Origin of the sequence: Enterobacter cloacae complex sp. 370H10 (assembly GCF_050031535.1) — a bacterium.
Lineage (GTDB): Bacteria > Pseudomonadota > Gammaproteobacteria > Enterobacterales > Enterobacteriaceae > Enterobacter > Enterobacter intestinihominis.
Map to the genome: position 1 here is coordinate 224071 of NZ_JBLGWG010000001.1, position 57671 is coordinate 281741.

Annotated in this window: 45 protein-coding genes, 6 tRNA genes, 3 rRNA genes and 1 riboswitch (2 of these 55 only partly in view); of the genes, 36 read left to right on the top strand and 18 right to left on the bottom strand. The window is 54.8% G+C overall.

Annotated elements, in window-relative coordinates:
• The 3 genes from ACQG2Q_RS01130 to ACQG2Q_RS01140 form a co-directional block, all read right to left on the bottom strand.
• Positions 1 to 547, bottom strand: the 5' portion of a protein-coding gene (locus ACQG2Q_RS01130; RefSeq protein ID WP_063850212.1) for a sugar phosphate isomerase/epimerase family protein. Its footprint begins 203 nt before the window's first position; the window shows 547 of its 750 coding nt (coding positions 1–547); its start codon is at positions 545 to 547; the stop codon falls past the left edge of the window.
• 102 nt (positions 548 to 649) lie between these two features.
• Complete coding sequence (locus ACQG2Q_RS01135) at positions 650 to 1666, bottom strand: LacI family DNA-binding transcriptional regulator (RefSeq protein ID WP_023305241.1); 1017 nt, start codon at positions 1664 to 1666, stop codon at positions 650 to 652.
• 158 nt (positions 1667 to 1824) lie between these two features.
• The gene (locus ACQG2Q_RS01140; RefSeq protein WP_022646688.1) at positions 1825 to 2487 is read right to left on the bottom strand and encodes an OmpA family lipoprotein; all 663 of its coding nucleotides are present in this window, start codon (positions 2485 to 2487) and stop codon (positions 1825 to 1827) included.
• A gap of 122 nt (positions 2488 to 2609) precedes the next feature.
• Between ACQG2Q_RS01140 and ACQG2Q_RS01145 the strand changes: the two genes are divergently transcribed.
• Positions 2610 to 4979 (top strand): molybdopterin guanine dinucleotide-containing S/N-oxide reductase, encoded by a 2370-nt coding sequence (locus ACQG2Q_RS01145; protein WP_063850210.1) that lies wholly within the window; start codon positions 2610 to 2612, stop codon positions 4977 to 4979.
• Here the strand turns inward: ACQG2Q_RS01145 and ACQG2Q_RS01150 are convergent.
• Both ACQG2Q_RS01150 and tag read right to left on the bottom strand, forming a co-directional pair.
• A complete protein-coding gene (locus ACQG2Q_RS01150; RefSeq protein ID WP_063850208.1) occupies positions 4948 to 5388 on the bottom strand; it encodes an N-acetyltransferase in 441 nt (146 codons plus the stop codon). The genes ACQG2Q_RS01145 and ACQG2Q_RS01150 overlap by 32 nt on opposite strands.
• Positions 5366 to 5947, bottom strand: a complete 582-nt coding sequence (gene tag, locus ACQG2Q_RS01155) for a DNA-3-methyladenine glycosylase I (protein ID WP_022646691.1) — start codon at positions 5945 to 5947, stop codon at positions 5366 to 5368. Before tag ends, ACQG2Q_RS01150 begins: the two co-directional genes overlap by 23 nt.
• Positions 5948 to 6107: 160 nt before the next feature.
• On the opposite strand from tag, the gene ACQG2Q_RS01160 reads away from it, so the two are divergent.
• From ACQG2Q_RS01160 to dppF, 9 genes are all read left to right on the top strand, one after another.
• Positions 6108 to 6650 (top strand): lipase, encoded by a 543-nt coding sequence (locus tag ACQG2Q_RS01160; RefSeq protein ID WP_023299064.1) that lies wholly within the window; start codon positions 6108 to 6110, stop codon positions 6648 to 6650.
• A gap of 236 nt (positions 6651 to 6886) precedes the next feature.
• A complete protein-coding gene (locus ACQG2Q_RS01165) occupies positions 6887 to 8089 on the top strand; it encodes an L-lactate MFS transporter (RefSeq protein ID WP_023299065.1) in 1203 nt (400 codons plus the stop codon).
• Positions 8090 to 8328: 239 nt separating this feature from the next.
• Positions 8329 to 10023: a kdo(2)-lipid A phosphoethanolamine 7''-transferase gene (gene eptB, locus ACQG2Q_RS01170; RefSeq protein WP_022646694.1), complete on the top strand. Its 1695-nt coding sequence runs from the start codon at positions 8329 to 8331 to the stop codon at positions 10021 to 10023.
• Positions 10024 to 10114: 91 nt separating this feature from the next.
• A tRNA-Pro gene (locus ACQG2Q_RS01175) sits at positions 10115 to 10191 on the top strand.
• Positions 10192 to 10812: 621 nt separating this feature from the next.
• Positions 10813 to 12420 carry a dipeptide ABC transporter periplasmic-binding protein DppA gene (gene dppA, locus ACQG2Q_RS01180; RefSeq protein WP_022646695.1) on the top strand — a complete coding sequence of 536 codons (1608 nt, stop codon included), beginning with the start codon at positions 10813 to 10815 and terminating at the stop codon, positions 12418 to 12420.
• Between the two features lie 161 nt (positions 12421 to 12581).
• On the top strand, positions 12582 to 13601 hold the full coding sequence (gene dppB / locus ACQG2Q_RS01185; protein WP_022646696.1) for a dipeptide ABC transporter permease DppB: 1020 nt from the start codon (positions 12582 to 12584) through the stop codon (positions 13599 to 13601).
• Positions 13602 to 13610: 9 nt separating this feature from the next.
• Entirely contained in the window at positions 13611 to 14513 is a 903-nt protein-coding gene (gene dppC / locus ACQG2Q_RS01190; protein ID WP_022646697.1) for a dipeptide ABC transporter permease DppC, read from the top strand.
• A 10-nt stretch (positions 14514 to 14523) separates the two neighbouring features.
• Positions 14524 to 15507, top strand: coding sequence for a dipeptide ABC transporter ATP-binding protein (gene dppD, locus ACQG2Q_RS01195; RefSeq protein WP_010426220.1), 984 nt, complete (start codon positions 14524 to 14526; stop codon positions 15505 to 15507).
• Positions 15504 to 16502: a dipeptide ABC transporter ATP-binding subunit DppF gene (gene dppF, locus ACQG2Q_RS01200; protein WP_022646698.1), complete on the top strand. Its 999-nt coding sequence runs from the start codon at positions 15504 to 15506 to the stop codon at positions 16500 to 16502. Before dppD ends, dppF begins: the two co-directional genes overlap by 4 nt.
• A gap of 44 nt (positions 16503 to 16546) precedes the next feature.
• Here the strand turns inward: dppF and coaA are convergent, their stop codons facing one another.
• Positions 16547 to 17497 (bottom strand): type I pantothenate kinase, encoded by a 951-nt coding sequence (gene coaA, locus ACQG2Q_RS01205; protein ID WP_032622068.1) that lies wholly within the window; start codon positions 17495 to 17497, stop codon positions 16547 to 16549.
• A 317-nt stretch (positions 17498 to 17814) separates the two neighbouring features.
• Here coaA and ACQG2Q_RS01210 point away from each other — a divergent pair.
• The 13 genes from ACQG2Q_RS01210 to rpoC all read left to right on the top strand — a co-directional run bounded on the left by ACQG2Q_RS01210 (position 17815) and on the right by rpoC (position 31877).
• Positions 17815 to 17890: transfer RNA gene (locus tag ACQG2Q_RS01210), tRNA-Thr, on the top strand.
• Between the two features lie 8 nt (positions 17891 to 17898).
• Positions 17899 to 17983: transfer RNA gene (locus ACQG2Q_RS01215), tRNA-Tyr, on the top strand.
• A 116-nt stretch (positions 17984 to 18099) separates the two neighbouring features.
• Positions 18100 to 18174, top strand: a tRNA-Gly gene (locus tag ACQG2Q_RS01220).
• Positions 18175 to 18180: 6 nt separating this feature from the next.
• Positions 18181 to 18256 (top strand) — tRNA-Thr (locus tag ACQG2Q_RS01225).
• Between the two features lie 118 nt (positions 18257 to 18374).
• Positions 18375 to 19559, top strand: coding sequence for an elongation factor Tu (tuf, locus tag ACQG2Q_RS01230; RefSeq protein WP_022646700.1), 1185 nt, complete (start codon positions 18375 to 18377; stop codon positions 19557 to 19559).
• Positions 19560 to 19786: 227 nt separating this feature from the next.
• Positions 19787 to 20170: a preprotein translocase subunit SecE gene (gene secE, locus ACQG2Q_RS01235; protein ID WP_003862342.1), complete on the top strand. Its 384-nt coding sequence runs from the start codon at positions 19787 to 19789 to the stop codon at positions 20168 to 20170.
• A 1-nt stretch (position 20171) separates the two neighbouring features.
• Positions 20172 to 20717: a transcription termination/antitermination protein NusG gene (nusG, locus tag ACQG2Q_RS01240; protein WP_003862341.1), complete on the top strand. Its 546-nt coding sequence runs from the start codon at positions 20172 to 20174 to the stop codon at positions 20715 to 20717.
• Positions 20718 to 20873: 156 nt separating this feature from the next.
• Positions 20874 to 21302 (top strand): 50S ribosomal protein L11, encoded by a 429-nt coding sequence (gene rplK, locus ACQG2Q_RS01245; protein ID WP_003862340.1) that lies wholly within the window; start codon positions 20874 to 20876, stop codon positions 21300 to 21302.
• A gap of 3 nt (positions 21303 to 21305) precedes the next feature.
• Positions 21306 to 22010: a 50S ribosomal protein L1 gene (rplA, locus tag ACQG2Q_RS01250; RefSeq protein WP_006810530.1), complete on the top strand. Its 705-nt coding sequence runs from the start codon at positions 21306 to 21308 to the stop codon at positions 22008 to 22010.
• 289 nt (positions 22011 to 22299) lie between these two features.
• A complete protein-coding gene (rplJ, locus tag ACQG2Q_RS01255) occupies positions 22300 to 22797 on the top strand; it encodes a 50S ribosomal protein L10 (protein ID WP_426759050.1) in 498 nt (165 codons plus the stop codon).
• Positions 22798 to 22863: 66 nt separating this feature from the next.
• Positions 22864 to 23229, top strand: coding sequence for a 50S ribosomal protein L7/L12 (gene rplL / locus ACQG2Q_RS01260; protein ID WP_002445276.1), 366 nt, complete (start codon positions 22864 to 22866; stop codon positions 23227 to 23229).
• A gap of 319 nt (positions 23230 to 23548) precedes the next feature.
• Positions 23549 to 27577, top strand: a complete 4029-nt coding sequence (gene rpoB, locus ACQG2Q_RS01265) for a DNA-directed RNA polymerase subunit beta (RefSeq protein ID WP_023299068.1) — start codon at positions 23549 to 23551, stop codon at positions 27575 to 27577.
• Between the two features lie 76 nt (positions 27578 to 27653).
• Positions 27654 to 31877: a DNA-directed RNA polymerase subunit beta' gene (gene rpoC, locus ACQG2Q_RS01270; RefSeq protein ID WP_023299069.1), complete on the top strand. Its 4224-nt coding sequence runs from the start codon at positions 27654 to 27656 to the stop codon at positions 31875 to 31877.
• A gap of 115 nt (positions 31878 to 31992) precedes the next feature.
• On the opposite strand, the gene ACQG2Q_RS01275 is transcribed toward rpoC, so the two are convergent.
• From ACQG2Q_RS01275 to ACQG2Q_RS01320, 10 genes are all read right to left on the bottom strand, one after another.
• Positions 31993 to 32310: a PTS lactose/cellobiose transporter subunit IIA gene (locus ACQG2Q_RS01275; RefSeq protein WP_003862327.1), complete on the bottom strand. Its 318-nt coding sequence runs from the start codon at positions 32308 to 32310 to the stop codon at positions 31993 to 31995.
• Entirely contained in the window at positions 32310 to 32618 is a 309-nt protein-coding gene (locus ACQG2Q_RS01280) for a PTS sugar transporter subunit IIB (protein ID WP_010425948.1), read from the bottom strand. The genes ACQG2Q_RS01275 and ACQG2Q_RS01280 overlap by 1 nt, the downstream gene beginning before the upstream one ends.
• Positions 32619 to 32798: 180 nt before the next feature.
• The gene (locus tag ACQG2Q_RS01285) at positions 32799 to 34340 is read right to left on the bottom strand and encodes a sensor domain-containing diguanylate cyclase (protein ID WP_063850459.1); all 1542 of its coding nucleotides are present in this window, start codon (positions 34338 to 34340) and stop codon (positions 32799 to 32801) included.
• 333 nt (positions 34341 to 34673) lie between these two features.
• On the bottom strand, positions 34674 to 35807 hold the full coding sequence (thiH, locus tag ACQG2Q_RS01290; RefSeq protein WP_022646704.1) for a 2-iminoacetate synthase ThiH: 1134 nt from the start codon (positions 35805 to 35807) through the stop codon (positions 34674 to 34676).
• A complete protein-coding gene (thiG, locus tag ACQG2Q_RS01295; protein WP_023299071.1) occupies positions 35807 to 36574 on the bottom strand; it encodes a thiazole synthase in 768 nt (255 codons plus the stop codon). Before thiG ends, thiH begins: the two co-directional genes overlap by 1 nt.
• A 1-nt stretch (position 36575) precedes the next feature.
• Entirely contained in the window at positions 36576 to 36776 is a 201-nt protein-coding gene (gene thiS / locus ACQG2Q_RS01300) for a sulfur carrier protein ThiS (RefSeq protein ID WP_023305244.1), read from the bottom strand.
• The gene (gene thiF / locus ACQG2Q_RS01305) at positions 36760 to 37515 is read right to left on the bottom strand and encodes a thiazole biosynthesis adenylyltransferase ThiF (protein ID WP_063850458.1); all 756 of its coding nucleotides are present in this window, start codon (positions 37513 to 37515) and stop codon (positions 36760 to 36762) included. Before thiF ends, thiS begins: the two co-directional genes overlap by 17 nt.
• Positions 37502 to 38143: a thiamine phosphate synthase gene (gene thiE, locus ACQG2Q_RS01310; protein WP_022646707.1), complete on the bottom strand. Its 642-nt coding sequence runs from the start codon at positions 38141 to 38143 to the stop codon at positions 37502 to 37504. Before thiE ends, thiF begins: the two co-directional genes overlap by 14 nt.
• Positions 38143 to 40038 carry a phosphomethylpyrimidine synthase ThiC gene (gene thiC, locus ACQG2Q_RS01315; RefSeq protein ID WP_063850457.1) on the bottom strand — a complete coding sequence of 632 codons (1896 nt, stop codon included), beginning with the start codon at positions 40036 to 40038 and terminating at the stop codon, positions 38143 to 38145. Before thiC ends, thiE begins: the two co-directional genes overlap by 1 nt.
• A gap of 78 nt (positions 40039 to 40116) precedes the next feature.
• Positions 40117 to 40226, bottom strand: a riboswitch (TPP riboswitch).
• Positions 40227 to 40280: 54 nt separating this feature from the next.
• Positions 40281 to 40778, bottom strand: a complete 498-nt coding sequence (locus ACQG2Q_RS01320) for an Rsd/AlgQ family anti-sigma factor (RefSeq protein ID WP_023299075.1) — start codon at positions 40776 to 40778, stop codon at positions 40281 to 40283.
• 95 nt (positions 40779 to 40873) lie between these two features.
• On the opposite strand from ACQG2Q_RS01320, the gene nudC reads away from it, so the two are divergent.
• The 6 genes from nudC to ACQG2Q_RS01350 all read left to right on the top strand — a co-directional run bounded on the left by nudC (position 40874) and on the right by ACQG2Q_RS01350 (position 45226).
• Positions 40874 to 41647: an NAD(+) diphosphatase gene (gene nudC, locus ACQG2Q_RS01325; RefSeq protein WP_022646710.1), complete on the top strand. Its 774-nt coding sequence runs from the start codon at positions 40874 to 40876 to the stop codon at positions 41645 to 41647.
• A gap of 38 nt (positions 41648 to 41685) precedes the next feature.
• Positions 41686 to 42750, top strand: coding sequence for a uroporphyrinogen decarboxylase (hemE, locus tag ACQG2Q_RS01330; protein WP_058677637.1), 1065 nt, complete (start codon positions 41686 to 41688; stop codon positions 42748 to 42750).
• A 9-nt stretch (positions 42751 to 42759) separates the two neighbouring features.
• Complete coding sequence (nfi, locus tag ACQG2Q_RS01335; protein WP_003862312.1) at positions 42760 to 43431, top strand: deoxyribonuclease V; 672 nt, start codon at positions 42760 to 42762, stop codon at positions 43429 to 43431.
• Between the two features lie 41 nt (positions 43432 to 43472).
• Positions 43473 to 44063: a YjaG family protein gene (locus ACQG2Q_RS01340; RefSeq protein WP_022646712.1), complete on the top strand. Its 591-nt coding sequence runs from the start codon at positions 43473 to 43475 to the stop codon at positions 44061 to 44063.
• A 186-nt stretch (positions 44064 to 44249) separates the two neighbouring features.
• Positions 44250 to 44522 carry a nucleoid-associated protein HU-alpha gene (gene hupA, locus ACQG2Q_RS01345; RefSeq protein ID WP_002445246.1) on the top strand — a complete coding sequence of 91 codons (273 nt, stop codon included), beginning with the start codon at positions 44250 to 44252 and terminating at the stop codon, positions 44520 to 44522.
• An 11-nt stretch (positions 44523 to 44533) separates the two neighbouring features.
• Positions 44534 to 45226, top strand: coding sequence for a DUF1481 domain-containing protein (locus tag ACQG2Q_RS01350; protein WP_063149674.1), 693 nt, complete (start codon positions 44534 to 44536; stop codon positions 45224 to 45226).
• Positions 45227 to 45273: 47 nt separating this feature from the next.
• On the opposite strand, the gene purD is transcribed toward ACQG2Q_RS01350, so the two are convergent.
• Entirely contained in the window at positions 45274 to 46566 is a 1293-nt protein-coding gene (gene purD, locus ACQG2Q_RS01355; RefSeq protein WP_096216876.1) for a phosphoribosylamine--glycine ligase, read from the bottom strand.
• A 15-nt stretch (positions 46567 to 46581) separates the two neighbouring features.
• The gene (gene purH, locus ACQG2Q_RS01360) at positions 46582 to 48171 is read right to left on the bottom strand and encodes a bifunctional phosphoribosylaminoimidazolecarboxamide formyltransferase/IMP cyclohydrolase (protein WP_063850455.1); all 1590 of its coding nucleotides are present in this window, start codon (positions 48169 to 48171) and stop codon (positions 46582 to 46584) included.
• Between the two features lie 560 nt (positions 48172 to 48731).
• On the opposite strand from purH, the gene ACQG2Q_RS01365 reads away from it, so the two are divergent.
• The 7 genes from ACQG2Q_RS01365 to aceA form a co-directional block, all read left to right on the top strand.
• A 16S ribosomal RNA gene (locus tag ACQG2Q_RS01365) occupies positions 48732 to 50273 on the top strand.
• 84 nt (positions 50274 to 50357) lie between these two features.
• A tRNA-Glu gene (locus ACQG2Q_RS01370) sits at positions 50358 to 50433 on the top strand.
• Between the two features lie 182 nt (positions 50434 to 50615).
• Positions 50616 to 53520: ribosomal RNA gene (locus tag ACQG2Q_RS01375) — 23S ribosomal RNA — on the top strand.
• 71 nt (positions 53521 to 53591) lie between these two features.
• Positions 53592 to 53707, top strand: a 5S ribosomal RNA gene (gene rrf, locus ACQG2Q_RS01380).
• Together the 16S, 23S and 5S rRNA genes with 1 tRNA gene alongside form the textbook arrangement of a ribosomal RNA operon.
• Positions 53708 to 53925: 218 nt before the next feature.
• Positions 53926 to 54855: a homoserine O-acetyltransferase MetA gene (gene metA, locus ACQG2Q_RS01385; RefSeq protein ID WP_022646716.1), complete on the top strand. Its 930-nt coding sequence runs from the start codon at positions 53926 to 53928 to the stop codon at positions 54853 to 54855.
• 270 nt (positions 54856 to 55125) lie between these two features.
• Positions 55126 to 56727 carry a malate synthase A gene (gene aceB / locus ACQG2Q_RS01390; RefSeq protein ID WP_023299079.1) on the top strand — a complete coding sequence of 534 codons (1602 nt, stop codon included), beginning with the start codon at positions 55126 to 55128 and terminating at the stop codon, positions 56725 to 56727.
• 31 nt (positions 56728 to 56758) lie between these two features.
• A protein-coding gene (gene aceA, locus ACQG2Q_RS01395; protein ID WP_023299080.1) for an isocitrate lyase crosses the window boundary here: on the top strand, positions 56759 to 57671 show its 5' portion. It continues 392 nt past the right edge of the window; only the first 913 of its 1305 coding nucleotides appear in the window; the start codon lies at positions 56759 to 56761; its stop codon lies off the right edge, out of view.

Genomic DNA, 57671 nt, shown 5'->3' on the forward strand with positions numbered 1-57671 from the left:
CGGGAGCCAACTGACGTGCAGCCTCTTCCGGGGAGTCGCCAACCCACAGCCAGTTGCCCATATCGAACGTCAGCGTGACCGGCAGCGCCATTACCCGGCAGGCGGCTTTGAAGCGCTGCATCGGAGCGAGCTGACCGCAGTCGGTCTGGTCGTTTTCCACCACCAGCGTCATGCCGCTTTCATCCAGCAGTACGCGCAGGGCTTCAAGCGGTTGTTTGTCGCTGAAATGGCCCAGCGAGACTTTAAGCCACAGCGCGTTCAGGGTGCTGGCTTCGCTAAGGTAGCGCGGAAGATCCGGGTTGAGGGTTCCATCGGGCATAAACAGGGGGGCCGGGGCGGAGTAGCACGCCAGTAAACTCAGCAGTTCAATGGACTCGCCGAGCGCAGGCAGGGCCATTAACTCGTCGCTGCTGAAGAGCTCGCGGCGGATTTCAACGCCATCAGCCCCTGCGCCGGCAATAACGGGAAGCATCGCCCGTTGACCGCCTGCTTGTCGCACCTGATCCGCGCCATACGCGGCGGTGACCACCATAATTTTCCTGCTCATTTCCTGACTCCAGGGCGTAATCGATAGTATTACGCTAGATGGAACCGGTTCCAAAGAAAAGATCGGGATGCTGAATTTATGATCGCTGTCACGAAGGGGAAATTAACGGGCAGTAGAGCCGCGAACGATCAGCTCGCCAGAAAAAACCTGCTCGCGTACGGCGTCGCGGGTGCCTTCAATGCGGCGAACCACTTGTTCAACCGCGGCATAGCCGATCTGCCAGGTGGGTTGTTTGAGGGTGGTAATGCCTACGCCAGCAAGTTCAGCCCACTCCAGTTCATCAAAGCCGAGTAAGCCGATGTCGCTGCCCCAGTGCAGGCCAATGCGTTTAAGCGAGCGGGCAACCTGAAGCGTCAGCGCCCCGTTCGCGGAGATCACCGCTTTGCGCATACCCCGATGGCGGGTATGGAACTGGCGCAGGGTATTATCCAGCTGACCGGCTTCATGGAGGGAGATTTCGGCATTTTCGGCGATCACACCGGGATAACGCGCCAGCGTGGCACGAAATGCAGCCAGGCGGTCGCGGCGGGTGTTAACCATACCCAGCGGTTCGCTCAGGAACAAAATGGCTTCGAAACCCTGTTCAATCAGATGTTCGGTAGCAGTGGTGGCCGCCTGGGTGTTATCCAGCCCGACCACATCGCAGGCAAATTCCGGGATTTTGCGGTCAATAAGCACCATCGGCAGCGACGATTGTTGCAGGCGATTCAGTCCCTCTTCGCGCATCCCGACGGCATTGACCACGATCCCTTCCACCTGATAGCTGCGCAGCAGATCGAGGTAGTGCAACTCCTGATCAACTTCGTTATTGGTGTTACAGACCAGCGGGGTAAAGCCTTTCTCACGGCACGCCGCCTCAATGCCGCTGAGGACGTTAACGGAGTAAGGGTTGGTGATATCGGCGATGATGAGGCCAATCAGACGGGTACGACCCCGCTTGAGGCCGCGCGCCATCAGGCTGGGACGGTAGTCGAGATCGGCAATGGCCTGTTCAATTCGCGCCAGCAGCGCATCGGAAAGCAGGTGTTTCTCGCCGTTGAGGTAGCGTGAAATGCTGGTTTTACCGGTTTTGGCGGCTTTCGCCACGTCGCTGATGGTGGCCCGGGTTGGTTTGCTCATCGCTGATTTCCCTGAAATTAGTGAGAATACCTTAGCGGGAAAATCTGACGAATCAAGCAATTTGCCGGGTGGCGGCCTGATGCCCTCACCCCAACCCTCTCCCACGGGAGAGGGCGCAAACACTAAAAACGGCAACGGGGTTGCCGTTTTGCTTTTACCTACTGCACAGGGCTCAACGTAATCTCAACGCGGCGGTTCTGCGCTTTGCCTTCCGCCGTGCTGTTGCTGGCGATCGGGTTAGCCGGACCCATGCCGCTGGTGCGGATGCGGTTCGCTTCTACGCCCTGGGTGATCAGCGAGCTGGCCACGGAATCGGCACGCTGCTGCGACAGACGCATGTTCAGATCCTGGCTGCCGGTACTGTCGGTGTAGCCAATCACGTTCACGGCAGTTTTGTTGTACTCTTTCAGCACCGCGGCCACGCCGGTCAGGGTGTTCGCGCCTGCGGGTTTCAGCGTCGCGCTGCTGCTGTCAAAGGTCACGTTGTTTGGCATGTTCAGGATGATGTTGTCACCGCTGCGCGTCACGCTCACGCCTGTACCTTTCATTTTGTCACGGAGTTTTGCTTCCTGCACATCCATGTAATAACCCACGCCGCCGCCCAGGGCTGCGCCTGCCGCTGCGCCAATCAGCGCACCTTTACCGCGATCTTTCTTGGAGGAGGAGAGTGCGCCAACGCCAGCGCCCACCAGGGAACCAATACCCGCGCCAATGCCGGATTTACCCGCTTCGCGTTCGCCGGTGTAAGGGTTGGTTGTGCAGCCTGAAACAGCCAGTGCACCGCTCACCAGAGCGGCAATAACGAGTACGCGTTTTTTCATCTTATTTCCTTAATCCTTTTTATTCTTTGCCACGACGGACGTGGCAGTGGATTATGACGTCCGAATACGGAGAAAATTCAGTGTATAACTCTGAAATTTGTCACAAACGATAAACTGCCTCAATGAAAGGCCGTCATACCTGCACGCAACCAGGAGCGCACGCTTTGAGCACCTCAACAAAAACCATTCTGACCGCCGCCCACTGGGGGCCGATGCTGGTCGAAACCGATGGCGACACCGTGCTGTCGTCTCGCGGGGCTTTGCCTTCGCGCCATCTCAACTCTTTACAGACCGTCGTTCGCGATCAGGTACATAGCAAAACTCGCGTACGCTGGCCGATGGTGCGTAAAGGCTTTCTGGCGTCACCGGATAAACCGCAAGGTATTCGCGGGCAGGATGAGTTCGTGCGCGTGAGCTGGGACGATGCCCTGGCGCTGATCCATACGCAGCATAAACGCATCCGCGACAGCTATGGCCCGTCGTCCATTTTTGCCGGCTCCTATGGCTGGCGCTCAAACGGCGTGCTGCATAAGGCCGCAACCCTGCTGCAACGCTATATGAGCCTGGCTGGAGGATATACCGGCCATCTGGGTGATTACTCGACCGGCGCGGCGCAGGCGATCATGCCGTATGTCGTGGGCGGGAATGAGGTTTATCAGCAGCAGACCAGCTGGCCGCTGGTGCTGGAGCATACAGAGGTGGTGGTGCTGTGGAGCGCCAACCCGCTCAATACCCTTAAAATTGCCTGGAATGCGTCCGACGAGCAGGGCGTTTCCTACTTCGATGCGCTGCGCAAAAGCGGCAAGCGCATCATCTGTATCGATCCGATGCGTTCTGAAACGCTTGATTTCTTCGGCGACAGCGCCGAGTGGATCGCGCCGCATATGGGCACCGACGTGGCGATGATGCTGGGTATCGCCCACACCCTGGTGGAGAACGGCTGGCACGACACGGAATTTCTGACGCGCTGCACAACGGGGTTCGATAAATTTGCCGACTATCTGACGGGCAAAACCGACGGTATCGCCAAAACCGCAGAGTGGGCTGCGGCGATTTGCGGCGTTGATGCCGCTAAAATCCGCGAACTGGCAGCGTTATTCCATAGCCATGTCACGATGCTCATGTCCGGATGGGGGATGCAGCGCCAGCAGTTTGGCGAGCAGAAGCACTGGATGCTGGTGACGCTCGCCGCGATGCTTGGGCAGATTGGCACAGCCGGCGGCGGTTTTGGCCTTTCCTATCACTTTGCCAACGGCGGTAACCCGACGCGTAAAGCGGCGGTGCTGGCGTCCATGCAGGGCTCGGTGCAGGGGGGCGTGGACGCTGTGGATAAAATTCCGGTGGCACGCATTGTTGAAGCTCTGGAGAACCCCGGCGGGTTTTATCAGCACAACGGTCAGGATCGCCATTTCCCGGATATTAAGTTTGTCTGGTGGGCGGGTGGGGCCAACTTCACCCATCACCAGGATACCAACCGCCTGATCCGCGCCTGGCAGAAACCGGAGCTGGTGGTGATCTCGGAGTGCTTCTGGACCGCGTCAGCGAAACATGCCGATATCGTTTTGCCCGCCACGACCTCGTTCGAGCGTAACGATCTCACCATGACGGGGGATTACAGCAACCAGCATATGGTGCCGATGAAGCGCGTAGTGGCTCCCCGGGATGAAGCGCGGGATGATTATGACGTCTTTGCTGACCTGAGTGAATTATGGGAAGCGGGCGGACGGGAGCGTTTCACCGAGGGCAAAACGGATCTGCAATGGCTGGAAACGTTTTACCAGATTGCCTGCCAGCGCGGGGCTGCGCAGGGCGTGACGCTGCCGCCATTTTCTGAATTCTGGGAAGCGAATCAACTCTTCGAAATGCCGGAAAGCGAGCAGAACGCGCGGTTTGTGCGCTTTGCTGACTTCCGTCGCGATCCGGAGAATCACCCGTTAAAAACCGAAAGCGGGAAGATTGTGATCCACAGCAAGCGCATCGCCAGCTTTGGCTACGCGGACTGCCCGCCGCACCCGGCGTGGCTGGAGCCGGACGAATGGCATGGCAATGCGCAGCCGGGGCAGCTTCAGCTGCTGTCTGCCCATCCTGCCCATCGTCTGCACAGCCAGCTCAACTATTCGGCTCTGCGCGAGCAGTATGCGGTGGCGGGTCGTGAGCCGATCGCGCTGAATAGCGACGATGCAAAGGCGCGGGGGATTAACGACGGCGATCTCGTTCGCGTCTGGAACGCACGCGGGCAGGTGCTGGCTGGCGCCGTGGTGAGTGACGGGATCCGCCCTGGCGTGTTCTGCATTCATCAGGGAGCATGGCCGGATCTGGCGCTGGACGAGGGCGGTATTTGTAAGAACGGCGCCGTAAACGTCCTGACCAAAGATCTCCCCAGCTCGAAGCTGGGGAATGGCTGTGCGGGGAATACGGCGCTGGCATGGGTGGAGAAATATGAGGGACCGGCGCTTCCCCTTACGGCATTTGATCCGCCTGCCAGCCCATGATCCACGTCGGGTGTTGGGTATCATCCTGCCAGGCGCTGTCTTCGATGCGAAAACCCTGAGCATGATAGAAATTCACCGCCCGCACGTTTTTCTGATACACCTCCAGGGTTAAATACGGGTAGTGCTGCTGAACATAGTTCAGCAGCGCACGCCCGATCCCCCTTCCGATGAACGCCGGGGCGACAAACAACGCTCCCACGAACTGGAACTGCATGACGCTGATAAAACCGCACAGGGTACCGTTTTCCTCCCAGACCCAGGTCTCGGCGGCGGGAAGGTAATCATCCCGCACTACCGCTTCATTCGCTTGCCAGTAACTTGCGTCGATAAACGGATGCGCCTCGGTGGTGCTCTCCAGCCACAGACTCAAAAGCGGAGCGGTATCCTCACTTTGCCATTTGCGGATCATGGTGGCCCTCCGGGTGGCAGAAGCAGCCCTTAATGTGGTCATTGACCAGCCCGCAGGCCTGCATAAAGGAGTAACAGATGGTGGTGCCCACAAACTTAAAGCCGCGTTTTTTCAGCGCTTTTGACAGGGCATCTGAGGCGGGGGTAGACGTTGGGATCTCTGCAAGCGTGGCGGCCTGCGTCACCTTCGGCTCGTTATCCACAAACGACCAGACAAAAGCTGAGAAGGGTTCGCCGTTTTGCTCCATCGCCAGATAAGCACGCGCGTTACCAATAATGGCCTGAATTTTACCGCGATGGCGGATGATACCGGTATCCAGAACCAGCCTTTCCACGTCTTCGTCGGTCATGGCGGCCACCGCAACCGGATCGAAATGGTGGAAGGCCTTGCGATAGTTCTCACGCTTTTTCAGAACGGTGATCCACGACAGCCCGGCCTGCTGGCCTTCAAGGCAAATCATTTCAAACAGTTTTTTACCGTCGGTTTCCGGCACGCCCCATTCCTTGTCGTGATAATCGATATAAAGCTGATCCTGGCTTACCCAGCCGCAACGTTGCATAGGTCATCTCCCTTCCTGATACGGTAAACGCAAAAATTTCAATCTGCCCGGCTTGACGTGTTTGCTAAAGAGACAATAGTTAATACAGGGCTATACGCCCTAATACCTCTTCGAACAATGACATATATCGCCGAACTCGGCTCTTTCTGGAGTCGCTTTGATGATGTTAAAAAAAATCAGTGGTCGCCATGCTGCTTCTGGCCTGGTGGGTGTCTCAGCCTGCCTGCTTATATGTAACACCGCTTTTGCGTGGCAACAGGAATATATCGTTTCAGATGCACAAAGTAATACGACGGAACGCTATACATGGGACGCCGATCACCAACCTCGTTATGAAGATATTCTCGCGGAGCGTATCAACCATTCGCAGAATGCTGCGGGCTTTGCCCTGAACGACCCATCCGGTTCAGATGCGGAAACCGTTCTGAGCGTTGGCTGGAATTTTCCCGTGGCGGGACATTTTACCACCGGCCCCGTCATGGCGTGGCGCACTGATGGCGCTCCCCCTGCAACGGTGAATGCATTTGGTGAGGTAACTACCACGCAGCCGCTTACCGATCCCCTCTGGCATGCCAGCGTGAACTCGTTGGGGTGGCGCGTTGATACGCAGTATGGTGATTTACATCCCTGGGCGAAGATCAGCTACAACCAGCAGTCGGAGGAAGAATATTTGTACACCCTGGGCTTAAGCGCCAAATTTTAGGGTTGTTACTTTTTTAAACGCTGCGGTAACATATTTAATACAATAACGGCGCGGGATGTGGTGATAGTGGTCACTCACATTTAAGCGTTTTCTTTTCCGGCAAGGTCATTCATTCCCGCTTCCAGGCATTTCATTCCGTATCTCCTGCATTTCGTGCCGTTTTACCCCTGGCGTTTTGGGGTTTTGTTTATCGTGTCCTCAGCGAACTTCCTTAATTTCTCTTGCAGGACACTGCCATGAACACATCAACTTATAACCGCACGCGTTGGCTGACGCTTTTCGGCACCATCGTTACCCAGTTCGCACTGGGCTCGGTCTATACCTGGAGCCTGTTTAACAGCGCCCTGTCCGATAAGCTCGGCGCACCGATAAGCCAGGTGGCATTCTCCTTCGGCTTGCTGAGCCTTGGATTAGCGATTTCCTCTTCCGTGGCGGGCAAACTTCAGGAGCGCTTCGGCGTGAAGCGCGTAACCATGGCCTCCGGGATCCTGCTGGGCGTGGGCTTCTTCCTGACGGCACATTCAAACAACCTGATGATGCTGTGGCTAAGCGCCGGGGTGCTGGTGGGTCTGGCGGACGGCGCAGGTTATCTGCTGACGCTGTCTAACTGCGTGAAGTGGTTCCCGGAGCGTAAAGGGCTTATCTCCGCGTTTGCCATTGGTTCATATGGCCTGGGCAGCCTGGGGTTCAAATTCATTGACTCCCATCTGCTGGCCTCAGTTGGGCTTGAGAAAACCTTTATGATCTGGGGCGTGATTGTGCTGGTAATGATCCTCTTCGGCGCCACGCTGATGAAAGATGCGCCGCAGCAGGAAGTGAAAACCGTTAACGGCGTGGTGGAGAACGATTTCACCCTCGCTCAGTCCATGCGTAAGCCGCAGTACTGGATGCTGGCGGTGATGTTCCTGACGGCCTGCATGAGCGGTCTGTATGTCATCGGTGTGGCGAAAGATATCGCGCAGGGGATGGTAAAACTGGACGCGGCGACGGCGGCGAACGCGGTGACGGTCATCTCCATCGCTAACCTCTCGGGTCGTCTGGTACTGGGTATCCTGTCTGACAAAATCGCCCGTATCCGTGTGATTACGCTGGGGCAGGTCATCTCCCTGGTGGGTATGGCAGCACTGCTGTTCGCTCCGCTGAACGAGGCGACATTCTTTGCAGCAATTGCCTGCGTAGCCTTTAACTTTGGCGGCACTATTACCGTCTTCCCGTCACTGGTGAGCGAGTTCTTCGGCCTGAACAACCTGGCGAAAAACTACGGCGTCATTTATCTCGGCTTCGGTATCGGCAGTATTTGCGGTTCACTGATTGCCTCGCTGTTTGGCGGCTTCTACGTGACCTTCTGCGTGATATTCGCTTTGCTGATTATTTCGCTGGCGCTGTCCACCACGATCCGTCAGCCGCAGCGCGAACTGTATAAAGAAGCGCATGTATGATGCGATGAAAAGAGGCCGCTGGGCCTCTTTTATTTATTTCTAAATCGCTTCCGGACTTGCTATTTTGTAAAAATCTTCATCGATTCACATTCTCTGCTGCCACTTTTCTTCCCTGCTGTGGTCTACTTATCGCGCTTGTAGACGTTTCTGATAACGGTTTCTCTCGCATCTACTTACTCTGTCAGCTTTCTCACTGAGATTCGGCGGGTTTTTATACCCCTTCCCCCAGGGTTGTTTGCATGAAATATATTAGGTCTCTTACCCAGCAAAGATTGTGTCTGATGCTGGCTGTCTATATCGGTTTGTTTCTGAATGGCGCGGTGCTGTTCAGACGAGTGGAAGGTTATTTCGAACACCTCACTGTAAGAAATGGAATTTTTGCCGCGATTGAAGTGTTTGGCTCAATTCTGGCGACCTTCTTCCTGTTACGCCTGCTCTCTCTCTTTGGCCGTCGTACATGGCAAATTCTGGCCTCGCTGGTGGTGATTATCTCCGCCGCCGCAAGCTATTACATGACATTCATGAACGTGGTCATTGGCTACGGTATTGTGGCCTCGGTGATGACCACGGACATCGACCTCTCGAAAGAGGTGGTGGGTCAAGGGTTCATCCTGTGGACGATTCTGACCTGCCTGATCCCGCTCTTCTTTATCTGGAGTAACACCTGTCGCTACACCCTGTTACGCCAGTTGCGTACCCGGGGACAGCGCATCCGCAACGTCGCCGTCGTTCTTCTGGCGGGTCTGCTGGTATGGGCGCCTATTCGCCTGATGGAAAAGCAGCAAAAACGGATCGAAAAAGCGACAGGCGTGGATATGCCAAGCTACGGCGGCGTGGTGGCTAACTCGTACCTGCCGTCTAACTGGCTGTCGGCGTTAGGTCTTTATGCCTGGGCTCAGGCGGACGAATCCAGCGATGTGAAATCGCTGATTAACCCAACCAAAAAGTTCACCTACCAGGCTCCGGCTGACGGGCTGGATGATACTTACGTGGTCTTCGTTATCGGCGAAACGACGCGCTGGGATCATATGGGTATTCTCGGTTATGACCGCGATACCACCCCGAAACTGGCGCAGGAAAAGAATCTGGTGGCATACCGCGGCTACTCCTGCGATACCGCCACGAAGCTCTCGTTGCGCTGTATGTTTGTTCGCGAGGGCGGTGCGAGTGATAACCCTCAGCGCACTCTCAAAGAGCAAAACGTGTTTGCTGTTCTGAAGCAGCTTGGATTTAGCTCCGATCTGTTCGCCATGCAAAGTGAGATGTGGTTCTACACCAACACCATGGCGGATAACATCGCCTACCGCGAGCAGATTGGCGCCGAGCCGCGTAACCGCGGAAAGAACGTTGATGACATGCTGCTGCTCTCTGAGATGGAACAGTCGCTGAAAAACCATCCGCAGGGTAAGCACCTAATTGTTCTGCATACCAAAGGGTCACACTACAGCTACTATCAGCGTTACACGCGCGATTTCGCCAAATGGACGCCTGAGTGCGTCGGCATTAACAAGAACTGTAGCAAGCAGGAGTTGATCAATGCCTATGATAACTCGATTCTGTATGTGGATACCTTCCTCAGCCGGGTGATTGACCAGCTTCGCGATAAGAAAGCGATTGTGATCTACGCGGCCGACCACGGCGAGTCCATCAACGAGAAAGAGCATTTACACGGTACGCCGCGTAAGCTGGCGCCACCAGAGCAGTTCCGCGTGCCGATGATCATGTGGATGTCGGACAAGTATCTGGAAAACCCGGACAAAGCCAAAATGTTTGCCCACCTGAAACAGCAGGCAGAGATTAAGGTACCGCGCCGTCACGTTGAGCTGTACGACACTATTATGGGCTGTCTCGGCTATACCTCACCGAACGGTGGGATTAACGAAAACAACAACTGGTGTAAACTCCCTGATAACACCACAAAAGCCGCGCAGTAGCTGGTCTGGCGAGAATATCGCCAGTTGAATGGCTTTTTGAAAATAAGGGATTGACGAGGGCGCACCTCAGCAGTAAGATGCGCTCCGCATTCGGCGAGTAGCGCAGCTTGGTAGCGCAACTGGTTTGGGACCAGTGGGTCGGAGGTTCGAATCCTCTCTCGCCGACCACATTCTAAAAAGGGCTAACCGCAAGGTTAGCCCTTTTTGCATTAACGCGTTACCCCACACGAGTCCTCAAAATACCCCTTAGCCCTGCTTCCCCCTGCCTGCTTGCGGTTTTGTGACATAATCCATTGTATTTTTTTATATATAGTTTGATCTTTTTTCGCGTTGCTTATGGATAACCTCAGCATTTTTCGCTGTGCGTTTTAACGTTCGCGGTATTTAGTGCTCAGATAATCACCATTCTGTAAGAAAATTTACCCATTCTGAATAAAACTTAATCACTGGGTGTTGCGAAATAGGGAGGGGTTTGTGCTGCAACATGGCGAGTAGCATAAATTTCTCTGCTGAAAACTGGCATTCAGAGTTTTTTTAATCTTTGTTTGCGGTTTCTCACACTCCACGTAAATCCCCGCCACCTGTATTGACGTTTTCACATTCTGTTGACAGATTGTAGGGCACGAGGGGCATTTCAGGGAGGATCTGCGCTGCAACTCAAACGCTCTTCTGAAAGGATTCTCTATCCCTTTTAACGCCCTCGGGCATCACCGACCGGACCGGGTAAAAAATAAATAAAGGTCAGGCGGCGTAACACAACAAAGCAAAACATCACATTGGAGCACAATAATGAGTATTTCCTTGAAGAAGTCAGGGATGCTGAAGCTTGGTCTGAGCCTGGTGGCCATGACCGTCGCAGCAAGCGTACAGGCAAAAACCCTGGTTTACTGTTCTGAAGGCTCTCCGGAAGGCTTTAACCCACAGCTCTTTACCTCTGGTACGACTTACGACGCAAGCTCTGTACCGATCTATAACCGTCTGGTTGAATTTAAAACCGGTACCACGGAAGTGATTCCTGGCCTGGCTGAAAAGTGGGATATCAGCGAAGACGGTAAAACCTATACCTTCCACCTGCGTCAGGGCGTGAAGTGGCAGGACAGCAAAGAATTCAAACCTACGCGCGACTTTAACGCCGACGACGTAGTGTTCTCCTTCGACCGTCAAAAAAATGCCCAGAACCCGTACCATAAAGTGTCTGGCGGCAGCTATGAATACTTCGAAGGGATGGGTCTGCCAGACCTGATTGCTGAAGTGAAAAAAGTGGACGATAAAACCGTTCAGTTCGTGCTGACGCGTCCGGAAGCGCCATTCCTCGCTGACCTGGCGATGGACTTCGCCTCTATTCTCTCTAAAGAGTACGCGGACAACATGCTGAAAGCCGGCACGCCGGAAAAAGTGGACCTGAACCCAATCGGTACCGGCCCGTTCCAGCTGCTTCAGTACCAGAAAGATTCCCGTATTCTGTATAAAGCCTTCCCGGGCTACTGGGGCACCAAGCCGCAGATCGACCGTCTGGTCTTCTCCATCACGCCTGACGCATCCGTGCGTTACGCAAAATTGCAGAAAAACGAATGTCAGGTGATGCCGTATCCAAACCCGGCTGACATCGCGCGCATGAAGCAGGATAAAAATATCAACCTGATGGAGCAGGCGGGCCTGAACGTGGGTTATCTCTCCTTCAACACCGAGAAGAAACCGTTCGATGACGTGAAAGTGCGTCAGGCGCTGACCTACGCGGTGAACAAAGAAGCGATCATCAAAGCCGTTTACCAGGGCGCTGGCGTTGCGGCCAAGAACCTGATCCCACCAACCATGTGGGGCTATAACGACGACATTAAGGACTACACCTACGATCCTGAGAAAGCGAAAGCGCTGCTGAAAGAAGCGGGCCAGGATAAAGGTTTCACCGTTGAGCTGTGGGCGATGCCGGTACAGCGTCCTTACAACCCGAACGCACGTCGTATGGCGGAAATGGTTCAGGCTGACTGGGCGAAGATTGGCGTACAGGCCAAAATTGTGACCTACGAGTGGGGCGAGTACCTGAAACGCGCCAAAGCGGGCGAACACCAGGCGGTCATGATGGGCTGGACCGGCGACAACGGGGATCCGGACAACTTCTTCGCGACCCTGTTCAGCTGTGCGGCAGCGAAAGACGGTTCCAACTACTCTCGCTGGTGCTACAAGCCGTTTGAAGACCTGATCCAGCCGGCGCGTGCGACCGATGATCACAACAAACGTATCGAACTGTACAAGCAAGCGCAGGTTGTCATGCACGATCAGGCTCCGGCGCTGATTGTTGCTCACTCCACCGTGTACGAGCCAGTGCGTAAAGAAGTGAAGGGCTACGTGGTCGATCCACTGGGCAAACACCACTTCGAAAACGTGTCTGTTGAATAATAAGTAGGGTGTTCTCCCTCTCCCTGTGGGAGAGGGCAGGGGTGAGGGGCGTGCATGCATCCCCTCACCCTAACCCTCTCCCGAAGGGAGAGGGAATTTACATTTGTGAGCAATACAGACGTCACGCTACTGAGCGTGCGTCATCAGAGAGAATCCGGGTTATGTTGCAGTTCATCCTCCGACGTCTGGGACTGGTTATCCCGACGTTTATCGGTATCACCCTTCTCACTTTTGCCTTCGTCCATATGATTCCGGGTGATCCGGTGATGATTATGGCGGGCGAGCGTGGTATCTCCCCTGAACGTCATGCGCAACTGCTGGCTGAACTCGGCCTTGATAAGCCGATGTGGCAGCAGTACCTCCACTACATCTGGGGCGTATTACACGGCGATTTAGGGATTTCACTGAAAAGCCGTCTTCCGGTGTGGGACGAGTTCGTGCCGCGTTTCCAGGCGACGCTGGAACTCGGCATCTGCGCCATGATCTTCGCGACCGCGGTGGGGATTCCCGTCGGCGTGCTGGCTGCCGTTAAGCGTGGCTCTATTTTCGACCACACCGCCGTTGGCCTGGCACTGACCGGCTACTCCATGCCTATCTTCTGGTGGGGCATGATGCTGATCATGCTGGTCTCGGTGCAGTGGAACCTGACGCCGGTCTCCGGACGTGTCAGCGATATGGTTTTCCTTGACGACACCAACCCGTTAACCGGCTTTATGCTGATTGATACGGCGATCTGGGGCGAAGAGGGCAACTTCATTGATGCGGTTGCGCACATGATCCTGCCTGCAATGGTGCTGGGCACCATCCCACTTGCGGTGATCGTGCGTATGACTCGTTCCTCCATGCTGGAAGTGCTGGGCGAAGATTATATTCGTACTGCCCGCGCTAAAGGTCTGACCCGTATGCGCGTCATCATCATTCATGCCCTGCGTAACGCCATGCTGCCGGTGGTGACCGTTATCGGTTTGCAGGTCGGTACGCTGCTGGCCGGGGCGATCCTGACCGAAACCATCTTCTCCTGGCCAGGCCTTGGACGCTGGCTAATTGATGCGCTGCAACGCCGTGACTATCCGGTTGTGCAGGGCGGTGTATTGCTGGTCGCGACGATGATTATCCTCGTCAACCTGCTGGTCGATTTGCTGTACGGCGTGGTGAACCCGCGTATTCGTCATAAGAAGTAAGGGGCCATCATGTCACAAGTTACTCAAAATAAAGCGGTTACCGCACCGGTGCCAATGACGCCGATGCAGGAATTCTGGCACTACTTCAAGCGCAACAAAGGCGCGGTCGTCGGGCTGGTATATGTTTCCATCATGATCCTGATTGCGGTGTTTGCGAACTTCCTTGCGCCGTATAACCCCGCGGACCAGTTCCGTGATGCGCTGCTCGCGCCACCGGCCTGGCAGGAAGGTGGTAGCCTGACGCACCTGCTCGGTACTGATGACGTTGGCCGTGATGTGCTGTCTCGTCTGATGTACGGTGCGCGCCTCTCTCTGCTGGTTGGCTGTCTCGTGGTGGTGTTGTCGCTGATCATGGGCGTTGTGCTTGGTCTGGTGGCGGGCTACTTCGGCGGCATCGTTGATAACGTCATCATGCGTATCGTCGATATCATGCTGGCATTGCCAAGCCTTCTGCTGGCCCTGGTTCTGGTCGCTGTCTTTGGTCCTTCGATAGGCAATGCCGCGCTCGCGCTAACGTTCGTTGCGCTTCCTCACTATGTCCGATTAACCCGTGCGGCCGTGCTGGTCGAGGTGAACCGCGATTATGTAACGGCATCTCGAGTGGCGGGTGCGGGGGCGATGCGCCAGATGTTCGTCAATATTCTTCCTAACTGCCTTGCACCGCTGATTGTTCAGGCGTCGCTCGGTTTTTCTAACGCCATTCTCGATATGGCCGCTCTTGGCTTCCTTGGCATGGGTGCGCAGCCGCCAACACCGGAATGGGGCACCATGCTCTCCGACGTGTTGCAGTTCGCGCAAAGCGCCTGGTGGGTCGTCACCTTCCCGGGTCTGGCGATTCTGCTGACGGTGCTGGCATTTAACCTGATGGGTGATGGTCTGCGTGATGCACTTGATCCCAAACTGAAGCAGTAAGAGGCACGAGATGGCGTTATTAAATGTAGATAAATTATCGGTGCACTTCGGCGATGAAGGCACACCGTTTCGTGCTGTGGACCGCATCAGCTATAGCGTAAATCAGGGCGAAGTGGTTGGTATCGTTGGGGAGTCCGGTTCCGGTAAGTCAGTGAGTTCACTGGCAATCATGGGGCTGATTGACTATCCCGGCCGCGTAATGGCGGAAAGCCTGGAGTTCAATGGCCAGGATCTGCAGCGCATTTCCGAAAAACAGCGCCGCCAACTGGTGGGAGCGGAAGTGGCGATGATCTTCCAGGACCCGATGACCAGTCTGAACCCGTGTTACACCGTGGGTTTCCAGATTATGGAAGCCATTAAGGTGCACCAGGGCGGTAACAAGCAAACCCGTCGCCAGCGCGCTATTGACCTGCTGACGCAGGTGGGTATACCCGATCCGGCATCGCGTCTGGACGTTTATCCGCACCAGTTATCCGGTGGGATGAGTCAGCGTGTAATGATCGCGATGGCCATTGCCTGTCGTCCAAAACTGCTGATTGCCGATGAACCGACAACCGCGCTGGACGTGACCATTCAGGCGCAAATTATTGAGCTACTGCTGGAGTTGCAGCAGAAAGAGAATATGGCGCTGGTGCTGATTACGCACGATCTGGCGCTGGTGGCTGAAGCGGCACACAAAATCATTGTGATGTATGCAGGCCAGGTGGTGGAGACCGGGAGTTCACACGATATCTTCCGGGCCCCGCGTCATCCCTATACGCAGGCGCTGCTGCGCGCGCTGCCGGAGTTCGCGCAGGATAAAGCGCGTCTGGCCTCGCTGCCGGGGGTGGTACCGGGTAAATATGACCGTCCTCAGGGCTGTCTGCTTAACCCGCGCTGCCCGTATGCGACGGATAAATGCCGCGTCGACGAGCCGGAGCTGAACCTGTTAGCTGACGGACGTCAGTCGAAATGCCACTACCCACTCGATGATGCCGGGAGGCCAACACTATGAGTACGCAACAAATGCTGTTGCAGGCCATCGACCTGAAAAAACATTACCCGGTGAAGAAGGGCCTCTTTGCTCCTGAGCGCCTGGTAAAAGCGCTGGATGGTGTCTCCTTTACTCTCGAACGCGGAAAAACGCTGGCGGTGGTAGGGGAATCTGGCTGTGGGAAGTCCACGCTGGGCCGTCTGTTAACGATGATTGAAGTTCCGACTGGCGGCGAGCTTTACTATCAGGGCCAGGATCTGCTCAAGCACGATCCGCAGGCGCAGAAACTGCGACGTCAGAAAATCCAGATTGTGTTCCAGAATCCGTATGGTTCGCTGAACCCGCGAAAAAAAGTGGGGCAGATTCTGGAAGAGCCGCTGCTGATCAACAGCAACCTGAGCAAAGAGCAGCGTCGTGAAAAAGCGCTGGCGATGATGGCGAAGGTGGGCCTGAAAACCGAGCATTACGATCGCTATCCGCATATGTTCTCTGGCGGTCAACGTCAGCGTATCGCCATCGCCCGTGGTCTGATGCTCGACCCGGACGTGGTGATTGCCGATGAACCAGTTTCGGCGCTCGACGTATCCGTGCGTGCGCAGGTGCTGAACCTGATGATGGATTTACAGCAGGATCTTGGGCTGTCGTACGTTTTCATCTCCCATGACCTGTCTGTGGTTGAGCACATTGCCGATGAGGTGATGGTGATGTATCTGGGACGCTGCGTAGAGAAGGGGACGAAAGATCAGATCTTTAATAACCCGCGTCATCCATATACTCAGGCACTACTGTCTGCGACGCCGCGACTGAACCCGGATGACCGCCGTGAGCGCATTAAGCTGACCGGCGAGTTACCAAGCCCGCTTAACCCGCCGCCGGGATGTGCGTTCAACGCTCGCTGCCGTCGCCGCTTCGGTCCGTGTACGCAGTTGCAGCCACAACTGAAAGATTATGGCGGACAGCTGGTGGCCTGCTTCGCGGTCGATCAGGATGAAAACGGCGAAAAGCCGCATGCATAAAGGAAAAAACCGGCGATTAGCCGGTTTTTTTTTACGTCTGAGATCTACTTCCGTAAACGAATCTGGTCAACGGCGTGTTTCTCACTCTTGGTGAGGATCAGGCTTGCACGTTCGCGCGTCGGCAGGATGTTCTCTTTGAGGTTGACGTAGTTGATCTCATTCCACAGCCCGGTCGCCACGTTGATAGCCTCTTCTTCAGAGAGCTGAGCGTAGTTGTGGAAGTAAGAATCCGGGTCGGTGAACGCCCCTTCACGGAACTTCAGGAAGCGGTTGATATACCAGCGTTGCAACAGATCTTCAGGCGCATCCACATAAATTGAGAAATCGACGAAGTCAGAGACAAACACGTGATGCGGATCGTGAGGGTAATCCATCCCGCTTTGCAGTACGTTTAAGCCCTCCAGAATCAGGATGTCGGGCTGCACCACCGTTTTGTCACCATCCGGGATGCGGTCGTAGATCAGATGCGAGTAGACCGGTGCGGTAACGTTCGGCACGCCCGATTTTAAATCAGAGACAAACTTTACCAGGCGGTGCATATCATAAGAGAGCGGGAAGCCCTTCTTCTTCATCAGGCCGCGTTCTTTCAACACCTCATTGGGATGCAGGAAGCCGTCGGTGGTGATCAGCTCCACGCTGCGGTGTTCCGGCCAGCGGCTCAGCAGCGCCTGTAGCACGCGCGCGGTGGTACTTTTACCCACTGCCACGCTGCCCGCAATACTGATGATATAAGGAATACGTTGACCGTTCGTGCCGAGGAACTGTTCCAGTACGGCCTGACGACGCAAGTTGGAGCTGATGTAAAAGTTAAGCAAGCGAGAGAGGGGGAGATAGATTTCTGCCACCTCTTCCAGGGAGAGATCTTCGTTTATCCCTTTTAGCCGTGCGATTTCACCTTCCGTCAGTGTCATAGGGACGGAGTCACGCAGGGCTGCCCACTGGCTACGGTTAAACTGAAGATAGGGCGTCATTAACGTTTGCTCTTTTTTGCTCATAAGCATGCTTCTGTGAACCATCACGAAACGGCGGGTGCGGGCTCATCACATAGTTAATTTTGGACAATGGGCAGGAGGTTAACACCAGATGAGAGGAATAATAAGAAAAAATATGGGAAAGCGATGCTTAACCGGGCAGGCATCACCCGGGGCTATAGCGTGCCGAAATCAGGCGTTCATGTTGGATTTTTAATCGCGAGCGGATGAATTTACAGCGGTTAGCCCTGGTTTCGAATAAAATGTGAGCGAAAGAACGTTTTATGCAATTTTTTAGTTGCATGACTGCGCAGGTCTCCATAGAATGCGCGCTACTTGATGCCGACTTAGCTCAGTAGGTAGAGCAACTGACTTGTAATCAGTAGGTCACCAGTTCGATTCCGGTAGTCGGCACCATCAAGTCCGGTGGGGTTCCCGAGCGGCCAAAGGGAGCAGACTGTAAATCTGCCGTCACAGACTTCGAAGGTTCGAATCCTTCCCCCACCACCACTTTCTGGCAGCGTCAACGCCGCCGGAGCTGGTTGGAAAAATTGACCAGCTCGAACAGAAAAGAGAGAAATCTCTTTTTTTGTTACAGAAAGAACTGGGTAGCCGAGTTTCAGGATGCGGGCATCGTATAATGGCTATTACCTCAGCCTTCCAAGCTGATGATGCGGGTTCGATTCCCGCTGCCCGCTCCAATACGTGCTGATATGGCTCAGTTGGTAGAGCGCACCCTTGGTAAGGGTGAGGTCCCCAGTTCGACTCTGGGTATCAGCACCACTTCACTTCTCCCTCCCTTTCTCTCTGTTTCAATGTAAATGTATTCAACAGTTCAGGCATTTTCGCCTGGTTGATGTGGTGATATCACCGATTTATCCGTGTCTTAGAGGGACAATCGATGTCTAAAGAAAAGTTTGAACGTACAAAACCGCACGTTAACGTCGGTACTATCGGCCACGTTGACCATGGTAAAACAACGCTGACCGCTGCAATCACTACCGTACTGGCTAAAACCTACGGCGGTGCTGCTCGTGCTTTCGATCAGATCGATAACGCACCAGAAGAAAAAGCTCGTGGTATCACCATCAACACCTCTCACGTTGAGTATGACACCCCGACTCGCCACTACGCACACGTAGACTGCCCAGGCCACGCCGACTATGTTAAAAACATGATCACCGGTGCTGCGCAGATGGACGGCGCGATCCTGGTTGTTGCTGCGACTGACGGCCCTATGCCTCAGACTCGTGAGCACATCCTGCTGGGTCGTCAGGTAGGCGTTCCTTTCATCATCGTGTTCCTGAACAAATGCGACATGGTTGATGACGAAGAGCTGCTGGAACTGGTAGAGATGGAAGTTCGTGAACTGCTGTCTCAGTACGATTTCCCAGGCGACGATACTCCAATCGTTCGTGGTTCCGCGCTGAAAGCGCTGGAAGGCGACGCAGAGTGGGAAGCGAAAATCATCGAACTGGCTGGCTTCCTGGATTCTTACATCCCAGAACCAGAGCGTGCGATTGACAAGCCATTCCTGCTGCCAATCGAAGACGTATTCTCCATCTCCGGTCGTGGTACCGTTGTTACCGGTCGTGTAGAGCGCGGTATCATCAAAGTTGGTGAAGAAGTTGAAATCGTTGGTATCAAAGAGACTGCGAAGTCTACCTGTACTGGCGTTGAAATGTTCCGCAAACTGCTGGACGAAGGCCGTGCTGGTGAGAACGTTGGTGTTCTGCTGCGTGGTATCAAACGTGAAGAAATCGAACGTGGTCAGGTTCTGGCGAAGCCAGGCTCAATCAAGCCACACACCAAGTTCGAATCTGAAGTGTACATTCTGTCCAAAGACGAAGGCGGCCGTCATACTCCGTTCTTCAAAGGCTACCGTCCACAGTTCTACTTCCGTACAACTGACGTGACCGGTACCATCGAACTGCCAGAAGGCGTAGAGATGGTAATGCCAGGCGACAACATCAAGATGGTTGTGACTCTGATCCACCCAATCGCGATGGACGACGGTCTGCGTTTCGCAATCCGTGAAGGCGGCCGTACCGTTGGCGCGGGCGTTGTTGCTAAAGTTCTCGGCTAATCGCTGATAACATTTGACGCAATGCGCAATAAAAGGGCATCATTTGATGCCCTTTTTGCACGCTTTCACATCAGAACCTGGCTCATCAGTGATTAATTTTGTCATAATCATTGCTGAGACAGGCTCTGCGGAGAGCGTATAATACGAAAAGCGAATAGCATTTCGATTGGTTTGCCTCGCACTCGCGGGGTGAAAATGTTTGTAGAATACTTCTGACAGGTTGGTTTATGAGTGCGAATACCGAAGCTCAAGGGAGCGGGCGCGGCCTGGAAGCGATGAAATGGGTAGTTGTAGCCGTGCTGCTGATTGTGGCGATTGTCGGCAACTATCTTTATCGTGACATGATGCTGCCGCTACGCGCGCTTGCAGTGGTAATTCTGATTGCTGCGGCGGGTGGTGTCGCGCTGTTGACGACGAAAGGCAAAGCGACCGTTGCGTTTGCCCGCGAAGCGCGTACCGAAGTCCGCAAGGTCATTTGGCCGACTCGCCAGGAAACATTGCACACCACGCTGATTGTAGCGGCGGTAACCGCTGTAATGTCACTGATCCTGTGGGGACTGGATGGTATTCTGGTTCGCCTGGTATCCTTTATCACTGGCCTGAGGTTCTGAGATGTCTGAAGCCCCTAAAAAGCGCTGGTACGTCGTTCAGGCGTTTTCCGGTTTTGAAGGCCGCGTAGCTACGTCGCTGCGTGAGCATATCAAATTACACAATATGGAAGAGTTATTTGGCGAAGTTATGGTTCCGACCGAAGAAGTGGTTGAGATCCGTGGCGGCCAACGTCGCAAAAGCGAGCGTAAATTCTTCCCGGGTTACGTGCTGGTTCAGATGGTGATGAACGACGCGAGCTGGCACCTGGTGCGCAGCGTACCACGCGTGATGGGCTTTATCGGCGGCACATCTGACCGTCCGGCGCCAATCAGCGACAAAGAAGTTGATGCGATTATGAACCGCCTCCAGCAGGTGGGTGATAAACCGCGTCCGAAAACGCTGTTTGAACCGGGTGAGATGGTTCGTGTTAACGACGGTCCGTTTGCTGACTTTAATGGCGTCGTCGAAGAAGTGGACTACGAGAAGTCCCGCCTGAAAGTTTCCGTTTCTATCTTTGGTCGTGCGACCCCGGTAGAGCTGGACTTTGCTCAGGTAGAAAAAGCCTAAGCAGCGATCAAAAAAGCGACGATTTAATCGTTGCACAGGGCGCGAGATTGGAATACAATTTCGCGCCTTTTGTTTTTATGGGTTCCGACCCGTAAAACGAATTTTATTCACGGGGAGCCTCTCCGAGGCGTTATTACCCAATCAGAGGATTTTAGAATGGCTAAGAAAGTACAAGCCTACGTCAAGCTGCAGGTTGCAGCAGGTATGGCGAACCCAAGTCCACCAGTTGGTCCAGCTCTGGGTCAGCAGGGTGTGAACATCATGGAATTCTGTAAAGCGTTCAACGCCAAAACTGAATCCATGGAAAAAGGTCTGCCAATCCCAGTTGTAATCACTGTTTACGCTGACCGTTCTTTCACTTTCGTTACCAAAACCCCTCCAGCAGCAGTTCTGCTGAAGAAAGCAGCGGGCATCAAGTCTGGTTCCGGTAAGCCGAACAAAGACAAAGTGGGTAAAATTTCCCGCGCTCAGCTGCAGGAAATCGCGCAGACCAAAGCTGCCGACATGACTGGTTCCGACATTGAAGCGATGACTCGCTCCATTGAAGGTACTGCACGTTCCATGGGCCTGGTAGTGGAGGACTAAGAAATGGCTAAACTGACCAAGCGCATGTCCGTGATCCGTGACAAAGTTGATGCGACCAAACAGTACGACATCAACGAAGCTATCGCTCTGCTGAAAGAACTGGCAACTGCTAAGTTCGTTGAAAGCGTTGACGTTGCCGTTAACCTGGGCATCGACGCTCGTAAATCCGATCAGAACGTTCGTGGCGCAACTGTACTGCCACACGGTACTGGCCGTTCCGTACGCGTAGCTGTATTTGCTCAGGGTGCAAACGCTGAAGCGGCTAAAGCTGCTGGCGCTGAACTGGTAGGTATGGAAGATCTGGCTGATCAGATCAAGAAAGGCGAAATGAACTTTGACGTTGTTATTGCTTCTCCAGATGCAATGCGCGTTGTTGGCCAGCTGGGCCAGGTTCTGGGTCCACGCGGCCTGATGCCAAACCCGAAAGTGGGTACTGTAACTCCTAACGTTGCTGAAGCGGTTAAGAACGCTAAAGCAGGTCAGGTTCGTTACCGTAACGACAAAAACGGCATCATCCACACCACCATCGGTAAAGTGGACTTTGACGCTGACAAACTGAAAGAAAACCTGGAAGCTCTGCTGGTTGCGCTGAAAAAAGCTAAACCAACTCAGGCGAAAGGCGTGTACATCAAGAAAGTTAGCATCTCCACCACCATGGGTGCAGGTGTTGCAGTTGACCAGGCTGGCCTGAGCGCTGCTGCAAACTAATGCCTTTACGTGGGCGGTGATTTTGTCTACAATCTTACCCCCACGTTTGCTAACAAAAGTTAGCGGCTAAAAGAATTGTTCGTTGGAGCCTGGCCTATCCAGGCCTCCGTCGAAGACCGCAGGTGTTTCGCAAGAAACTTAATCCCCTGCGTAGACGGTGACAGAACGCTAAGATTATTTTAAATACTCTGGCTTGTTTCTGCTCACCGTATTAAGACGCTCTTCCCGTTGGGTCGAGTGAAGTGAGTTCCGGAACATGAGTTCCGGCAAACATCCAGGAGCAAAGCTAATGGCTTTAAATCTTCAAGACAAACAAGCGATTGTTGCTGAAGTCAGCGAAGTAGCCAAAGGCGCGCTGTCTGCAGTAGTTGCGGATTCCCGTGGCGTTACTGTAGACAAAATGACTGAACTGCGTAAAGCAGGTCGTGAAGCTGGCGTATACATGCGTGTTGTTCGTAACACCCTGCTGCGTCGCGTAGTTGAAGGTACTCAGTTCGAGTGCCTGAAAGACACGTTTGTTGGTCCGACCCTGATTGCATACTCTATGGAACACCCGGGCGCTGCTGCTCGTCTGTTCAAAGAGTTCGCGAAAGCGAGTGCAAAATTTGAGGTCAAAGCTGCAGCCTTTGAAGGTGAGTTGATCCCGGCATCGCAAATCGATCGCCTGGCCACCCTGCCGACCTACGAAGAAGCAATTGCACGCCTGATGGCAACCATGAAAGAAGCTGCGGCTGGCAAACTGGTTCGCACTCTGGCTGCTGTACGCGATGCGAAAGAAGCTGCTTAATCGCAGTTATCTTTATAAAGCATTTGCTTACGTATAAACTTATTCTGATTTTCAGGAACAATTTAAATGTCTATCACTAAAGATCAAATCATTGAAGCAGTAGCAGCTATGTCCGTAATGGACGTTGTAGAGCTGGTTTCTGCAATGGAAGAAAAATTCGGTGTTTCTGCTGCTGCTGCTGTAGCTGTAGCTGCGGGCCCGGCTGAAGCTGCTGAAGAAAAAACTGAATTCGACGTAATTCTGAAAGCTGCTGGCGCGAACAAAGTTGCTGTAATCAAAGCAGTACGTGGCGCAACTGGCCTGGGTCTGAAAGAAGCTAAAGACCTGGTAGAATCTGCTCCAGCTGCGCTGAAAGAAGGCGTGAGCAAAGACGACGCAGAAGCACTGAAAAAATCTCTGGAAGAAGCTGGCGCTGAAGTTGAAGTTAAATAAGCCAACTTTTCTGGTTGCAGCCTAAGTAATTAGGCTGATGGCTGGTGACTTTTTAGTCACCAGCCTTTTTGCGCTGTAAGGCATCAGCAGCATTTCACACTGTTTGACTGCTGGTTGTCCTGACAATGCTTGTTTCTATCGACGACTTAATATACTGCGACAGGGTGCTCGCTCTGTGTAAATCGCAATGAAATGGTTTAAGCGTGATAGCAACAGGTATTGCGGAAAGTATTCAATTTTCCGGTCCACAAAATGGTGTTGCACAAACTGTCCCTTCGTCGGACAGATGGGTCGACTTGTCAGCGAGCTGAGGAACCCTATGGTTTACTCCTATACCGAGAAAAAACGTATTCGTAAGGATTTTGGTAAACGTCCACAAGTTCTGGACATTCCATATCTCCTTTCTATCCAGCTTGACTCGTTCCAGAAGTTTATCGAGCAAGATCCTGAAGGGCAGTACGGCCTGGAAGCAGCCTTCCGTTCCGTGTTCCCGATTCAGAGCTACAGCGGTAATTCCGAGCTGCAGTACGTCAGCTACCGCCTTGGCGAACCGGTGTTTGACGTTCAGGAATGTCAGATCCGTGGCGTGACCTATTCCGCACCGCTGCGCGTAAAACTGCGTCTGGTGATCTACGAGCGCGAAGCGCCGGAAGGCACCGTAAAAGACATTAAAGAACAAGAAGTCTACATGGGTGAAATTCCACTCATGACGGACAACGGTACTTTCGTTATCAACGGTACTGAGCGTGTTATCGTTTCCCAGCTGCACCGTAGCCCGGGCGTCTTCTTCGACAGCGATAAAGGTAAAACGCACTCTTCCGGTAAAGTACTGTATAACGCACGCATCATTCCTTACCGTGGTTCATGGCTGGACTTCGAATTCGATCCAAAAGACAACCTGTTTGTCCGTATCGACCGTCGTCGTAAGCTGCCTGCAACCATCATTCTGCGTGCACTGAACTATACCACTGAGCAGATCCTGGACCTGTTCTTTGAGAAAGTGATCTTTGAAATCCGCGACAACAAGTTGCAGATGGAGTTGGTGCCGGAACGTCTGCGTGGTGAGACCGCGTCGTTCGACATCGAAGCCGACGGCAAAGTGTATGTGGAAAAAGGTCGCCGTATCACCGCGCGCCACATCCGCCAGCTGGAAAAAGATGATATCAAACACATCGAAGTTCCGGTTGAATACATTGCAGGAAAAGTAGCCGCGAAAGATTACGTTGATGAATCAACTGGCGAGCTGATCTGCCCGGCGAACATGGAGCTGAGCCTGGATCTGCTGGCTAAGCTGAGCCAGTCTGGCCACAAACGTATCGAAACGCTGTTCACCAACGATCTGGACCACGGTCCGTACATCTCTGAGACTGTACGCGTCGACCCAACCAACGATCGTCTGAGCGCGCTGGTTGAAATCTACCGCATGATGCGTCCTGGTGAGCCACCAACTCGCGAAGCGGCTGAAAGCCTGTTCGAGAACCTGTTCTTCTCCGAAGACCGCTACGATCTGTCCGCGGTAGGTCGTATGAAGTTCAACCGTTCTCTGCTGCGCGACGAAATCGAAGGTTCCGGTATCCTGAGCAAAGACGACATCATTGAAGTGATGAAGAAGCTCATCGATATCCGTAACGGTAAAGGCGAAGTGGACGATATCGACCACCTCGGCAACCGCCGTATCCGTTCCGTAGGCGAAATGGCGGAAAACCAGTTCCGCGTTGGCCTGGTTCGTGTAGAGCGTGCGGTGAAAGAGCGTCTGTCTCTGGGCGATCTGGATACCCTGATGCCTCAGGATATGATCAACGCCAAGCCGATTTCTGCGGCAGTGAAAGAGTTCTTCGGTTCCAGCCAGCTGTCTCAGTTCATGGACCAGAACAACCCGCTGTCTGAGATCACGCACAAACGTCGTATCTCTGCACTCGGCCCAGGCGGTCTGACCCGTGAACGTGCAGGCTTTGAAGTTCGAGACGTACACCCGACTCACTACGGTCGCGTATGTCCAATCGAAACGCCTGAAGGTCCAAACATCGGTCTGATCAACTCCCTGTCCGTGTACGCACAGACAAACGAATACGGTTTCCTTGAGACCCCGTATCGTAAAGTGACCGACGGTGTGGTTACCGACGAAATTCATTACCTGTCTGCTATCGAAGAAGGCAACTACGTTATCGCTCAGGCGAACTCCAACCTGGATGACGAAGGCCACTTTGTAGAAGATCTGGTTACCTGCCGTAGCAAAGGCGAATCCAGCCTGTTCAGCCGCGACCAGGTTGACTACATGGACGTATCCACCCAACAGGTGGTATCCGTCGGTGCGTCCCTGATCCCGTTCCTGGAACACGATGACGCCAACCGTGCATTGATGGGTGCGAACATGCAACGTCAGGCCGTTCCAACTCTGCGTGCTGATAAGCCGCTGGTTGGTACCGGTATGGAACGTGCTGTTGCCGTTGACTCCGGTGTTACAGCAGTTGCTAAGCGTGGCGGTACCGTTCAGTACGTTGACGCATCCCGTATCGTTATCAAAGTTAACGAAGACGAGATGTATCCGGGCGAAGCGGGTATCGACATCTACAACCTGACCAAATACACCCGTTCTAACCAGAACACCTGTATCAACCAGATGCCTTGCGTATCTCTGGGTGAGCCAGTTGAGCGCGGCGACGTGCTGGCAGACGGTCCGTCCACCGACCTCGGTGAACTGGCGCTCGGTCAGAACATGCGCGTAGCGTTCATGCCGTGGAACGGTTACAACTTCGAAGACTCCATCCTCGTCTCCGAGCGTGTGGTTCAGGAAGATCGTTTCACCACCATCCACATTCAGGAACTGGCCTGTGTGTCCCGTGACACCAAGCTGGGGCCAGAAGAGATCACTGCCGACATCCCTAACGTGGGTGAAGCTGCGCTCTCCAAACTGGATGAATCCGGTATTGTTTACATCGGTGCGGAAGTGACCGGCGGCGACATTCTGGTTGGTAAGGTTACACCGAAAGGCGAAACCCAGCTGACGCCAGAAGAGAAACTGCTGCGTGCTATCTTCGGTGAGAAAGCGTCTGACGTTAAAGACTCTTCTCTGCGCGTACCAAACGGTGTTTCCGGTACGGTTATCGACGTTCAGGTCTTCACTCGTGACGGCGTTGAGAAAGATAAGCGTGCGCTGGAAATCGAAGAGATGCAGCTCAAACAGGCTAAGAAAGACCTGTCTGAAGAACTGCAAATCCTCGAAGCGGGTCTGTTCAGCCGTATCTATGCGGTGCTGGTTGCCGGTGGCGTTGAAGCTGAGAAGCTCGACAAACTGCCACGCGATCGCTGGCTGGAGCTGGGCCTGACCGACGAAGAGAAACAGAATCAGCTGGAACAGCTGGCTGAGCAGTATGACGAACTGAAACACGAGTTCGAGAAAAAACTCGAAGCGAAACGCCGCAAAATCACTCAGGGCGACGATCTGGCACCAGGCGTGCTGAAGATTGTTAAGGTGTATCTGGCTGTTAAACGTCAGATCCAGCCTGGTGACAAGATGGCAGGTCGTCACGGTAACAAGGGTGTTATCTCTAAGATCAACCCGATCGAAGATATGCCGCACGATGCTAACGGTACGCCGGTAGATATCGTACTGAACCCACTGGGTGTACCGTCTCGTATGAACATCGGTCAGATCCTGGAAACCCACCTGGGTATGGCTGCGAAAGGTATCGGCGACAAGATTAACGCCATGCTGAAGCAGCAGGAAGAAGTCGCGAAACTGCGCGAGTTCATCCAGCGTGCCTACGATCTGGGTACCGACGTGCGTCAGAAAGTCGACCTGAACACCTTCAGCGATGATGAAGTTCTGCGTCTGGCGGAAAACCTGCGTAAGGGTATGCCAATTGCAACGCCAGTATTCGACGGTGCAAAAGAAGCTGAAATTAAAGAGCTGCTGCAACTGGGTGGTCTGCCAACGTCTGGTCAGATTACGCTGTTTGACGGCCGTACCGGTGAACAGTTCGAGCGTCCGGTAACCGTAGGTTACATGTACATGCTGAAACTGAACCACCTGGTCGACGACAAGATGCACGCTCGTTCTACCGGTTCTTACAGCCTGGTTACTCAGCAGCCGCTGGGTGGTAAGGCTCAGTTCGGTGGTCAGCGCTTCGGGGAGATGGAAGTGTGGGCGCTGGAAGCATACGGCGCAGCATACACCCTGCAGGAAATGCTCACCGTTAAGTCTGATGACGTGAATGGTCGTACTAAGATGTATAAGAACATCGTAGACGGCAACCATCAGATGGAACCGGGCATGCCAGAATCCTTCAACGTACTGTTGAAAGAGATTCGTTCGCTGGGTATCAACATCGAACTGGAAGACGAGTAATTCTCGCTCAAACAGGTCACTGGTGTCGGGTTAACCCCCGACACCAGATTGTGCTAACTCCGACGGGAGCAAATCCGTGAAAGATTTATTAAAGTTTCTGAAAGCGCAGACTAAAACCGAAGAGTTTGATGCGATCAAAATTGCTCTGGCTTCGCCAGACATGATCCGTTCATGGTCTTTTGGTGAAGTTAAAAAGCCGGAAACCATCAACTACCGTACGTTCAAACCTGAGCGTGACGGCCTTTTCTGTGCGCGTATTTTCGGGCCAGTAAAAGACTACGAGTGCCTGTGCGGTAAGTACAAGCGCCTGAAACACCGTGGTGTGATCTGTGAGAAGTGCGGCGTTGAAGTGACCCAGACCAAAGTACGCCGTGAGCGTATGGGCCACATTGAGCTGGCGTCTCCAACTGCTCACATCTGGTTCCTGAAATCTCTGCCGTCCCGTATCGGCCTGCTGCTGGATATGCCACTGCGCGATATCGAACGTGTTCTGTACTTCGAATCTTATGTTGTGATCGAAGGCGGGATGACGAATCTGGAACGTAACCAGATCCTGACCGAAGAACAGTATCTGGACGCGCTGGAAGAGTTCGGTGACGAATTCGACGCGAAGATGGGTGCGGAAGCTATCCAGGCCCTGCTGAAGAGCATGGATCTGGAGCAAGAGTGTGAAACTCTGCGCGAAGAGCTGAACGAAACCAACTCCGAAACCAAGCGTAAAAAGCTGACCAAGCGTATCAAACTGCTGGAAGCGTTCGTACAGTCTGGTAACAAACCAGAGTGGATGATCCTGACCGTTCTGCCGGTTCTGCCGCCAGATCTGCGTCCGCTGGTTCCGCTGGATGGTGGTCGTTTCGCAACGTCGGATCTGAACGATCTGTACCGTCGCGTGATCAACCGTAACAACCGTCTGAAACGTCTGCTGGATCTGGCTGCGCCGGACATCATCGTACGCAACGAAAAACGTATGCTGCAGGAAGCGGTAGATGCCCTGCTGGATAACGGTCGTCGCGGTCGTGCGATCACCGGTTCTAACAAACGTCCTCTGAAATCTTTGGCCGACATGATCAAAGGTAAGCAGGGTCGTTTCCGTCAGAACCTGCTCGGTAAGCGTGTTGACTACTCCGGTCGTTCTGTAATCACCGTAGGTCCATACCTGCGTCTGCATCAGTGCGGTCTGCCTAAGAAAATGGCTCTGGAGCTGTTCAAACCGTTCATCTACGGCAAGCTGGAACTGCGTGGCCTGGCCACCACCATCAAAGCCGCTAAGAAAATGGTTGAGCGTGAAGAAGCTGTCGTTTGGGATATCCTGGACGAAGTGATCCGCGAACACCCGGTACTGCTGAACCGTGCACCAACTCTGCACCGTTTGGGTATCCAGGCATTTGAGCCAGTCCTGATCGAAGGTAAAGCGATCCAGCTGCACCCGCTGGTTTGTGCGGCCTATAACGCCGACTTCGATGGTGACCAGATGGCTGTTCACGTACCGCTGACGCTGGAAGCCCAGCTCGAAGCGCGTGCGCTGATGATGTCTACCAACAACATCCTGTCTCCAGCGAACGGTGAACCTATCATCGTTCCTTCTCAGGACGTTGTATTGGGTCTGTACTATATGACCCGTGACTGTGTTAACGCCAAAGGCGAAGGCATGGTGCTGACTGGCCCGAAAGAAGCTGAGCGTATTTATCGCGCTGGCCTGGCCTCTCTGCATGCGCGCGTTAAAGTGCGTATCACCGAATACGAAAAAGATGAAAACGGCGAATTCGTGGCGATTACCAGCCTGAAAGACACGACCGTTGGCCGTGCGATTCTGTGGATGATCGTACCGAAAGGTCTGCCTTTCTCCATCGTCAACCAGGCGCTGGGCAAGAAAGCGATCTCCAAAATGCTGAACACCTGTTACCGCATTCTGGGCCTGAAGCCGACCGTTATCTTCGCTGACCAGACAATGTACACCGGCTTTGCTTATGCAGCGCGTTCAGGTGCATCTGTTGGTATCGATGACATGGTCATCCCAGAGAAGAAACACGAGATCATCTCTGAAGCGGAAGCTGAAGTTGCTGAGATCCAGGAGCAGTTCCAGTCTGGTCTGGTAACCGCAGGCGAACGTTACAACAAAGTTATCGATATCTGGGCTGCGGCGAACGATCGTGTATCCAAAGCGATGATGGATAACCTGCAAACCGAAACCGTGATTAACCGTGACGGCGTAGAAGAGCAGCAGGTCTCCTTCAACAGCATCTACATGATGGCCGACTCCGGTGCGCGTGGTTCTGCGGCACAGATTCGTCAGCTGGCAGGTATGCGTGGTCTGATGGCGAAGCCAGATGGCTCCATCATCGAAACGCCAATCACCGCGAACTTCCGTGAAGGTCTGAACGTACTCCAGTACTTCATCTCCACGCACGGTGCGCGTAAAGGTCTGGCGGATACCGCACTGAAAACGGCGAACTCCGGTTATCTGACGCGTCGTCTGGTTGACGTTGCGCAGGATCTGGTCGTCACCGAAGACGATTGTGGCACCCTCGAAGGTATCACCATGACCCCGGTTATCGAGGGTGGTGATGTTAAAGAGCCGCTGCGCGATCGCGTACTGGGTCGTGTGACCGCGGAAGACATCCTGAAGCCGGGCACCGCAGACATTCTGGTTCCACGCAACACTCTGCTGCACGAACAGTGGTGTGACCTGCTGGAAGCGAACTCTGTTGACTCTGTGAAAGTGCGTTCCGTTGTATCCTGTGACACCGACTTTGGTGTGTGTGCGCACTGCTACGGTCGTGACCTGGCGCGTGGCCACATCATCAACAAAGGTGAGGCTATCGGCGTTATCGCAGCACAGTCCATCGGTGAGCCGGGTACACAGCTGACGATGCGTACGTTCCACATCGGTGGTGCGGCATCTCGTGCGGCTGCTGAATCCAGCATCCAGGTGAAAAACAAAGGTAGCATCAAGCTCAGCAACGCGAAGTCTGTTGTTAACTCCGCAGGCAAGCTGGTTGTGACTTCTCGTAACACCGAGCTGAAGCTGATCGACGAATTCGGTCGTACCAAAGAGAGCTATAAAGTGCCTTACGGTGCGGTTATGGCGAAAGGTGATGGCGAGCAGGTTGCCGGCGGCGAAACCGTAGCAAACTGGGATCCACACACCATGCCGGTTATCACCGAAGTAAGTGGTTTCATCCGCTTCACTGACATGATCGACGGCCAGACCATTACTCGTCAGACCGACGAGCTGACCGGTCTGTCTTCTCTGGTGGTTCTGGATTCTGCTGAACGTACTACCGGTGGTAAAGATCTGCGTCCTGCACTGAAAATCGTTGATGCTCAGGGTAACGACGTTCTGATCCCTGGCACCGATATGCCTGCGCAGTACTTCCTGCCGGGTAAAGCGATTGTACAGCTGGAAGATGGCGTACAGATCAGCTCTGGTGACACCCTGGCGCGTATTCCTCAGGAATCCGGCGGTACCAAGGACATCACCGGTGGTCTGCCACGCGTTGCGGACCTGTTCGAAGCACGTCGTCCGAAAGAGCCTGCTATCCTGGCTGAAATCAGCGGTATCATCTCCTTCGGTAAAGAGACCAAAGGTAAGCGCCGTCTGGTTATCACGCCAGTAGATGGCAGCGAGCCGTACGAAGAGATGATTCCTAAGTGGCGTCAGCTCAACGTGTTCGAAGGTGAACGCGTGGAACGTGGTGACGTGGTCTCCGATGGTCCAGAAGCGCCGCACGACATCCTGCGTCTGCGTGGTGTGCATGCTGTTACTCGTTACATTGTTAACGAAGTACAGGACGTATACCGTCTGCAGGGCGTTAAGATTAACGATAAGCACATCGAAGTTATCGTTCGTCAGATGCTGCGTAAAGCAACCATCGAAAACGCGGGCAGCTCCGACTTCCTGGAAGGCGAGCAGGTTGAATACTCACGCGTTAAGATCGCTAACCGCGATCTGGAAGCGAACGGCAAAATCGGTGCGACCTTTGCACGCGATCTGCTGGGTATCACCAAAGCGTCTCTGGCAACCGAGTCCTTCATCTCTGCTGCATCGTTCCAGGAAACCACTCGTGTCCTGACCGAAGCGGCTGTTGCAGGTAAACGTGATGAACTGCGCGGTCTGAAAGAGAACGTTATCGTGGGTCGTCTGATTCCGGCCGGTACCGGTTATGCGTACCACCAGGATCGTATGCGTCGTCGTGCAGCGGGTGAACTGCCAGCTGCACCGCAGGTGACTGCCGAAGATGCATCCGCGAGCCTTGCAGAACTGCTGAACGCAGGTCTGGGCGGTTCCGACAACGAGTAATCGTTGATGCCCGGTAGGTAAAATTACCGGGCATATGAATCACAGGTCGGGTAAGCGCAGCGTCACCCGACAATAAAAAACCCGCCTCGGCGGGTTTTTTTACGTCTGTATGTCTTCAATTCACTAACGGGATGCGTCGATAAAGCTCAATCATATCGCCCGCCAGATCCTGAATGACCATCGCGTTCATCAGGTGATCCTGAGAGTGAACGGTGATCAGGTTAACCGGAAGTTTACCTGTCCCTTCATCAAGACCGATGAGCTGCGTCTGGATCGTATGCGCATGTTTCACATATTCACGCGACTCTTCCATCGCTTTCTCGGCTTCGTCAAAGTCACCTTTTCGCGCCATCTGCAACGCTGTCAGGGCCGCACTGCGCGCCGCACCTGCATTGACCAGTAGCTCCATGATTGTAGTTTCTAAGTCTTCCATTATGACTCCAGAAGTTTGAGCGCTTTTTCCAGTACGGCATCACCTTTCATCATGCCGTAATCCATCATGTCGATAACCGCGACCTTTTTTCCGAGCGGATCGGCCTGCGCCTGGAGTTTTGCCTGTTCGTATTTAACCTGTGGCCCCAGTAATACGATATCAGCCGTCGCGATGTTATCTTTGAACTCCGCGACCGGAACGGCTTTAATGGTTACTTCGACTCCTTTTTTCTGCGCGGCATCTTTCATACGTTGAACCAGCATGCTGGTTGACATTCCCGCTGCACAGCATAAAACGATGTTCTTCATAGTCAGCCTCGATCTACATGTGTTTATTGATAATTATCCCGCGCAGACCGCTTCAACAACCGCTTTACCGCGATTGTGTGTCAGGCATCACAAAGAAATCGGCATTTTTCTGAAACCGGTTACAATTTTATACATGAAAGCATTCTGCCCGTCTTAACGGGCGGAATCTCAGGAAGGATATTATCGGCTGGCCGTGCTTACGATGCGGTTTTTACCCTGTTGTTTAGCGGTATACAGCGCTTCATCTACGCTACCAATAAATTGTTCCAGCGGTTCGAAGTGCCACTCTCCCACCCCCGCGCTGAAGGTTACTCGCAGGTTCTCTTCCCGCCAGGTCCGTTTTTCCACGGCGGTGCGCCAGGCTTCCAGTAGCGCGTGCGCGGAGTTCATCAGCTCGGCCGGGAAAATCACCCCGAACTCTTCCCCACCGTAGCGGTAAACGGAAACGTGGTGCGGCTGCATGATCTGAATACCTTCGCGCGCCACGCTGCGCAGAACAATATCCCCGCTCAGGTGGCCCCAGGTGTCGTTAATAGATTTGAAGTTATCGATATCGACCAGTGCCAGAACGAAGGGTTGATGAGCGGTCAGCAGCTCATCCACATCGTTGTCGAAAGCACGGCGGTTCTTGCAGCCTGTCAGCGCATCATGGGTGGCCTGACGGACATAGGCCATCTCACGTTCCTTATTGGTTCGAATGGTATGGCTGAGCATCGCCTCAAGACGTGGCGCCTGATTGACGTCTCCGGTTTTGATGGCGTTGATAATGTTCATCAGCACAGAACGCGAGGCATGGCGCAGGTAGAGCCCGAACAGAATGATGATGATTGCCGCCAGCGCAAATCCCCAGCCGACGACGGTGGTTTCATGCCGGGTGATGACGGAAAGCGTGGCATCGGAGACCCGATAAATCACAAACCAGTCCGGATTGGTGAAAGAGTAGTAGTAATACCAGGTTTTACTTTTGGGGTCGAAAAGATGCCCTTCGCCGCTGGTCATTTTGTCCATCAGCGCTTCGCTTACGTACTGCTTAAAGAGCGCCCCCGTGTCCGGATGCAGCACAACGGCGCCGTCACGTTCCACGACAAAAAACTCACCCTGAACCGGTGCCACCATCTGGCGCAGGGTATACCCCATGGAGGTTAAATCAAGATGGAAAGCGAGCGTGCCCTTCAGACGGCCTTCCGGTGAAATGACCGGTTTATAGAGGGTGACCGTAGGATGTTGGGTGAAATAGTCCAGATAGGGGCGGGTATAGTGAGGAAAGTTGCTGGCTTCCGCTTGCCCGATAAACCATGGGCGTGTTCGTGCGTCGAACGACCTACTCTTCTCCGTTGGCAGTACTTCCGGCGCGCGCAGATGGTGCCCTTCGGTGTCCGCCAGAGAGATAGACGACACCGTCGGCATCAGGTTCTGCAAATGCATTAACATCTGCAAACCCTGTGCTGGATCGATATTTATCGTCTGATTCACTCTGTCTTCACGGGCGTAGTACATCGCAGCGCGACCAAGAATATAGTCGTTTTCTCGCAGAATGGATTCGGTATAGTTCACCGCCAGATTATGGGTGAAGTTACCATTAATTTTATGATAATCCTCAATAAAATCCTTCCGTTGTGAAAGGATGACCAGAATCGCGATTATCGCGAAACTGAACAGAATCCCCGCGAAGCTGACCATAATTGGTCGGGTGAAAGAGAGCTTTTTACTGTGGAGTGCCATGAGTTGTGCATCAATCCAGATGGTAGACGCGTTGCGTCTGTCGATATCCTCAGCATAGTCGCTGTCAGATTGCTGGTAGTAAATTATACAGAAAGCGATTTCCGACGGGTTGATTTATCTTAAGAGTAGATAAGAAACGACGTATTTATTTTATCAATTGAAATTTTGTTTAAGGGGCGGAGGGCAGGGCGAAACGAGGAAGAAGCATTTTCACCCTGGTCAGCGTCCGTTGCTGACGTGGTTAATCCTAATAAAACCGGGCAGATCTCCTCAATCGCCCGGCGTTGATATTACGAGCCATCTCGTAACCTTTCCGCGTTGTTGCAGGCGGTTTCAGCGCAAATGCGAAGCTCTTCCCAGCCAGCTGTCCCAGTCTTTCCACACGGGCTGTAGCCCCTGTGCAGTCAGGGCTTCCGCCACCGCGTCGGGCCGTCGTCCGTCGTGCGGTGCAAACTGTTCCAGTTCCGGGCGATCGTCCGCGTAACCGCCCGGCTGCGTTTTGGAAAAGGCGCTGACGTTGTTGATCGCCAGAGGGATCGCGCGGTCGCGAAACGCGGGGGATTCACGCGTGGAGAGCGACAATTCCACTTCCGGCGCGAACAGGCGAAATGCGCACAGGGTTTGCACCAGCTGGCGCTCATCCATCAGCGAGGCGGGTTCAATGCCTCCCGTACACGGACGCAGCCGTGGAAATGAGATGGAATAGCGGCTTTGCCAGTAGTACTGCTGTAGCCACAGCAGATGCTCTGCCACCATATAGCAGTCAACCCGCCAGCTGTCGGACAGACCGATAAGCGCGCCCAGCCCAATTTTATCGATACCGGCGCGCCCCAGCCTGTCCGGCGTTTCCAGCCGGAAGATGAAATCCTGCTTCTTCCCTTTCAGGTGATGTCGGGCATAGGTCGCCTCGTGGTAGGTTTCCTGATAAACCATTACGCCGTCCAGCCCAAGGGTTTTCAGTTCCGCATATTCCTCTTGCGACAGAGGCTGCACTTCCATTTGCAATGAGGCAAATTCGCGGCGGATGGCCGGAAGATGCTGGCGAAAATAGTCCATCCCCACTTTGCCCTGATGTTCACCCGTCACCAGTAAGAGATGTTCAAAACCCATCTCACGAATAGCCGCACACTCGCGGGCGATCTCATGCTCATCCAGCGTTTTACGCTTAATGCGGTTGCTCATTGAGAAGCCACAGTAGGTGCAGTCGTTGGCGCACAGATTAGAGAGATAAAGCGGCACGTAAAAGCTCACCGTGTTGCCAAAGCGCTGGCGGGTAAGGCGTTGCGCGCGCTGCGCCATCGGTTCAAGGTATGCGCTGGCTGCCGGAGAAAGCAGGGCCATCAAATCCTCGCGGGTCACATGCCGGGCTGTTAATGCCCGCTCTACGTCCGCAGAGGTTTTACTGTTGATGCGTAAGGCAATATCGTCCCAGTTAAGCTGACGCCAGCGATCGGTAAAGGTAGCCATCAGAGTGCCTCCAGAAAACCGGTCAGCGGGCTGGTGGCCTGCGCCTGAAAGCTGCGCGAGCCGGGGCCGGACTGTCGTGCCAGCAGACCGGACTCCACGGCAAGGCGGAACGCACGCGCCATCATCACCGGGTCGTCGGCCACCGCAATCGCGGTATTGACCAGCACCGCATCGGCCCCCATCTCCAGCGCCTGCGCGGCATGACTGGGTACGCCGATGCCCGCATCCACCACCACGGGCACGGTCGCCTGCTCGATGATGATCTCCAGCATCGCGCGGGTCTCCAGTCCCTGGTTGGAGCCAATGGGCGCCCCTAACGGCATCACGGCCGCGCAGCCGACCTCTTCCAGACGCTTACACAGCACGGGATCGGCACCACAGTAGGGCAGAACGGTGAATCCCTGCTGCACCAGCGTCTCTGCCGCTTTCAGGGTTTCGATCGGATCGGGCAACAGCCAGCGGGCGTCCGGATGAATTTCCAGCTTCAGCCAGCAGGTGCCGAGCGCTTCCCGGGCCAGATGCGCAGCGAAAATTGCTTCCTCGGCCGTTTTCGCACCGGAGGTATTGGGTAAGAGCGTCACGCCTGCCTCCAGTAACGGCGCAAGTATGGCATCGTTGTGCTGACGCAGATCCACGCGCTTCATCGCCAGCGTCACCAGCTGGCTGCCGCTTTCACGAATAGCATCCACCATTAGCTGCGGGGAGGCGAATTTTCCGGTTCCGGTAAACAGATGTGAATCAAAGACTTTGTCGGCAATACGTAACATCTCAGCCCCCTGCGATAACCTGAAACAGCAGGATCTGGTCGCCTTCATTGACCTGCTGATGTTCCCACCGCTCGCGCGGCAGGATCTGTTGATTGAGCGCCAGCGCCGTTCCCGGCTTCATCTGGCGCAGCGTGTCGAGCAGGGCGGCAACGGTGAGATCGTCGTCGCACGTCATCGGCTCATCGTTAAACAGAATGCGCATTGCGGCCTCCGCATACCGGGCAGCGGCTGGCGCGGCTTAACGCCAGATGGCGCCAGCCGCTGGAACGGGCGTCGAACAGCCGGAGCGTGTTGCGCTCTGTTTCCATGCCGCTGAGCAACTTGATGGCTTCCAGCGCCTGAAGGGTACCCATCACGCCCACCACCGGCCCAAGAATGCCAGCCGTGCGGCAGTTACGCTCCGGTTCAGCCTCGTCCGGCCACAGGCAGCGGTAGCAGCCCTGCGCCCACGGCGGCGTAAGCACCATTATCTGCCCGCCGAAACCGACCGCGCTGGCGGCGATCAGCGGCGTGTTCTGTGCAACACAGGCCGCATTAATGGCCTGACGCGTTGCCATATTGTCCGTGCAGTCCAGCACCACGTCGGCAAGGGCAACTTCGCGTTGCAGATCTTCTCCGCTCAGCCGCGTCTGGAGCGCAACCAGTTCAATATCGGGGTTAAGCTGGTTCAGCCGCTTGCGCGTAACCTGTGCTTTAGGCTGGTTAACATCTTCTGTCGTGAAGAGGATTTGCCGTTGCAGGTTGCTGAGGTGTACCTCATCGTCATCGGCCAGTACCAGCGTTCCCACGCCCGCCCCGGCCAGATACAGCGCGGCGGGCGCGCCCAAGCCACCCAAACCGACAATCAGTACCCGGCTGGCGAGCAGCTTTTGCTGCCCGTCAATGGCGATATCCTCCAGCAGGATCTGGCGGCTGTAGCGCATAAAATCACGATCTTTCATCGCCTGCTCCTGCCAGTTGTAAGAGCCGTGCGGTGGCGGCCTGCCAGTCTGCGGCCTGGGTGATAGCGCTGACGACGGCGATACTGCCGACGCCGGTTTCCAGCACGGCGGGCGCACGTTCAAGGCTGATCCCGCCGATGGCGACGGTGGGGTAATCGGCAAGGCGCTTAACGTGGGCTGCCAGCTGAGCCAAACCCTGTGGGGCAGACGGCATCTGTTTGGTTTGCGTCGGGAAAACGTGGCCGAGGGCGATGTAGGAGGGGCGGGCCGCCAGCGCCACGTCGATCTCCATATCATCGTGGGTGGAAACGCCCAGCCGCAGACCGGCGTCACGGATTGCGTTGAGATCGGTCGTTTCCAGATCTTCCTGTCCCAGATGCACGCCGTACGCCTGGTGTTTAACCGCCAGCCGCCAGTAGTCGTTGATAAACAGGCGGGCGTGGTAGCGACGTCCCAGCGCGATAGCGGCGGCCACATCGGCCTCCACCTCTTCGTCGCGTTTATCCTTGATGCGCAGTTGGAGGGTGCGAACGCCTGCCTCCAGCAAGCGCTCTATCCACGCCACGCTGTCCACCACCGGGTAAAGCCCTAAGCGGAAGGGGACAGGTGGGAAATCGGGCTGGTACATTACGCCTCCTCCTTTTTGAGGTAGATTTCGCCGCCTTTGGCGCGGAAGGTTTCGGACATGTCTGCCATGCCGACTTCAATGGTCTGCGCGGCGGCGTAGTCGCGCACCTCCTTGCTGATTTTCATCGAGCAGAACTTCGGCCCACACATGGAGCAGAAGTGCGCGACTTTGCCCGATTCCTGCGGCAGGGTTTCGTCGTGGTAGGCGCGGGCGGTGAACGGATCCAGCGCCAGGTTGAACTGGTCTTCCCAGCGGAATTCAAAGCGCGCTTTGGACATGGCGTTGTCGCGAATTTGCGCGCCCGGATGGCCTTTCGCCAGATCCGCCGCGTGGGCGGCAATTTTGTAGGTGATCAGCCCCTGCTTCACGTCCTCTTTGTTTGGCAGCCCGAGGTGCTCTTTCGGCGTCACGTAGCAGAGCATGGCGCAGCCGAACCAGCCGATCATCGCCGCGCCGATCCCGGAAGTGAAGTGGTCATAGCCCGGCGCAATATCGGTGGTCAACGGCCCCAGGGTGTAGAACGGTGCTTCGTGGCAGTGCTCCAGCTCCTCGGTCATGTTGCGGCGGATCATCTGCATCGGTACATGGCCCGGGCCTTCAATCATCACCTGCACATCGTACTCCCAGGCGATTTTGGTCAGCTCGCCCAGCGTGTGCAGCTCGGCAAACTGCGCCTCGTCGTTCGCGTCACGGATGGAGCCAGGACGCAGGCCGTCGCCCAGCGACAGAGAAACGTCATAAGCGGCGCAGATCTCGCAGATTTCGCGGAAGTGCTCGTAGAGGAAGTTTTCCTGATGATGGGAAAGGCACCATTTCGCCATAATCGAACCGCCGCGTGAGACGATACCGGTCAGACGCTTCGCGGTCATCGGCACGTAGCGCAGCAGTACGCCCGCGTGAATGGTGAAGTAGTCCACGCCCTGTTCCGCCTGCTCCAGCAGCGTGTCGCGGAACGCTTCCCAGGTGAGGTTTTCGGCGATACCGTTTACCTTCTCCAGCGCCTGATAAATCGGAACGGTGCCAATCGGAACCGGGCTGTTACGCAGGATCCATTCGCGGGTTTCGTGAATGTAACGGCCGGTGGAGAGGTCCATCACCGTGTCCGCGCCCCAGCGCGTCGACCAGACCAGCTTTTCCACCTCTTCTTCGATGGAAGAGGTGACGGCAGAGTTGCCGATGTTGGCGTTGACCTTCACCAGGAAGTTGCGGCCGATAATCATCGGCTCGGATTCCGGGTGGTTGATGTTGGCGGGAATAATCGCGCGCCCGGCGGCTACTTCATCACGCACGAATTCCGGCGTGATGTTCTCCGGCAGGCGAGCGCCAAACCCTTCACCCGGATGCTGGTGGCGCAGCACTTCGCTGCGAATGCGCTCGCGGCCCATGTTTTCGCGGATGGCGATGAACTCCATCTCCGGCGTGACGATACCCTGTCGCGCGTAGTGCAACTGGGTTACGCATTTGCCCGCTTTAGCGCGTTTCGGCGTCAGCAGGCCGGTAAAGCGCAGCTCGTCCAGACCGTCGTCGGCCAGGCGCGCGTTGGTGTACGCCGAGCTGCGCACGCTCAGTTCTTCGCAGTCGTTACGGGCGTCAATCCACGGCTGGCGAAGCTTTGCCAGACCCTGCTGCACGTTGATAGCAACATCAGGATCGCCGTACGGGCCGGAGGTGTCATACACCGGCACGGCTTCGTTGTCTTCAAACTGCGGGTGCTCTTTGCTGCCGCCGATAAGCGTCGGGCTGAGCTGGATTTCGCGCATCGGCACGCGGATATCGGCCTGTGAACCGGTGATGTAGATGCGCGTTGAGTTCGGGAAAGCGGTGCCTTCCAGGGTGTCGATGAAGCGTTGTGCGTGTTCGCGCTGTTCGCGGCGGGTCAGTTTTGTTGTAGACATAGCTCATTCCAGATGTGAAGGACATGGCTTGTCAGACGACGGATGAAGCAAGAGAAGATCGCCTCAGGGCGATACAACAGCAGTGTGACTCTTGTTCCCTTCGCAGGTATTAACCTGATCAGGTTCCGCGGATCCCGAATTAACGGTCTCAGCCCGTGCTTTCACACTGGGCACTCCGACAAGAAAAATCCCCCTCCGCAGAGGGGCGAATGGTTGTAAATTACTCGTTAACGATTAAGAACTCAAGCAGGGCGCGCAACGTTATCGCTGGTGCTGATAGTCAGGTTGTTGTCCAGCACGAGGGCGATGAGCTTGTCTTCCAGCGTGAATCGCTCTTCCAGTGCTTCGCCAAGGTCGGAAAGCGCCTGCTGAAACTCAAGATAGTTATCGTGATCGATAGCATTCTCAAGCGTGGAATCGTAGTAGTCCATGATCTGCTGGGTGTTGGCTTCCAGCAGCGGACAGAGTTTGCTGGCCGCTAAATACGGCGTTGTCCCTTCCATTTCGCGGATAATGCGTTCATAAAGGTTGAAATGGCCGTCGGAGAGGTAGTCGACCAGGCTCTGACAAAAGTCGTCCAGCGCTTTTTCATTGAGTCGCATAAAGGATTCTTTGCCAGGCTTAAGACCAACCAGATTGTAATACGCCACAAGGAGATGCTTGCGCACATGTAGCCAGCGATCCACCAGGGTGTTACTTCCTCCAACGCGCTCAGTCAGGCTTTCCAGCTGGTTTAACATGGTCGACTCCATAAGGTTTAAAATGGGATCTGCTTATCCAAAATGTAACCACAATGCTAACAACATGTCAGTGAAGCGAAGGTAGTGCAATAGATATGGATCGTATTATTGAAAAATCAGATCTGGGTTGGTGGATCGTCAGCCACGAACAAAAATTATGGCTGCCCTCAGGAGAGTTGCCCTACGGTGCCGCGGAAACGTTCGATCTGGTGGGCCAGTCCGCGCTGAAGATCGGCGAGTGGCAGGGCGATCCCGTGTGGTTGATCCAACAGGCGCGCCGTCAGGATATGGGATCCGTACGTCAGGTGCTGGATCTGGACGTCGGCCTGTTCCAGCTGGCGGGGCGCGGCGTACAGCTGGCGGAGTTTTACCGCTCGCACAAATACTGCGGTTACTGCGGCCACACCATGCACCCGAGCAAAACCGAATGGGCGCTGCTCTGCGGCCACTGCCGTGAACGTTACTACCCGCAAATCGCACCGTGCATCATTGTCGCCATCCGCCGTGATGATTCCATCCTGCTGGCGCAGCATACCCGCCATCGCAACGGCATTCACACCGTCCTCGCCGGGTTCGTGGAAGTCGGCGAAACGCTGGAACAGGCGGTGGCGCGCGAGGTGATGGAGGAGAGCGGCATTAAGGTGAAAAACCTGCGCTATGTGACGTCGCAGCCGTGGCCGTTCCCGATGTCCCTGATGACCGCGTTTATGGCGGAATACGACAGCGGCGAGATTGTTATCGATCAGAAAGAGCTGCTGGAGGCGAACTGGTATCGCTACGACGATTTACCGCTGCTGCCCCCGCCGGGAACGGTGGCGCGTCGCCTGATAGAAGATACCGTGGCAATGTGTCGGGCCGAGTATGAGTAGTGTTACACTGACGGACTGACGCAATAAGGAACTGCAAAATGACCGAACTGAAGAACGATCGTTATCTGCGTGCGCTGCTGCGCCAGCCCGTTGATGTCACCCCGGTGTGGATGATGCGCCAGGCGGGACGCTATCTGCCAGAGTACAAAGCCACGCGCGCGCAGGCGGGCGATTTTATGTCGCTGTGCAAAAACGCCGAGCTGGCCTGTGAAGTGACGCTCCAGCCGCTGCGCCGCTTCCCGCTGGATGCCGCCATTCTCTTTTCGGACATTCTTACCATTCCGGACGCGATGGGCCTGGGGCTCTATTTCGAAACCGGCGAGGGGCCGCGTTTTACCTCACCGATCAAAAGCAAAGCCGACGTTGATAAGCTGCCGATCCCCGATCCGGAAGGCGAGCTGGGCTATGTGATGAACGCCGTGCGCACCATCCGCCGCGAGCTCAAAGGCGACGTGCCGCTGATTGGCTTCTCCGGTAGTCCGTGGACGCTGGCAACCTACATGGTGGAAGGTGGCAGCAGCAAAGCCTTTACCGTCATCAAAAAGATGATGTACGCAGAGCAGCAGGCCCTGCATGCCCTGCTCGACAAGCTGGCGAAGAGCGTCACGCTCTATCTCAACGCGCAGATTAAAGCGGGCGCGCAGTCGGTGATGATTTTCGACACCTGGGGCGGCGTGCTGACCGGGCGTGATTATCAGCAGTTCTCCCTGTACTACATGCACAAAATTGTCGATGGTCTGCTGCGTGAAAACGAAGGCCGTCGCGTGCCGGTAACGCTGTTTACGAAAGGCGGCGGTCAGTGGCTGGAAGCGATGGCGGCCACCGGCTGTGATGCGCTGGGCCTCGACTGGACCACTGATATTGCCGATGCGCGTCGTCGTGTGGGGGATAAAGTGGCGCTCCAGGGCAACATGGACCCGTCCATGCTCTATGCGCAGCCTGCCCGTATCGAAGAAGAAGTGTCGACTATACTGTCTGGTTTCGGCCAGGGCGAAGGCCACGTCTTCAACCTCGGTCACGGTATTCATCAGGATGTACCGCCAGAACACGCTGGCGTATTTGTGGAGGCGGTGCATCGGCTTTCTGCCCAGTATCACAAGTAAGGAGTGGTTATGGATCTCGCGTCGCTACGCGCTCAGCAAATCGAACTGGCTTCATCGGTGATCCGCGAGGATCGTCTGGATACGGACCCTCCGCGATACATTGGCGGGGCGGATGTCGGGTTTGAGCAAGGCGGTGAAGTGACGCGAGCGGCGATGGTGGTGCTGAAATACCCGTCGCTGGAGCTGGTGGAGTACAAGGTGGCGCGTATCGCCACCACCATGCCCTATATCCCCGGCTTTCTCTCCTTCCGCGAATATCCCGCGCTGCTGGCCGCGTGGGAGCAACTCTCGCAAAAACCCGATCTGCTGTTTGTGGATGGGCACGGCATCTCCCATCCGCGTCGCCTGGGCGTTGCCAGCCACTTTGGTCTGCTGGTAGACGTGCCGACCATCGGCGTGGCGAAAAAACGCCTGTGCGGCGCGTTTGAGCCGCTCTCTGCCGAACCGGGCGCGCTGGCGCCGCTTATCCATAAAGGCGAGCAGCTGGCGTGGGTCTGGCGCAGTAAAGCGCGCTGCAATCCGCTGTTTATCGCAACCGGGCATCGGGTCAGCATGGACAGCGCCCTGGCGTGGGTGCAACGCTGTATGAAGGGCTACCGCTTACCTGAGCCTACCCGCTGGGCTGACGCCGTTGCCTCTTCACGTCCGGCATTCATTCGTTGGCAGGAAATTCAGCCGTGATTCAGGTAAACTGCGGCTAATTTTCGATTCGAGACATCATCATGTTACAAAACCCGATTCATCTGCGCCTTGAGAAGCTGGAAAGCTGGCAGCACGTGACGTTTATGGCTTGCCTGTGCGAGCGCATGTACCCCAACTATGCCGCGTTCTGTAAGCAAACGGAGTTTGGCGAAGGCCAGATTTATCGACGTATCCTGGATTTGATCTGGGAGACGCTGACGGTCAAAGACGCAAAGGTAAACTTCGACTCTCAGCTTGAAAAGCTGGAAGAGGCAATTCCTGCGGCGGACGATTACGACCTGTATGGCGTCTACCCGGCTATCGATGCCTGTGTGGCGTTGAGCGAGCTGATCCACTCCCGTCTGAGCGGTGAAACCCTGGAGCACGCCATTGAAGTCAGTAAGGCATCCATCACCACCGTCGCGATGCTGGAAATGACCCAGGAAGGCCGTGAAATGACCGACGAAGAGCTGCGTGCTAACCCGGCGGTTGAACAGGAATGGGATATTCAGTGGGAAATTTTCCGTCTGCTGGCGGAGTGTGAAGAACGTGATATTGAGCTGATCAAAGGGCTTCGCGCGGACCTGCGCGAGGCCGGCGAGAGCAATATTGGTATAATTTTTAACCAATGAGACAACAAAACGTGATTTAACGCCTGTTTTGTCACTCCTCGACTCTTCCCTTTCGCCCCCCGTCTGGTCTACATTTGGGGGGCGAAAAAAAGTGGCTATCGGTGCGTGTATGCAGGAGAGTGCTTTTTTGGCATTTTCGTCGCACTCGATGCTTAGCAAGCGATAAACACATTGAAAGGATAACTTATGAACAAGACTCAACTGATTGATGTAATTGCGGACAAGGCTGATCTGTCTAAAGTGCAGGCTAAAGCTGCTCTGGAATCTACCCTGGCTGCTATTACTGAGTCTCTGAAAGAAGGCGATGCTGTACAACTGGTTGGTTTCGGTACCTTCAAAGTGAACCACCGCGCTGAGCGTACTGGCCGCAACCCGCAGACCGGTAAAGAAATCAAAATCGCCGCAGCTAACGTGCCGGCATTTGTTTCTGGTAAAGCACTGAAAGACGCAGTTAAGTAAGACGCGTGGCAGTGAACAGTTTTAACGAAGGGGCGGCAACGCCCCTTTTGTCATTCTGGCGTGGACCGCTCGCGCTGGCAGGCGTACTGTTGCTGTCTGCCTGTAGTCATGATTCCTCACTCCCCCCGTTTACCGCCAGCGGCTACGCTGACAACCAGGGTGCGGTCAGGATCTGGCGCAAAGATTCCAGCGATGAAGTGCATATGCTTACCGCGTTCAGTCCGTGGCATAACGGCAATACCTCGACCGCAGAATACCGCTGGCAGGGCGATGCGCTGTCGCTCATTGAACTGAATATCTACAGTAAGACTCCCGAACACGTGAAGGTGCGTTTTGACGACCACGGCGAGCTGAGCTTTATGCAGCATGAGGTCAGTGGACTGAAACAGCAGCTTTCCAGCGATCAGGTCGCGCTCTACCGCTACCGTGCTGAACAACTTCGCCAGACCAGCGATGCGCTGCGTCAGGGCCGCGTGGTGCTGCGCCAGGGGCGCTGGCATGCCGACGGCACGGTGACCACCTGCGAAGGGCAGACAGTGAAGCCTGAGCTTGAATCCTGGGCAACCGAACACATTCAGCGTCGTCAGCGGCATTCATCTATGGAGGTGAGTGTGGCATGGCTGGAAGCGCCGGAAGGCTCTCAGCTGTTGCTGGTGGCGAACGAAGATTTCTGCACCTGGCAGCCGACAGAAAAGAGTTTTTGATTTAAGTCCCCTCTCCCTTGAGGGAGAGGGTTAGGGTGAGGGGGAAATTACTCCCCCTGCTCCCGCGCAATGGCACGATAGCCGATATCCTGGCGGCTGAAGCTGCCGTTCCAGTGAATATCCGCCATCAACGCATAGGCGCGCTTCTGCGCCTCTGCCACGGTATGACCCAGTGCGGTCGCACACAGCACGCGTCCACCATTAGTGAGCACGCGGTCATCGTCAGAGAGCTTTGTACCGGCGTGGAACACCTTCGCACCGTCAATCTCTTCCAGCGGCAGGCCGTGGATCTCATCCCCGGTGTTGTAGCTACCCGGATAGCCACCCGCAGCAATCACCACACCTAAAGAGGCACGCTCGTCCCACTCGGAAGTTTTCTCATTCAGCTTGCCTTCGCACGCCGCCAGACACAGATCAACCAGATCGGACTTCATGCGCAGCATGATCGGCTGAGTTTCCGGATCGCCGAAGCGGCAGTTGAATTCAATCACCTTCGGGTTACCCTGCTTGTCGATCATCAGGCCTGCGTAGAGGAAACCGGTGTAGGTATTGCCTTCCGCCGCCATCCCTTTTACGGTTGGCCAGATGATGCGGTCCATGGTGCGCTGGTGTACTTCGTCAGTGACCACCGGAGCAGGGGAGTAAGCACCCATCCCGCCGGTGTTTGGACCCGTGTCGGCATTGCCTACGCGCTTGTGATCCTGGCTGGTGGCCATCGGCAGGACGTGCTCACCGTCAACCATCACGATAAAGCTCGCTTCTTCACCGTCGAGGAACTCTTCAATCACGATGCGGTGGCCCGCATCGCCAAAGGCGTTACCCGCCAGCATATCCTGCACAGCGGCTTCCGCTTCTTCAAGGGTCATCGCCACGATAACGCCTTTCCCGGCAGCCAGACCGTCGGCTTTAATCACAATCGGCGCGCCTTTTTCACGCAGGTAAGCCAGAGCAGGCTCTACCTCGGTGAAGTTCTGATATTCCGCCGTCGCGATGTTATGACGCGCGAGGAAATCTTTGGTGAAGGCTTTTGAACCTTCCAGCTGTGCGGCACCTTCCGTTGGGCCGAAAATTTTCAGGCCCGCGGCGCGGAAGGCATCTACAACGCCGATCACCAGCGGCGCTTCCGGGCCCACAATCGTCAGATCGATATTCTCGTTCCGGGCAAAGCTCAGCAGCGCCGGGATATCGGTTACGCCGATGGCGACGTTCTGTAGCGCGGGCTCCAGTGCGGTACCGGCGTTACCCGGTGCCACAAAGACGGTTTCAACCTGCGGAGACTGCGCTGCTTTCCACGCCAGGGCGTGCTCGCGCCCGCCATTACCAATCACTAATACTTTCATTTTCTGCTCCGGAAATTAATGGCGGAAGTGGCGCATGTCGGTAAAGATCATTGCGATGCCGTGTTCGTCGGCAGCGGCAATCACTTCGTCATCACGGATTGAACCGCCAGGCTGGATCACACAGGTGATGCCCACAGCAGCGGCCGCATCAATACCGTCGCGGAACGGGAAGAAGGCGTCAGAGGCCATGGCGGAACCTTTGACTTCCAGACCTTCGTCACCTGCTTTAATACCCGCGATTTTCGCAGAGTAAACGCGGCTCATCTGGCCTGCGCCTATCCCGATGGTCATGTTCTCTTTGGCGTAAACAATGGCGTTAGACTTCACGAACTTCGCCACTTTCCAGCAGAACAGCGCGTCGCGCAGCTCCTGTTCGGTCGGCTGACGTTTGGTCACCACGCGCAGGTCGGCTTCTATCACCATACCCAAATCGCGATCCTGAACCAGCAGACCGCCGTTCACGCGCTTGAAGTCCAGGCCCGGCACGCGTTCCGCCCACTGACCGCAAACCAGCACGCGCATGTTCTGTTTCGCCGCGGTGATTTTCAGCGCTTCTTCGGATGCGGATGGCGCGATGATCACTTCGACAAACTGACGGGAGATGATGGCCTGCGCGGTTTCCGCATCCAGCTCGCGGTTGAAGGCGATAATGCCGCCGAACGCGGAGGTCGGGTCGGTTTTGTAGGCGCGATCGTAGGCATCCATAATGGAGGTGCTTACTGCGACGCCGCATGGGTTGGCGTGCTTGACGATAACGCAGGCCGGCTCGCTGAACTCTTTCACGCATTCCAGCGCGGCGTCGGTATCGGCAATGTTGTTATAAGAGAGGGCTTTGCCCTGTACCTGCTGAGCAGTCGCAACAGAGGCTTCTTTCACCTCTTCTTCTATATAGAAGGCTGCCTGCTGGTGGCTGTTCTCGCCGTAGCGCATATCCTGCTTCTTAATGAAGTTCAGGTTCAGGGTGCGCGGGAAGCGACCAGATGGATCTTTGCTTTCACCGTGGTAGGCAGGAACCAGGCTACCGAAGTAGTTGGCGATCATGCTGTCGTACGCGGCGGTGTGTTCGAAGGCTTTGATGGCGAGGTCGAAACGCGTATCAAGCGTCAGGGACCCTTCGTTGGCGTCCATCTCATTAATAATGGCGCTGTAGTCGCTGCTCTTCACCACGATGGCCACATCTTTATGGTTCTTGGCTGCGGAGCGCACCATGGTCGGGCCGCCGATATCAATGTTCTCTACGGCATCTTCCAGAGAACAGCCTTCGCGGGCGACGGTCTGGGCGAAGGGATAGAGGTTAACGACAACCATGTCGATGGGGGCAATATTGTGCTGCTCCATAATGCCGTCGTCCTGACCGCGACGACCCAGAATGCCGCCGTGCACTTTCGGGTGCAGGGTTTTGACGCGTCCATCCATCATTTCCGGGAAACCGGTGTAGTCGGACACTTCGGTTACCGGCAGACCTTTCTCTGCTAACAGGCGAGCGGTACCGCCTGTAGAAAGCAGCTCCACACCGCGTGCGGAAAGTGCCTGAGCGAATTCGATGATACCGGCTTTATCAGAAACACTGAGCAGAGCGCGGCGGACTGGACGACGTTGTTGCATGGTAAATCCCCTGGATTTCACGATTACAGAGAGCGTTAGATGAATTTTCCAGCGAAAAACTCATCTAACACACCTGACGAGGCCTCCTTGTTAAGCGCGAGCATTTTAACGAAAACGTTTGCGCAACGCTCGCATATTTTCACTTTTTCGAAGCGCTGTGGATAACTCTGTGTGTAAAAGGGTATAAGGCGGGGTTTTGCTGGGGAATGCAGCAGTCAGTCATTTTTCTGTCATTTAGCGGTTGCGGCCTGCGGAGAACTCCCTATAATGCGCCTCCATCGACACGGCGGATGTGAATCACTTCACAGACTACCCGGTCGGTTGAAGAGAAAAAATCCTGAAATAACGGGTTGACTCTGAAAGAGGAAAGCGTAATATACGCCACCTCGCGACAGAGCGCTGAAGCGCGTCGCAACTGCTCTTTAACAATTTATCAGACAATCTGTGTGGGCACTCAAAGTGACATGGATTCTTAACGTCCTCGGACGAAAAATGAATACCAAGTCTCTGAGTGAACATACGTAATTCATTACGAAGTTTAATTCACGAGCATCAAACTTAAATTGAAGAGTTTGATCATGGCTCAGATTGAACGCTGGCGGCAGGCCTAACACATGCAAGTCGAACGGTAACAGGAAGCAGCTTGCTGCTTTGCTGACGAGTGGCGGACGGGTGAGTAATGTCTGGGAAACTGCCTGATGGAGGGGGATAACTACTGGAAACGGTAGCTAATACCGCATAACGTCGCAAGACCAAAGAGGGGGACCTTCGGGCCTCTTGCCATCGGATGTGCCCAGATGGGATTAGCTAGTAGGTGGGGTAACGGCTCACCTAGGCGACGATCCCTAGCTGGTCTGAGAGGATGACCAGCCACACTGGAACTGAGACACGGTCCAGACTCCTACGGGAGGCAGCAGTGGGGAATATTGCACAATGGGCGCAAGCCTGATGCAGCCATGCCGCGTGTATGAAGAAGGCCTTCGGGTTGTAAAGTACTTTCAGCGGGGAGGAAGGCGACAGGGTTAATAACCCTGTCGATTGACGTTACCCGCAGAAGAAGCACCGGCTAACTCCGTGCCAGCAGCCGCGGTAATACGGAGGGTGCAAGCGTTAATCGGAATTACTGGGCGTAAAGCGCACGCAGGCGGTCTGTCAAGTCGGATGTGAAATCCCCGGGCTCAACCTGGGAACTGCATTCGAAACTGGCAGGCTAGAGTCTTGTAGAGGGGGGTAGAATTCCAGGTGTAGCGGTGAAATGCGTAGAGATCTGGAGGAATACCGGTGGCGAAGGCGGCCCCCTGGACAAAGACTGACGCTCAGGTGCGAAAGCGTGGGGAGCAAACAGGATTAGATACCCTGGTAGTCCACGCCGTAAACGATGTCGACTTGGAGGTTGTGCCCTTGAGGCGTGGCTTCCGGAGCTAACGCGTTAAGTCGACCGCCTGGGGAGTACGGCCGCAAGGTTAAAACTCAAATGAATTGACGGGGGCCCGCACAAGCGGTGGAGCATGTGGTTTAATTCGATGCAACGCGAAGAACCTTACCTACTCTTGACATCCAGAGAACTTAGCAGAGATGCTTTGGTGCCTTCGGGAACTCTGAGACAGGTGCTGCATGGCTGTCGTCAGCTCGTGTTGTGAAATGTTGGGTTAAGTCCCGCAACGAGCGCAACCCTTATCCTTTGTTGCCAGCGGTCCGGCCGGGAACTCAAAGGAGACTGCCAGTGATAAACTGGAGGAAGGTGGGGATGACGTCAAGTCATCATGGCCCTTACGAGTAGGGCTACACACGTGCTACAATGGCGCATACAAAGAGAAGCGACCTCGCGAGAGCAAGCGGACCTCATAAAGTGCGTCGTAGTCCGGATTGGAGTCTGCAACTCGACTCCATGAAGTCGGAATCGCTAGTAATCGTGGATCAGAATGCCACGGTGAATACGTTCCCGGGCCTTGTACACACCGCCCGTCACACCATGGGAGTGGGTTGCAAAAGAAGTAGGTAGCTTAACCTTCGGGAGGGCGCTTACCACTTTGTGATTCATGACTGGGGTGAAGTCGTAACAAGGTAACCGTAGGGGAACCTGCGGTTGGATCACCTCCTTACCTTAAAGAACCTGCCTTTGTAGTGTCCACACAGATTGTCTGATGAAAAGTAAATAGCAAGGCGTCTTGCGATTGAGACTGTACGTCCCCTTCGTCTAGAGGCCCAGGACACCGCCCTTTCACGGCGGTAACAGGGGTTCGAATCCCCTAGGGGACGCCACTTGCTGGTTCGTGAGTGAAAGTCACCTGCCGTCATATCTCAAAACTGACTTGCGAGTCATGTTTGAGATATTTGCTCTTTAAAAATCTGGATCAAGCTGAAAATTGAAACGACACACAGCTCATGTGTGTTCGAGTCTCTCAAATTTTCGCAATCAGAAGTGAAACATCTTCGGGTTGTGAGGTTAAGCGACTAAGCGTACACGGTGGATGCCCTGGCAGTCAGAGGCGATGAAGGACGTGCTAATCTGCGAAAAGCGCCGGCGAGGTGATATGAACCTTTGACCCGGCGATGTCCGAATGGGGAAACCCAGTGCAATCCGTTGCACTATCGTTAACTGAATACATAGGTTAACGAGGCGAACCGGGGGAACTGAAACATCTAAGTACCCCGAGGAAAAGAAATCAACCGAGATTCCCCCAGTAGCGGCGAGCGAACGGGGAGCAGCCCGGAGTCTGAATCAGCTTGTGTGTTAGTGGAACGGTCTGGAAAGTCCGACGGTACAGGGTGATAGTCCCGTACACGAAAGCACACTTGCTGTGAACTCGAAGAGTAGGGCGGGACACGTGGTATCCTGTCTGAATATGGGGGGACCATCCTCCAAGGCTAAATACTCCTGACTGACCGATAGTGAACCAGTACCGTGAGGGAAAGGCGAAAAGAACCCCGGCGAGGGGAGTGAAAAAGAACCTGAAACCGTGTACGTACAAGCAGTGGGAGCCTCTTTATGGGGTGACTGCGTACCTTTTGTATAATGGGTCAGCGACTTATATTCTGTAGCAAGGTTAACCGTATAGGGGAGCCGAAGGGAAACCGAGTCTTAACTGGGCGTTAAGTTGCAGGGTATAGACCCGAAACCCGGTGATCTAGCCATGGGCAGGTTGAAGGTTGGGTAACACTAACTGGAGGACCGAACCGACTAATGTTGAAAAATTAGCGGATGACCTGTGGCTGGGGGTGAAAGGCCAATCAAACCGGGAGATAGCTGGTTCTCCCCGAAAGCTATTTAGGTAGCGCCTCGTGAACTCATCTTCGGGGGTAGAGCACTGTTTCGGCTAGGGGGCCATCCCGGCTTACCAACCCGATGCAAACTACGAATACCGAAGAATGTTATCACGGGAGACACACGGCGGGTGCTAACGTCCGTCGTGAAGAGGGAAACAACCCAGACCGCCAGCTAAGGTCCCAAAGTCATGGTTAAGTGGGAAACGATGTGGGAAGGCACAGACAGCCAGGATGTTGGCTTAGAAGCAGCCATCATTTAAAGAAAGCGTAATAGCTCACTGGTCGAGTCGGCCTGCGCGGAAGATGTAACGGGGCTAAACCATGCACCGAAGCTGCGGCAGCGACACTATGTGTTGTTGGGTAGGGGAGCGTTCTGTAAGCCGTTGAAGGTGTCCTGTGAGGGGTGCTGGAGGTATCAGAAGTGCGAATGCTGACATAAGTAACGATAAAGCGGGTGAAAAGCCCGCTCGCCGGAAGACCAAGGGTTCCTGTCCAACGTTAATCGGGGCAGGGTGAGTCGACCCCTAAGGCGAGGCCGAAAGGCGTAGTCGATGGGAAACAGGTTAATATTCCTGTACTTGGTGTTACTGCGAAGGGGGGACGGAGAAGGCTATGTCAGCCGGGCGACGGTTGTCCCGGTTTAAGCATGTAGGCGGAGGTTCCAGGTAAATCCGGTACCTTATTAACGCTGAGGTGTGATGACGAGGCACTACGGTGCTGAAGTGATAAATGCCCTGCTTCCAGGAAAAGCCTCTAAGCATCAGGTAACACGAAATCGTACCCCAAACCGACACAGGTGGTCAGGTAGAGAATACCAAGGCGCTTGAGAGAACTCGGGTGAAGGAACTAGGCAAAATGGTGCCGTAACTTCGGGAGAAGGCACGCTGATATGTAGGTGAAGCCCCTGCGGGCGGAGCTGAAATCAGTCGAAGATACCAGCTGGCTGCAACTGTTTATTAAAAACACAGCACTGTGCAAACACGAAAGTGGACGTATACGGTGTGACGCCTGCCCGGTGCCGGAAGGTTAATTGATGGGGTTAGCGGCAACGCGAAGCTCTTGATCGAAGCCCCGGTAAACGGCGGCCGTAACTATAACGGTCCTAAGGTAGCGAAATTCCTTGTCGGGTAAGTTCCGACCTGCACGAATGGCGTAATGATGGCCAGGCTGTCTCCACCCGAGACTCAGTGAAATTGAACTCGCTGTGAAGATGCAGTGTACCCGCGGCAAGACGGAAAGACCCCGTGAACCTTTACTATAGCTTGACACTGAACACTGGTCCTTGATGTGTAGGATAGGTGGGAGGCTTTGAAGCGTGGACGCCAGTCTGCGTGGAGCCAACCTTGAAATACCACCCTTTAATGGCTGGTGTTCTAACGTAGACCCGTAATCCGGGTTGCGGACAGTGTCTGGTGGGTAGTTTGACTGGGGCGGTCTCCTCCCAAAGAGTAACGGAGGAGCACGAAGGTTGGCTAATCCTGGTCGGACATCAGGAGGTTAGTGCAATGGCATAAGCCAGCTTGACTGCGAGCGTGACGGCGCGAGCAGGTGCGAAAGCAGGTCATAGTGATCCGGTGGTTCTGAATGGAAGGGCCATCGCTCAACGGATAAAAGGTACTCCGGGGATAACAGGCTGATACCGCCCAAGAGTTCATATCGACGGCGGTGTTTGGCACCTCGATGTCGGCTCATCACATCCTGGGGCTGAAGTAGGTCCCAAGGGTATGGCTGTTCGCCATTTAAAGTGGTACGCGAGCTGGGTTTAGAACGTCGTGAGACAGTTCGGTCCCTATCTGCCGTGGGCGCTGGAGAATTGAGGGGGGCTGCTCCTAGTACGAGAGGACCGGAGTGGACGCATCACTGGTGTTCGGGTTGTCATGCCAATGGCACTGCCCGGTAGCTAAATGCGGAAGAGATAAGTGCTGAAAGCATCTAAGCACGAAACTTGCCCCGAGATGAGTTCTCCCTGAGACTTTAAGTCTCCTGAAGGAACGTTGAAGACGACGACGTTGATAGGTCGGGTGTGTAAGCGCAGCGATGCGTTGAGCTAACCGATACTAATGAACCGTGAGGCTTAACCTTACAACGCCGAAGCTGTTTTGGCGAAGAGAGACAGACACGATTTTCAGCCTGATACAGATTAACAGAATTTGCCTGGCGGCTTTAGCGCGGTGGTCCCACCTGACCCCATGCCGAACTCAGAAGTGAAACGCCGTAGCGCCGATGGTAGTGTGGGGTCTCCCCATGTGAGAGTAGGGAACTGCCAGGCATCAATCAGGAAGAACCCCGTACCGGAAGGTGCGGGGTTTTTTGCTTTGTGCGTTCTGAAAAGTCGGGTGGTGGCCCCACCTTACCCGCCCTACATGCTTTCCCTCCTTGAAACTTTCTCACCTTTCGCTTGCAGACTCGACATTAACCCCGTTTCTGGGTATCGTTAGCTGTCTGGATGTCTAAACGTTTATACGTATGTTGTGAGGATTTAAGGTTATGCCGATTCGGGTGCAGGACGAGCTACCAGCCGTCAATTTCTTGCGTGAAGAGAATGTCTTCGTCATGACGGCTTCGCGTGCGACAGGTCAGGAAATTCGCCCGCTGAAGGTGCTTATTCTCAATCTGATGCCAAAAAAGATCGAAACGGAGAACCAGTTCCTGCGTTTGCTCTCCAACTCTCCGCTTCAGGTTGATATCCAGCTGCTGCGCATTGACGCCCGTGAGTCACGCAACACGCCTGCTGAGCATCTGAATAACTTCTACTGTAATTTTGAAGATATTCGCGATGAGAATTTCGATGGACTGATCGTCACCGGCGCACCGCTGGGTCTGGTGGAATTTAATGACGTTGCCTACTGGCCACAAATCAGGCAGGTGCTGGAGTGGGCAAAAGATCACGTCACGTCCACCTTATTTGTCTGTTGGGCGGTACAGGCCGCGCTGAATATCCTCTATGGCATTCCCAAGCAAACCCGCAGCGACAAACTTTCTGGCGTATACGAACACCACATTCTTCACCCGCATGCGCTGCTGACGCGTGGTTTCGATGACACTTTCCTGGCTCCGCATTCTCGCTACGCCGATTTTCCGGCACAGCTGATCCGCGATTACACCGACCTGGAAATCCTGGCCGAAACGGAAGACGGCGATGCCTACCTGTTCGCCAGTAAAGACAAACGCATCGCGTTCGTTACCGGCCATCCTGAGTACGATCCGCATACCCTCGCGTCAGAGTATTTTCGTGACGTTGAAGCGGGTCTGAATCCGGATGTCCCGTACAACTATTTCCCGAAAAACGATCCGCAAAACACGCCTCGGGCAACCTGGCGTAGTCACGGAAATCTGCTGTTCACTAACTGGCTCAACTATTACGTCTACCAGATTACGCCGTACGATCTGCGCCACATGAATCCGACGCTGGAGTAATCGTCTGCATTAAACGATCCTAAAGCGTTTCAGCTATTCACATCAGGCACCTTCGGGTGCCTTTTTTATTTCCGAAAACCAACTCAACATCGTGAAAAACTTTAATCCCATATTAATCATACAGTTGTGATTGGATATGAATTAAAATGGAAATTGTTTTTGATTTTGGAAAAATTATAGATAGTCTTAATTCTGCTGAGCGAAAACTACACAACGATCTTTCGCTCGCATCGGGGGCGTGATTTTGGATCTTTGATGAGGAGCAGAACGATGACTCAACAGGCAACAACGGTCGATGAACTGACCTTTACCCAGCCGAATGGCGAGCAAGAACAGCAAGTTTTGACGGCAGAAGCGGTAGAGTTTCTGACTGAACTGGTGACTCGCTTTACGCCACAGCGTAATAAACTGCTGGCGGCACGCATTCATCAACAGCAGGAGATCGATAACGGCAAGTTGCCAGGGTTTATTTCGGAAACCGCTTCCATTCGTCATGGTGAATGGAAAATTCGCGGAATCCCTGAAGATTTACAGGATCGTCGCGTAGAGATCACCGGCCCGGTAGAGCGCAAAATGGTGATTAACGCCATGAATGCCAACGTCAAAGTATTTATGGCGGACTTCGAAGATTCCCTCGCGCCGGACTGGCAGAAAGTTATCGACGGGCAGATCAACCTGCGCGACGCCGTCAACGGCACCATCAGCTATACCAACGAAGCCGGTAAAATTTACCAGCTCAAACCGAATCCGGCGGTGCTGATCTGCCGCGTACGCGGTCTGCATTTGCCTGAAAAACACGTTACGTGGCGCGGAGAAGCGATTCCGGGCAGCCTGTTCGACTTTGCGCTGTACTTCTTCCACAACCATAAGAACCTGCTGGCGAAAGGCAGCGGCCCCTATTTCTATCTGCCGAAAACCCAGTCCTGGCAGGAAGCGGCGTGGTGGAGTGAAGTCTTCAGCTACGCAGAAGACCGCTTCAGCCTGCCGCGCGGCACCATTAAGGCCACGCTGCTGATTGAAACCCTGCCAGCCGTATTCCAGATGCATGAGATCCTCCATGCGCTGCGTGACCATATTGTGGGCCTGAACTGCGGCCGCTGGGATTACATCTTCAGCTACATCAAAACCCTGAAAAACCATGCCGACCGGGTATTGCCGGATCGTCAGGTTGTCACCATGGATAAACCCTTCCTCAGCGCCTACTCGCGCCTGCTGATTAAGACCTGCCACAAACGCGGCGCCTTTGCGATGGGCGGTATGGCGGCCTTTATCCCGAGCAAAGATGCTGAGCGTAACAACCAGGTGCTCAACAAGGTGAAAGCCGATAAAGAGCTGGAAGCCCGTAACGGCCACGACGGGACGTGGATTGCCCACCCCGGTCTGGCCGACACGGCGATGGAGGTCTTCAACCGCGTACTCGGCGACAACAAAAACCAGCTGTTTGTCACCCGTGAAGACGATGCGCCAATCGCAGAAGAACAGTTGCTTGCGCCGTGTGCGGGCGAGCGTACGGAAGAGGGCATGCGCGCCAATATTCGCGTCGCCGTGCAGTACATCGAGGCATGGATCTCCGGCAACGGCTGCGTGCCGATCTACGGCCTGATGGAAGATGCCGCCACGGCGGAAATTTCACGTACCTCCATCTGGCAGTGGATCCATCATCAAAAAACGCTCAGCAACGGCAAACCGGTCACCAAAGCCCTGTTCCGTCAGATGCTGGCCGAAGAGATGCGGGTCATCCAGGACGAACTGGGCGAGCACCGCTTCAGCAGCGGGCGTTTTAATGACGCTGCGCGCCTGATGGAGCAAATCACCACCTCTGATGACTTAATCGACTTCCTGACCCTGCCGGGCTACCGCTTCCTGGCGTAATTCACCACATAACAATATGGAGCATCTGCACATGAAAACCCGTACCCAACAGATCGAAGAGTTACAAAAAGAGTGGACCCAACCGCGCTGGGAAGGCATTCGCCGTCCGTACAGCGCAGAGGAAGTGGTGAAGTTACGCGGCTCGGTTAACCCGGAGTGTACGCTGGCGCAGAACGGCGCGGCGAAAATGTGGGATCTGCTGCACGGGGGGTCTAAAAAAGGTTATATCAACAGCCTCGGCGCACTGACTGGCGGTCAGGCATTGCAGCAGGCGAAGGCCGGCATTGAAGCTATCTATCTTTCCGGCTGGCAGGTCGCGGCGGATGCTAACCTGGCCTCCAGCATGTATCCGGATCAATCTCTTTATCCGGCGAACTCGGTGCCGTCAGTGGTAGATCGGATCAACAATACCTTCCGCCGTGCGGATCAGATCCAGTGGGCGGCGGGCATTGAGCCCCACGATCCGCGCTTTACTGATTATTTCCTGCCGATCGTCGCCGATGCGGAAGCCGGTTTCGGCGGCGTGCTGAACGCCTTTGAGCTGATGAAATCCATGATTGAGGCCGGTGCAGCGGCCGTACACTTTGAAGATCAGCTGGCGTCGGTGAAGAAGTGTGGGCATATGGGCGGGAAAGTGCTGGTGCCAACTCAGGAAGCGATCCAGAAGCTGGTTGCCGCGCGTCTGGCTGCTGACGTGCTCGGCGTGCCGACGCTGGTCATTGCTCGTACCGATGCGGACGCAGCGGACCTGATCACCTCTGACTGCGACCCGTACGACAGCGAATTCATCACCGGCGAACGCACCAGCGAAGGGTTCTATCGCACGCATGCCGGTATTGAACAGGCGATCAGCCGCGGCCTGGCGTATGCCCCTTACGCCGACCTGGTCTGGTGTGAAACCTCCACGCCGGATCTGGCGCTGGCGAAGCGCTTTGCCGATGCGA

Coding starts and splice junctions, on each gene's coding strand:
- ACQG2Q_RS01135 (WP_023305241.1), bottom strand. CDS start 1,666: ATGAGCAAACCAACCCGGGCCACCATCAGCGACGTGGCGAAAGCCGCC.
- ACQG2Q_RS01140 (WP_022646688.1), bottom strand. CDS start 2,487: ATGAAAAAACGCGTACTCGTTATTGCCGCTCTGGTGAGCGGTGCACTG.
- ACQG2Q_RS01145 (WP_063850210.1), top strand. CDS start 2,610: ATGAAAGGCCGTCATACCTGCACGCAACCAGGAGCGCACGCTTTGAGC.
- ACQG2Q_RS01150 (WP_063850208.1), bottom strand. CDS start 5,388: ATGATCCGCAAATGGCAAAGTGAGGATACCGCTCCGCTTTTGAGTCTG.
- tag (WP_022646691.1), bottom strand. CDS start 5,947: ATGCAACGTTGCGGCTGGGTAAGCCAGGATCAGCTTTATATCGATTAT.
- ACQG2Q_RS01160 (WP_023299064.1), top strand. CDS start 6,108: ATGATGTTAAAAAAAATCAGTGGTCGCCATGCTGCTTCTGGCCTGGTG.
- ACQG2Q_RS01165 (WP_023299065.1), top strand. CDS start 6,887: ATGAACACATCAACTTATAACCGCACGCGTTGGCTGACGCTTTTCGGC.
- eptB (WP_022646694.1), top strand. CDS start 8,329: ATGAAATATATTAGGTCTCTTACCCAGCAAAGATTGTGTCTGATGCTG.
- dppA (WP_022646695.1), top strand. CDS start 10,813: ATGAGTATTTCCTTGAAGAAGTCAGGGATGCTGAAGCTTGGTCTGAGC.
- dppB (WP_022646696.1), top strand. CDS start 12,582: ATGTTGCAGTTCATCCTCCGACGTCTGGGACTGGTTATCCCGACGTTT.
- dppC (WP_022646697.1), top strand. CDS start 13,611: ATGTCACAAGTTACTCAAAATAAAGCGGTTACCGCACCGGTGCCAATG.
- dppD (WP_010426220.1), top strand. CDS start 14,524: ATGGCGTTATTAAATGTAGATAAATTATCGGTGCACTTCGGCGATGAA.
- dppF (WP_022646698.1), top strand. CDS start 15,504: ATGAGTACGCAACAAATGCTGTTGCAGGCCATCGACCTGAAAAAACAT.
- coaA (WP_032622068.1), bottom strand. CDS start 17,497: ATGAGCAAAAAAGAGCAAACGTTAATGACGCCCTATCTTCAGTTTAAC.
- tuf (WP_022646700.1), top strand. CDS start 18,375: ATGTCTAAAGAAAAGTTTGAACGTACAAAACCGCACGTTAACGTCGGT.
- secE (WP_003862342.1), top strand. CDS start 19,787: ATGAGTGCGAATACCGAAGCTCAAGGGAGCGGGCGCGGCCTGGAAGCG.
- nusG (WP_003862341.1), top strand. CDS start 20,172: ATGTCTGAAGCCCCTAAAAAGCGCTGGTACGTCGTTCAGGCGTTTTCC.
- rplK (WP_003862340.1), top strand. CDS start 20,874: ATGGCTAAGAAAGTACAAGCCTACGTCAAGCTGCAGGTTGCAGCAGGT.
- rplA (WP_006810530.1), top strand. CDS start 21,306: ATGGCTAAACTGACCAAGCGCATGTCCGTGATCCGTGACAAAGTTGAT.
- rplJ (WP_426759050.1), top strand. CDS start 22,300: ATGGCTTTAAATCTTCAAGACAAACAAGCGATTGTTGCTGAAGTCAGC.
- rplL (WP_002445276.1), top strand. CDS start 22,864: ATGTCTATCACTAAAGATCAAATCATTGAAGCAGTAGCAGCTATGTCC.
- rpoB (WP_023299068.1), top strand. CDS start 23,549: ATGGTTTACTCCTATACCGAGAAAAAACGTATTCGTAAGGATTTTGGT.
- ACQG2Q_RS01275 (WP_003862327.1), bottom strand. CDS start 32,310: ATGGAAGACTTAGAAACTACAATCATGGAGCTACTGGTCAATGCAGGT.
- ACQG2Q_RS01280 (WP_010425948.1), bottom strand. CDS start 32,618: ATGAAGAACATCGTTTTATGCTGTGCAGCGGGAATGTCAACCAGCATG.
- ACQG2Q_RS01285 (WP_063850459.1), bottom strand. CDS start 34,340: ATGGCACTCCACAGTAAAAAGCTCTCTTTCACCCGACCAATTATGGTC.
- thiH (WP_022646704.1), bottom strand. CDS start 35,807: ATGGCTACCTTTACCGATCGCTGGCGTCAGCTTAACTGGGACGATATT.
- thiG (WP_023299071.1), bottom strand. CDS start 36,574: ATGTTACGTATTGCCGACAAAGTCTTTGATTCACATCTGTTTACCGGA.
- thiS (WP_023305244.1), bottom strand. CDS start 36,776: ATGCGCATTCTGTTTAACGATGAGCCGATGACGTGCGACGACGATCTC.
- thiF (WP_063850458.1), bottom strand. CDS start 37,515: ATGAAAGATCGTGATTTTATGCGCTACAGCCGCCAGATCCTGCTGGAG.
- thiE (WP_022646707.1), bottom strand. CDS start 38,143: ATGTACCAGCCCGATTTCCCACCTGTCCCCTTCCGCTTAGGGCTTTAC.
- thiC (WP_063850457.1), bottom strand. CDS start 40,038: ATGTCTACAACAAAACTGACCCGCCGCGAACAGCGCGAACACGCACAA.
- ACQG2Q_RS01320 (WP_023299075.1), bottom strand. CDS start 40,778: ATGTTAAACCAGCTGGAAAGCCTGACTGAGCGCGTTGGAGGAAGTAAC.
- nudC (WP_022646710.1), top strand. CDS start 40,874: ATGGATCGTATTATTGAAAAATCAGATCTGGGTTGGTGGATCGTCAGC.
- hemE (WP_058677637.1), top strand. CDS start 41,686: ATGACCGAACTGAAGAACGATCGTTATCTGCGTGCGCTGCTGCGCCAG.
- nfi (WP_003862312.1), top strand. CDS start 42,760: ATGGATCTCGCGTCGCTACGCGCTCAGCAAATCGAACTGGCTTCATCG.
- ACQG2Q_RS01340 (WP_022646712.1), top strand. CDS start 43,473: ATGTTACAAAACCCGATTCATCTGCGCCTTGAGAAGCTGGAAAGCTGG.
- hupA (WP_002445246.1), top strand. CDS start 44,250: ATGAACAAGACTCAACTGATTGATGTAATTGCGGACAAGGCTGATCTG.
- purD (WP_096216876.1), bottom strand. CDS start 46,566: ATGAAAGTATTAGTGATTGGTAATGGCGGGCGCGAGCACGCCCTGGCG.
- purH (WP_063850455.1), bottom strand. CDS start 48,171: ATGCAACAACGTCGTCCAGTCCGCCGCGCTCTGCTCAGTGTTTCTGAT.
- metA (WP_022646716.1), top strand. CDS start 53,926: ATGCCGATTCGGGTGCAGGACGAGCTACCAGCCGTCAATTTCTTGCGT.
- aceB (WP_023299079.1), top strand. CDS start 55,126: ATGACTCAACAGGCAACAACGGTCGATGAACTGACCTTTACCCAGCCG.